At 29.1% G+C, this 51,444-nt stretch carries 39 protein-coding genes and 1 pseudogene; 34 read left to right on the forward strand and 6 right to left on the reverse strand.

The window, feature by feature from the left end:
* Positions 1 to 314: 314 nt before the first annotated feature.
* From G534_RS07900 to G534_RS0104535, 9 genes are all read left to right on the forward strand, one after another.
* On the forward strand, positions 315 to 3,938 hold the full coding sequence (locus tag G534_RS07900) for a glycoside hydrolase family 2 TIM barrel-domain containing protein (protein WP_027348070.1): 3,624 nt from the start codon (positions 315 to 317) through the stop codon (positions 3,936 to 3,938).
* Positions 3,928 to 8,715, forward strand: a complete 4,788-nt coding sequence (locus G534_RS08430; RefSeq protein ID WP_027348071.1) for a beta-N-acetylglucosaminidase domain-containing protein — start codon at positions 3,928 to 3,930, stop codon at positions 8,713 to 8,715. Before G534_RS07900 ends, G534_RS08430 begins: the two co-directional genes overlap by 11 nt.
* 321 nt (positions 8,716 to 9,036) lie before the next feature.
* Positions 9,037 to 10,137 carry an ABC transporter ATP-binding protein gene (locus tag G534_RS0104505; RefSeq protein WP_027348072.1) on the forward strand — a complete coding sequence of 367 codons (1,101 nt, stop codon included), beginning with the start codon at positions 9,037 to 9,039 and terminating at the stop codon, positions 10,135 to 10,137.
* The gene (locus G534_RS0104510; RefSeq protein WP_027348073.1) at positions 10,137 to 10,829 is read left to right on the forward strand and encodes a hypothetical protein; all 693 of its coding nucleotides are present in this window, start codon (positions 10,137 to 10,139) and stop codon (positions 10,827 to 10,829) included. The genes G534_RS0104505 and G534_RS0104510 overlap by 1 nt, the downstream gene beginning before the upstream one ends.
* Complete coding sequence (locus tag G534_RS0104515; protein WP_027348074.1) at positions 10,807 to 11,751, forward strand: ABC transporter permease; 945 nt, start codon at positions 10,807 to 10,809, stop codon at positions 11,749 to 11,751. The genes G534_RS0104510 and G534_RS0104515 overlap by 23 nt, the downstream gene beginning before the upstream one ends.
* 12 nt (positions 11,752 to 11,763) lie before the next feature.
* Complete coding sequence (locus G534_RS0104520) at positions 11,764 to 12,681, forward strand: carbohydrate ABC transporter permease (protein ID WP_027348075.1); 918 nt, start codon at positions 11,764 to 11,766, stop codon at positions 12,679 to 12,681.
* 276 nt (positions 12,682 to 12,957) lie between these two features.
* Entirely contained in the window at positions 12,958 to 14,442 is a 1,485-nt protein-coding gene (locus tag G534_RS0104525; protein ID WP_027348076.1) for a type 2 periplasmic-binding domain-containing protein, read from the forward strand.
* 107 nt (positions 14,443 to 14,549) lie between these two features.
* Positions 14,550 to 17,183 (forward strand): alpha-mannosidase, encoded by a 2,634-nt coding sequence (locus G534_RS07910; protein ID WP_034595988.1) that lies wholly within the window; start codon positions 14,550 to 14,552, stop codon positions 17,181 to 17,183.
* Positions 17,183 to 18,463, forward strand: coding sequence for a glycoside hydrolase family 125 protein (locus G534_RS0104535; RefSeq protein ID WP_027348077.1), 1,281 nt, complete (start codon positions 17,183 to 17,185; stop codon positions 18,461 to 18,463). The genes G534_RS07910 and G534_RS0104535 overlap by 1 nt, the downstream gene beginning before the upstream one ends.
* Before the next feature lie 4 nt (positions 18,464 to 18,467).
* Here the strand turns inward: G534_RS0104535 and G534_RS0104540 are convergent, their stop codons facing one another.
* On the reverse strand, positions 18,468 to 19,211 hold the full coding sequence (locus G534_RS0104540) for a MurR/RpiR family transcriptional regulator (RefSeq protein WP_027348078.1): 744 nt from the start codon (positions 19,209 to 19,211) through the stop codon (positions 18,468 to 18,470).
* A 48-nt stretch (positions 19,212 to 19,259) separates the two neighbouring features.
* Here G534_RS0104540 and G534_RS0104545 point away from each other — a divergent pair, with 48 nt between their 5' ends.
* Genes G534_RS0104545 through G534_RS0104555 form a run of 3 tightly spaced genes read left to right on the forward strand, consistent with a single transcriptional unit; the run spans position 19,260 to position 22,404 of the window.
* Positions 19,260 to 20,147 (forward strand): ROK family protein, encoded by an 888-nt coding sequence (locus G534_RS0104545; protein ID WP_027348079.1) that lies wholly within the window; start codon positions 19,260 to 19,262, stop codon positions 20,145 to 20,147.
* Positions 20,135 to 21,031 carry an ROK family protein gene (locus G534_RS0104550; RefSeq protein ID WP_027348080.1) on the forward strand — a complete coding sequence of 299 codons (897 nt, stop codon included), beginning with the start codon at positions 20,135 to 20,137 and terminating at the stop codon, positions 21,029 to 21,031. Before G534_RS0104545 ends, G534_RS0104550 begins: the two co-directional genes overlap by 13 nt.
* Complete coding sequence (locus tag G534_RS0104555; protein ID WP_027348081.1) at positions 21,028 to 22,404, forward strand: glycoside hydrolase family 1 protein; 1,377 nt, start codon at positions 21,028 to 21,030, stop codon at positions 22,402 to 22,404. The genes G534_RS0104550 and G534_RS0104555 overlap by 4 nt, the downstream gene beginning before the upstream one ends.
* Positions 22,405 to 23,203: 799 nt before the next feature.
* Here the strand turns inward: G534_RS0104555 and G534_RS0104560 are convergent.
* Positions 23,204 to 23,488 (reverse strand): hypothetical protein, encoded by a 285-nt coding sequence (locus tag G534_RS0104560; RefSeq protein ID WP_027348082.1) that lies wholly within the window; start codon positions 23,486 to 23,488, stop codon positions 23,204 to 23,206.
* Between the two features lie 102 nt (positions 23,489 to 23,590).
* Positions 23,591 to 25,195 carry a Na/Pi cotransporter family protein gene (locus G534_RS0104565; RefSeq protein ID WP_034595990.1) on the reverse strand — a complete coding sequence of 535 codons (1,605 nt, stop codon included), beginning with the start codon at positions 25,193 to 25,195 and terminating at the stop codon, positions 23,591 to 23,593.
* Between the two features lie 136 nt (positions 25,196 to 25,331).
* Here G534_RS0104565 and G534_RS07915 point away from each other — a divergent pair, with 136 nt between their 5' ends.
* The 20 genes and pseudogenes from G534_RS07915 to G534_RS0104670 all read left to right on the forward strand — a co-directional run bounded on the left by G534_RS07915 (position 25,332) and on the right by G534_RS0104670 (position 48,663).
* Positions 25,332 to 25,943: an HD domain-containing protein gene (locus tag G534_RS07915; protein ID WP_051177427.1), complete on the forward strand. Its 612-nt coding sequence runs from the start codon at positions 25,332 to 25,334 to the stop codon at positions 25,941 to 25,943.
* Positions 25,930 to 27,102 (forward strand): AI-2E family transporter, encoded by a 1,173-nt coding sequence (locus G534_RS0104575; protein ID WP_027348084.1) that lies wholly within the window; start codon positions 25,930 to 25,932, stop codon positions 27,100 to 27,102. Before G534_RS07915 ends, G534_RS0104575 begins: the two co-directional genes overlap by 14 nt.
* A 35-nt stretch (positions 27,103 to 27,137) precedes the next feature.
* The gene (locus G534_RS0104580; protein ID WP_027348085.1) at positions 27,138 to 27,980 is read left to right on the forward strand and encodes a tRNA 2-thiocytidine biosynthesis TtcA family protein; all 843 of its coding nucleotides are present in this window, start codon (positions 27,138 to 27,140) and stop codon (positions 27,978 to 27,980) included.
* Complete coding sequence (locus G534_RS0104585) at positions 27,981 to 29,033, forward strand: hypothetical protein (protein ID WP_027348086.1); 1,053 nt, start codon at positions 27,981 to 27,983, stop codon at positions 29,031 to 29,033.
* Positions 29,034 to 29,061: 28 nt separating this feature from the next.
* Complete coding sequence (locus tag G534_RS0104590) at positions 29,062 to 29,505, forward strand: hypothetical protein (RefSeq protein WP_027348087.1); 444 nt, start codon at positions 29,062 to 29,064, stop codon at positions 29,503 to 29,505.
* 100 nt (positions 29,506 to 29,605) lie between these two features.
* Positions 29,606 to 29,902, forward strand: coding sequence for a hypothetical protein (locus G534_RS07920; protein WP_034595992.1), 297 nt, complete (start codon positions 29,606 to 29,608; stop codon positions 29,900 to 29,902).
* 193 nt (positions 29,903 to 30,095) lie between these two features.
* Complete coding sequence (locus G534_RS0104600; RefSeq protein WP_027348088.1) at positions 30,096 to 30,917, forward strand: Cof-type HAD-IIB family hydrolase; 822 nt, start codon at positions 30,096 to 30,098, stop codon at positions 30,915 to 30,917.
* Positions 30,918 to 31,178: 261 nt separating this feature from the next.
* On the forward strand, positions 31,179 to 32,690 hold the full coding sequence (locus G534_RS0104605) for a DUF1538 domain-containing protein (protein ID WP_027348089.1): 1,512 nt from the start codon (positions 31,179 to 31,181) through the stop codon (positions 32,688 to 32,690).
* Positions 32,680 to 33,336 (forward strand): P-II family nitrogen regulator, encoded by a 657-nt coding sequence (locus G534_RS0104610; RefSeq protein ID WP_027348090.1) that lies wholly within the window; start codon positions 32,680 to 32,682, stop codon positions 33,334 to 33,336. The genes G534_RS0104605 and G534_RS0104610 overlap by 11 nt, the downstream gene beginning before the upstream one ends.
* Before the next feature lie 86 nt (positions 33,337 to 33,422).
* Positions 33,423 to 34,403 carry a thiamine pyrophosphate-dependent dehydrogenase E1 component subunit alpha gene (locus G534_RS0104615; protein WP_034595993.1) on the forward strand — a complete coding sequence of 327 codons (981 nt, stop codon included), beginning with the start codon at positions 33,423 to 33,425 and terminating at the stop codon, positions 34,401 to 34,403.
* Positions 34,393 to 35,439: an alpha-ketoacid dehydrogenase subunit beta gene (locus G534_RS0104620; RefSeq protein ID WP_240470417.1), complete on the forward strand. Its 1,047-nt coding sequence runs from the start codon at positions 34,393 to 34,395 to the stop codon at positions 35,437 to 35,439. Before G534_RS0104615 ends, G534_RS0104620 begins: the two co-directional genes overlap by 11 nt.
* A 13-nt stretch (positions 35,440 to 35,452) precedes the next feature.
* The gene (locus tag G534_RS0104625; RefSeq protein ID WP_027348093.1) at positions 35,453 to 36,490 is read left to right on the forward strand and encodes a dihydrolipoamide acetyltransferase; all 1,038 of its coding nucleotides are present in this window, start codon (positions 35,453 to 35,455) and stop codon (positions 36,488 to 36,490) included.
* Between the two features lie 16 nt (positions 36,491 to 36,506).
* Complete coding sequence (gene lpdA / locus G534_RS0104630; RefSeq protein ID WP_027348094.1) at positions 36,507 to 38,267, forward strand: dihydrolipoyl dehydrogenase; 1,761 nt, start codon at positions 36,507 to 36,509, stop codon at positions 38,265 to 38,267.
* A 3-nt stretch (positions 38,268 to 38,270) separates the two neighbouring features.
* Entirely contained in the window at positions 38,271 to 39,260 is a 990-nt protein-coding gene (locus G534_RS0104635; protein ID WP_027348095.1) for a lipoate--protein ligase, read from the forward strand.
* A 186-nt stretch (positions 39,261 to 39,446) separates the two neighbouring features.
* On the forward strand, positions 39,447 to 40,184 hold the full coding sequence (locus tag G534_RS0104640; protein ID WP_027348096.1) for a rhodanese-like domain-containing protein: 738 nt from the start codon (positions 39,447 to 39,449) through the stop codon (positions 40,182 to 40,184).
* Positions 40,185 to 40,477: 293 nt separating this feature from the next.
* On the forward strand, positions 40,478 to 41,575 hold the full coding sequence (locus tag G534_RS08435) for an SH3 domain-containing protein (RefSeq protein WP_027348097.1): 1,098 nt from the start codon (positions 40,478 to 40,480) through the stop codon (positions 41,573 to 41,575).
* Between the two features lie 203 nt (positions 41,576 to 41,778).
* Positions 41,779 to 43,140, forward strand: a complete 1,362-nt coding sequence (locus G534_RS07930; protein ID WP_034595994.1) for a M23 family metallopeptidase — start codon at positions 41,779 to 41,781, stop codon at positions 43,138 to 43,140.
* A 126-nt stretch (positions 43,141 to 43,266) separates the two neighbouring features.
* Positions 43,267 to 44,680, forward strand: a pseudogene (locus G534_RS08540) (IS3 family transposase).
* Positions 44,681 to 44,981: 301 nt separating this feature from the next.
* Positions 44,982 to 47,063 carry an elongation factor G gene (gene fusA / locus G534_RS0104665; RefSeq protein ID WP_027348100.1) on the forward strand — a complete coding sequence of 694 codons (2,082 nt, stop codon included), beginning with the start codon at positions 44,982 to 44,984 and terminating at the stop codon, positions 47,061 to 47,063.
* Positions 47,053 to 48,663 carry a glycoside hydrolase family 13 protein gene (locus G534_RS0104670; protein WP_027348101.1) on the forward strand — a complete coding sequence of 537 codons (1,611 nt, stop codon included), beginning with the start codon at positions 47,053 to 47,055 and terminating at the stop codon, positions 48,661 to 48,663. The genes fusA and G534_RS0104670 overlap by 11 nt, the downstream gene beginning before the upstream one ends.
* 84 nt (positions 48,664 to 48,747) lie before the next feature.
* Here the strand turns inward: G534_RS0104670 and G534_RS0104675 are convergent, their stop codons facing one another.
* Positions 48,748 to 49,452, reverse strand: coding sequence for a Crp/Fnr family transcriptional regulator (locus G534_RS0104675; protein WP_034595996.1), 705 nt, complete (start codon positions 49,450 to 49,452; stop codon positions 48,748 to 48,750).
* A 103-nt stretch (positions 49,453 to 49,555) separates the two neighbouring features.
* Complete coding sequence (locus G534_RS08675) at positions 49,556 to 49,732, reverse strand: hypothetical protein (RefSeq protein WP_156896575.1); 177 nt, start codon at positions 49,730 to 49,732, stop codon at positions 49,556 to 49,558.
* Positions 49,733 to 50,164: 432 nt separating this feature from the next.
* Here G534_RS08675 and G534_RS07935 point away from each other — a divergent pair, with 432 nt between their 5' ends.
* Positions 50,165 to 50,593, forward strand: a complete 429-nt coding sequence (locus G534_RS07935; RefSeq protein ID WP_034595998.1) for a DUF2599 domain-containing protein — start codon at positions 50,165 to 50,167, stop codon at positions 50,591 to 50,593.
* Positions 50,594 to 50,602: 9 nt separating this feature from the next.
* On the forward strand, positions 50,603 to 51,079 hold the full coding sequence (locus G534_RS0104690) for a hypothetical protein (RefSeq protein ID WP_027348103.1): 477 nt from the start codon (positions 50,603 to 50,605) through the stop codon (positions 51,077 to 51,079).
* Between the two features lie 126 nt (positions 51,080 to 51,205).
* Here the strand turns inward: G534_RS0104690 and G534_RS0104695 are convergent.
* The coding region (locus G534_RS0104695; protein WP_027348104.1) for an IS3 family transposase at positions 51,206 to 51,444 on the reverse strand (239 nt) is incomplete at its 5' end.

Genomic DNA, 51,444 nt, shown 5'->3' on the forward strand with positions numbered 1-51,444 from the left:
CCCTCAGAATCACAAATAAAACAATCATGCTTATCTTTAGCAACATCGATACCAACAAGAAACATAAAAACCATCCTTTCAAATAAATTGGCTGTGGTTATCCACAAAAATCTATGTATCGTAACCTTGCTCGAGATAAAACGTCATAGCGTTATCTAACTCATAAACAAATAAACATAGAATTGTGGTTGGAGCCTTTAAAAAATAGTCAAAGCTATAGGAGTGATAACCAATCCACAAGCCTATACTTATCATATAGTAAAAAGAAAAAAAGAACACTAATTACTATGTGTTCATTATACAAGGAGTGTATTATGGCTAAAAAATACTTGGATTTTAATAAAGATTGGAAGTTTTTTAGAGGAGAAGATATGTCTTTTAAAGAATTTTCAAAATGGATTGACTCAACAAATAAATGGCAAAGTGTAAATTTACCTCATGATTGGAGCATATATTTAGATTTCAATATGAAATCATTAGCAAGAAATGAAGGTGGATTAATTGATGGTGGATTTGGATATTACAAAAAGAGTTTTGATTTAGATAGAGATACGATTGGAAATAATATTACAATTCACTTCGGTGCAATCTATATGGATTCTAGCGTATGGATAAATGGGCATTTTTTAGGAAATTATCCATTTGGATATTTGGATCAATATTATGATATTTCCGATTTCGTACATGAAGGTAAAAATGAATTATTTGTAAAAGTTGAACATAGACAGCCTTCATCAAGATGGTATTCAGGATCTGGAATTTATAGAAATGTTGAATTAATTGTAAGAAATAAATTATTTATAGAAGATGATGAAACTAAAATTACTGATGATTTTATTGATGATAATTATGCAAAGAAAAATGTATCATTTTTAATAAATAATAAATATTCTACTGATAAAAGTTTCAGTATTAAATATTCAGTCATTAATAAAGATAATGAAGAGCTACTATTAGAAAAAACAGAAGAAATAAATATTGAAAAACACTCCAAAAAAATAGTTGAAAGCAAGTTTGAAATTGATGATTGTAATCTTTGGAGTATTGAAAATCCATATCTATATTATTTAAAGGCAGAATTAATATCTGAAGGAAAAATAATAGACAGTCAGATTACAAGATTTGGATTTAGATATATAGATTGGGATAGCGAAGAAGGCTTTTTCTTAAATGGTAAATATATTAAATTTAAAGGGGTATGTTTGCATCATGATAATGGAGCTTTAGGTGCTATTCAAGATACTCCATCTGAAATAAGAAAACTTAAAAAACTAAAAGATATGGGTGTAAATGCTATTAGAACATCGCATAATCCACAATCAAAAGAATTTATTAGATTGTGCGATGAAATGGGATTTTTAGTTATAGAAGAAGCATTCGACACATGGAGTGGAAATAGAAAAAAAGAATTTGATTATAACAGATTTTTCCACAAACAAGTTACAAAAGATGAATTTGAAAATGAAATTACATGGGCCAAATATGATATTCAAAAAATGGTTAAACGTGATATTAACTCTCCATCAATAATTATGTGGTCAACTGGAAATGAAATATGGGAGACTAAGGTTGATTACGGAATAGAACTAACAAAATTCTTAGTTGATGCTATAAAAGAGATTGATGATTCCAGATACACTACAATTGGAGAAAATGGATTCGTTGGTAAATTTGGTGATTTCATTCATGTTAAAACTTCAGATTTACATGATGCAGTAGGATTAAATTATGCTGAACATAACTTTGATGAGATAAGAAAAAATAGACCTAATTGGTTGCTATATGGTGCTGAAACTTCTTCAGCAGTTAAAAGTAGAGGAGTATTTTATAATCCTGCAAAAAAAGATAATATTGCAACAGGAAGTCCTGACAAACCAAATAGAAAATATCAAATGTCCGATTATGGAAATGATAGAGTGGGATGGGGTAGAACTGCGATTCAATCATGGATACATGATAGGGATAATAAGGCGTATGCTGGACAGTTTATTTGGACTGGATTTGATTATATTGGAGAACCAACACCTTGGCATAATGAAGAAAATCTAGGAGCTCCATCTAAATCATCATATTTTGGGATATTTGATACATGTGGATTACCAAAGATGGATTACTATTTCTATAAATCTCAATGGGTAGATAAAAAAGAAGATCCATTTATAAAAATCCTTCCACATTGGAATTTTGAAGATAGAGATAAATTAAAAGAACAAGGTACAGATATCAAAAGAGATGATAATAAAATTCCAGTAAGAGTTTATTCGAATTTAAAAAATGCAGAACTATTTTTAAATGGAAAATCTCAAGGAGTAAAATCTTTTAATGAAAAAACAACTTCATATGGATTTAAATATTATGAGGGTGAAAAAGAAGATGAACTTTATCTAGAATGGCTAGTTCCATATGAAGCTGGAGTTTTAGAAGCAAAAGCATTTGAAGATAGTGATGATTTAAAAACAAATCAAAAATTAATCGCTTCAGATAAAGTGGTAACATCTGGAGACGCTTATAAGATTAATCTATTGAAAGATAGCGAAATATTAAAAGGAAATTCTTCATTTATAATATTTGAAATACTTGATGAAGATGGAAATCTTGTACCAACAGCTGAGAATTTAGTTGAGTTTGAAGCATATGGCTGTGAAATATTAGGTGTAGATAACGGAAATGCTGCATCACAAGAAAGATATAAAGCTGATAAAGACGGAAAATTTAGAAGAAAAGCATTTAGTGGTAAAGGACTAATAATTGTAAAACCATTTGAAGACGAGTTTAGCGTGATAGCAAAATCAGAAGGTTTAGAAAAAGCTATAATTGAACTTCAAGCAGTAGAATTAAAGAAAAATTTTGAAGAAAAACTTATCGATGAAATTAATATAGATTTATCTGATAAGGAAATTTCAATAGCTGGAGTAACAAAGGATAAATTTGTACAAGCTAAAAACTTTTCAATGGCAATAAAAGAAGGATCAGAACCTTTACTTCCTCTTTCAACTGAGATTTATAATCTAAATGGAGAGAAGATAGAAAAGAAAATAAAAAAATGGGATAAAATTTCTGATTTAGAATATGAAGCAAAAGTTGACGGTTTTGTATCAAAACTTTATTTAAGAGAGAGTACGGATGTAATAAGAAGTTATAATTATGCCGAAGCATGGAATGGATCAGAAATTCCAGCTGGATTTGCATCATATACTAATGAAGATGGAGAAGATTCAATTCTTGCAATAAATAATGGAGTTACTTCATATGATAAAAATTATATAGATAGATGGAGTAATATTTCTAAAGAAAAAAGGGCAGACGATTATGTTGGAATAATATTTGGAAGAGCTGGGAAACTTGAAAAACATAGTATTTCCAATATAAGAATTGCATTTTTTGAAGATGGAGAAACATCTAAGCCAGAAAAATTTACGATTAGATATTTTACAAAAAATGAAATAACAATTCCAAATAATTACGCAAATATTCCTAATAATCATGAATTAAATGATTTAAAAAATTTTGAAGAAGTAAAAATACTTGAACAATTTGAAGATGATAGATTTATAAATATAAAAATCGAGGATGTCTCAACTTTTTCGATAAGAATTGATATGGAAGCTAGTGAAGATAGAGCCATTGGGATAAGTGAACTTGAAGCATATGGAGATATTGCAAAATCTAAATATGATTTTGATTTAGAAATTTTCGTAGATGGAAAAGAATTAGAAGGGTTTAATAAAGAGAAAAGAGTCTATCATATAAATACTAATCATATACCTATAAATACTAATCATATACCAGAGATAGAGGTAAAAGTTACCAATAATGCATCTTATACAATTATAAAACCAGAAGAAATAGATGGAGAATTTAGAATAATTGTAATAGATGAAGCAAATCTAACAGAAAGGATTTACTATATTAAACTAGGAGAAGCAAATGAAAAATAGGATTTACCCAACGCCAAAAAAAATAGTATATCATGATGAATTTATAGATTTTGACAATATTAAGTTTAATATAAATGATATTGACGATAAAGCTATAATTGAAAAAATTGATGAAATAAATTCTAGATATAATGGACAAAAAGAATTAATAGTAAATATTGAAATTGATAGAGATTTAGATAATATATATAAAATGGAAATCTCTAATGAAGTAAATATAGAAGCTTCAGACGAAGATATGGCGTTTTATGCTATTGTTACTATTGAAAGATTGCTTGAGCTTGATAGTAATAAGATTGAAAAATTAAGCATAGAAGACTATCCATCACTTAAAATGAGAGGAATGATTGAAGGTTATTATGGAATTCCATATAGTTTTCAAGCAAGAATGGACATCATTGAATTTGGTGGTAGATATAAAAATAATGCTTTTATTTATGCTCCAAAGGATGATCCATATCATAGAGAAAAGTGGTTTGAACTATATGATGCAGAAAAATTAGAAGAAATAGGTAAACTTGCAAATCAAGGTAATAAATATAAAAACTATTTTGTATGGACAATTGCACCATTTTATCAAAAGACTATAAATTTAGATAATTTTGATGAATCTATAGAAAAAATAATTGCTAAATTTGAGCAACTTTATAATGTAGGGGTTAGACAGTTTGGTGTTCTTGGTGATGATGTCGGAGGACTTGATCCAAAAATTCCAGTGATGATGATGAATGAGCTTTCAAAATGGAAAAATACAAAAGATGATGTCAGAGATTTCGTGTATTGCCCTGGAGCATATAATTTAAGCAAAGAATTTTGGGATGCAAATGAAATCAATGCATATGAAAGAGAATTCCCAGACGATGTACATCTATTCCATACAGGTCAAAAAGTTTGTGCACCTATTAATAAAAAAGATTTAGAGCAGTATAAGACAAAAGATAGTGATGATTTAGTGAGAAAAGATCCACTTTTCTGGCTAAATTTCCCCGTTAATGATATAGATCCTGATTATAGAAAGCTTCATCTTGGCAAGATGTCGATGCTAGATAATATGGTAGATAACTTATATGGGGCGCTTACTAATCCAATGCAAGAAGCGTATGCTTCACTCATTGCATTATTTGGCATTTCTGACTATGGCTGGAATATCGAAGCATTTGATAGTGTATCAAATCATAAAGAGGCATTGAAGATTCTTGAAGCTGATATGAATTATGAATTAGGAGTAATTTCAAGACATATGTCAAATCAAGATGATAAAGGGATTTATGGTCTTGAGGAATCTGAAGATATTAAAGAATTATTATCTAAAGATATTGATGATGCAAATTTAGAAAAAATAAAAGAAGAATTTGAATATATTATAAGTTCATGTTCAAGATATTTAGATTTTGCAGAAAATGAAAAACTTAAAAAAGATTTAGAACCTTTTGTACTAAATTTAAAAGAGAAGTTAGAAGCAGCAAATTATCTAATAGATGCTGTTGATTCTTATAATGACAACGAGAAATTATCGAAATATTTATACAATAAAGGAATGGAAAAGTTAAATGAAGCTAATAAGCATTATATATATGTAAATCCTGATAAATCTAAGATTCTTAAGACAGAAAGTGGAACATTATATATTAATCCATTCTTCGAAAAACTTGTAAAGAAGATAAAAAAAACATTTCCTAACACTGATATAACTGAGCCAGAAGTTTTATACTATCCAGGAATGGATGATTCAAAATTTTACAGAATTCCATTGTTGTATAAAACAATTGATGATACTTTGCTTTTAGTTTCGGATAGAAGAAACAATGTTATTATGGATTGGGGAGATATAGATACTGTAATAAGAAGAAAAGAAAAAGGAAAAGATTTTGATAAGCAAGTAAGAGTTATCGATTTGCCAGATATTAAAGATAATGAAATTTCTGGATTTACTATAGATTCTTCCATATTGCAGAGCAAGACTACAGGTAGAATATTTTTATTTGTAACCGCATTTCCAAATTCCAATGGATACTTTGATAAAAGTGGTGAACATGGAAGTGGGTATGAAGAAATAAATGGAAAAAAATATTTAGAGCTTTTAGATAAAAATGGGGAAGTGCTATATCTTGATGGTAATAAAGTTAAAACTATGGACGGAGAAGATACTTCATTTACTATTTTTACTGATGAAAACCAACCATTTAAGAGAATGGGAGATATTTTCCACGGAGATATGATGCTTGGAAATATATTTGTGGGAAATGGTCCATTGGAGCTTAGAAAAGTAAGTCATATACTTGTTACACATTCAGATGATGATGGTAAGACTTGGAAAAATCTTAGAATGTTAAATAAATATATTAAAGAAGACTATATGAGATTTATGGGTGTGTCACCATCAAGAGGATATGAGCTTAGCGATGGAAGATTGGTATTTCCAGCGTATTTTACAGATAAAAATAATAGACAATCTTCATGTTTAATTGTTTCTGATGATCAAGGTAAAACTTGGGAAAGGAAAGCTTCTGTAAATGATGAAAGAATGATTAATGAAAAAGTTATAAATATTAATGAGTCTTATGATGAAACATATCAAACTGGCGAATCATCACTTGTAAAACACGCAAATGGAGATTTAAGACTTATAATTAGAAACTATAAAACAGGACTTCCAAGAACTTTTGAAGAAATAGTTTCAAAAGATAATGGAGAATCTTTTAGAAATTATACTAAAGATGTAGATTTTAAATCACAATCTTGGTGTCAAATGGGGACTTTACTTTTTGAAAAAGAAGGAAAAGAATATTTACTAGTTTCGTCACCATCTACAAATGGTAATTTCTTAAGATTGAATGGAAAGATAAATTTACTAGAATTTGATGGGGAAGAATTTAAATTCGTAAACAGCTATTTACTAGAACAAGGATTCTTTGGATATTCAAGTATTGAGCAAATATCTGAAGATAGATTTGCGATAGCTTATGAAAGAGCAACTGATTTAAATGGAGATAGGATAGAGATTGTGTATAGAGAATTTAATTTAGATGTATTCAATAAAGATAACGAAAATTTCGAATATAATATAGTTCCAAAAGTTCAACATATAAATTATTTAAATAAACTTATTGAATTTAATGGTTTATCTATTGGAAACATTTGTACTGATAAATATGTTGAGGCTAAACTTAATTCATTAATAGATAAATATGGCGAAGGTGAATTAAAGGTAAATATCAAAATTGATGAAGAGTTTTCAAATGAATTTGATGCGTATGAATTAAAGATTGATAAAGAAATCAATATAGTAGCTATAAATAATGATGCAGCATATTACGCACTACTTACACTTGATCAAATATTATCTCAAATTGGGAGTGATAAATTACTTAGAAAAGTAGAAATACAAGATTTTGCGAATCAAAAAATCAGAGGTGTAATTGAAGGATATTATGGAATTCCTTGGGGAAATAAAAAACGTGCAGATATAATGAAATTCACATCAGAGTTTAAAGGAAATGTATTTATATTTGCGCCAAAAGACGATCCTTATCATAGAGATAAATGGTATGAATTGTATCCACAGGAAGAACTTGAAGAAATTTCAAAACTTGCAAGACTTGGAGAATCAATAAAGACAAGATATGTATGGACGATTTCCCCTTTTAAGAAAGATTCAAGTCCTATAGATGAAGATAATTTTGAAGAAAGTGTAGTTAAGCTTTTAGATAAATTTAATCAACTTTATGATTGTGGAGTAAGACAATTTGGAGTTCTTGGAGATGATGTAGGAAAACTTCCTAAAGAAACGGTAGTAAAAGTGATGAAGGAAGTTTCAAAATGGGGTAGAGAAAAGGGAGATGTCTATGATTTTGTATTTGTACCAGCTAGCTATGTATTAGTTGATTGGGGATTTGATGCGGATGAACTTGATATTTATTCAAAAGAATTTCCAAATGATGTACAAGTAATGTTTACAGGAGATATCACCTGTGCGCCTATTACTCAATCTGCAATTAATGGATTCAAAACTAAAGAAACAAATATTGGATTTAGAAGAGATCCTCTATTTTGGATGAATTGGCCAGTAAATGATATAGATAGAAAAGAGACTATTCGTGTATTTATGGGGAAAGCAGAGATGTATCACAAAGGTGTTACAAATATTGTAGGTACGGTTACAAATCCAATGCAAGAGGCTTATGCTTCGTTTCCTGCGATATTCCAAACTTGTGATTATAGTTGGAATACAGAAAGTTTTGATTACGAAAAATCATGGAGGGATTCATTTAAGCATATTGAAAATGAAACTGCAGACTATCTTTTAGAAATAGCAACTCATATGTCAAGTGCTGATAATGGTGGAATTGAAGGATTGGAAGAATCTAAAGAAATACAAAAATTATTTGAAGAACTTCTAATTAGAATAGAAAACAATTCAAACCAATATGAGTATTATCTAAAAGAATTGATTGAAAAATTTGAAAATATAATGAATTCAATCGAAAAATACTTGAAATTTACAAAGTTTGAAGGTTTGAAGGAAGACCTACATCCATATATAAGTTCACTTTATTACAAATCCTTAGCGTCTAAATATTTACTAGAAAGATATTTATATGAAAGAATGGATTATGATAAAGATGTTATTGAAGATTTAACTCAATCTGCAAATGATTCTTTATTAAAATCAAAGAGCTTTATGGTTGAAACAAGAACACAAGAGTTCCCGGCAACACAGCTTATAGCAACGTCAGGAACAAAAGTTATAGACAAAATAATTGAATACTTTGTATAGAATAAATCGGTGTATCAAATTTTCAGATGCACCGATTTTTGAAACTATATTCATACAATATAGTTATTATTTCGATAAACATATATATTATAGATGAGCAATAGTGAGTAAAATTAGAGAGAAACAAAAGTTATTTATTAATTTTTATACTGGTTTTGAAATTAGGTATTATAGAGAAATCTGTGATTTATTGAAAACAATTTCCTAAAATTGTAAAAAAATAGTCAAATTATAAAAAAAAAACCTAAATATAACAGGAATTTGTGAAAACCTTTTTTTAGGTATATAATTGTAATGATATAAAAAAGTAGGAGGAAAACTATGGCAACATTAAAGTTTGATAATATTCAAAAGATATATGACAACGGTTTTCAAGCAGTTTATGATTTTAATTTAGATATTAAAGACAAAGAGTTTATAGTATTTGTAGGTCCTTCAGGATGTGGGAAGACAACAACTTTACGTATGGTTTCTGGTCTTGAAGAAATATCAGGTGGAGAATTATACATCAATGGAAAATTAGTTAACGATGTATCACCTAAGGATAGAGATATAGCTATGGTATTTCAATCATATGCTCTTTATCCACATATGTCAGTTTATGATAATATGGCATTTGGTTTAAAAATTGCCAAATTATCAAAAGAAGAGATAGATGCTAAGGTAAGAAATACTGCTAAAATTCTTGAAATTGAAGAATTGCTAGATAGAAAGCCAAAACAACTTTCAGGTGGACAAAGACAAAGGGTAGCTTTAGGTAGAGCTATTGTAAGAGATGCACAAGTATTCTTAATGGATGAGCCTCTATCCAACTTAGACGCAAAATTAAGAGTTCAGATGAGATCTGAAATTATCGAATTACATAGAAAACTTGGAACAACAACAATTTATGTAACTCACGACCAAACAGAAGCCATGACAATGGCGACAAGATTGGTTGTTATGAATAAAGGGTACATCCAACAAATTGGTACACCTAAAGAGATTTACCAAAAACCAGTAAATAAATTTGTAGCTTCATTTATTGGATCTCCAGCAATGAACTTTATAGATGGTGCGATACAAAATGGTAAATTTGTGAGAGGTAATTTAGAGATTACTTTCCCTAAAGATAAACAAGAAATTATTGATGGATATGAAGGTAAAGAAGTAACTTTAGGAATGAGACCAGAAGAACTTATTGCTGAAGAATTCGTTACAGAAAATCTAGAACTTTCTAACACATTAAAAATGGATGTAAGTGTTGTAGAACTTTTAGGACATGAATTTATTGTTCATGGAGATATTGAAGGAACAAGAGTTTTATCAAAATTAAATGTTGATGTAAATAAATTTGATACAGACGTTAAAGAACTTAATCTAGTAATTGATGCTAATAAGCTTCATCTATTTGATAAAGAAACAGAGTTAAGTTTAATTTAATGAACGGGCAAAAGTTTGTTGAGTGGTTTTTCAGTTTTTCAGAAAAAGTGGTTGCTTATGTAATCAATGTTTTCTTTGTAATATTATTTGCACTACCATTATTGTTAGTGGATTTAACATTCAAAGAAGACATGATTAAAACTCCGCTAATCTTTATACCACTCGTTACATTATATTTAGTAGCTTTGAAATGCACAATATACGCTGGATATTCAGTGTTTATTAAAGATGGATATTATTACAAACCTTATTTTCTAAAATCGTTAGTAGATAGATTCTTATTAAATTATTTATTTAATTTGGTTTGTATAAGCTTATTATATGTAGGTTTAAATAGTGTATATATAATGACTCAAGAGATTAGTAAATTATTTTATTTAATATTTTTTATGATAATACTTTTATTAGTTCCATTACTTTTATACACTAATATGCAATTTGCTATTTATGAAAAAACTAGTATAAGGGATATGATAAATAATTCTATACTATTGACATTTATGTATGGGATTATTTCTATAATAATTGCGGTTGCATTTTCATATTTAGTTTATAGATTTCAATTTAATCCATTTTTAGTAGTTGTAGTAGGTATACCTGCTATATCTGCAATATTAGTATACGTGCATACACTTATTGAGAAAAATCAAAAAAATAGAAGGAGTAAGTATGAAAAAGCAAAAAATGTCTAGAGACAGAAGAAAACGTAATAATCAGATTGCTTTATTTACTATACCTGGATTTATTTGGATGATGGTATTTAGTTATCTTCCAATGTTTGGGTTACTTATAGCTTTCAAAGATTTCAAAAACACTACAGGTGACTTTATTTCAAGTTTATTTGCTAGTGAATGGACATTAAAAAATTTCAGAATATTTTTCACTTCAAAAGATGCTGGACTAATTTTAAGAAATACAATTTTTTATAATCTAGTATTTATGATCTTAAATATTGTGGTTCCATTATTGATAGCTATTATGCTACATGAATTATTACAAAAAAGAATGGCTAAAGTTTATCAAACAGCTTCATTCTTACCATATTTCCTATCATGGATAGTTATTTCATATTCAATATATGCATTATTAAGTCCACAAACAGGTTTAGTTAATAAAATAATTGCATTCTTTGGCGGGGAAGGAGTTGACTGGTATAGAACACCAAAATATTGGCCGTTCATATTCACATTCTTAAGTGTGTGGAAGAACTTGGGATATAATACAATTATTTACTTGGCAGCACTTACAGGAATTGATAAATCATTATATGAAGCCGCATCTATAGATGGTGCTTCAAAGATGCAACAAGCAAAATATATTACAGTTCCATTGTTGACACCTGTAATTATAATTATCTTTATCTTAGGTCTTGGTTCAATATTTAGATCAGACTTCGGTTTGTTCTATCACATACCAATAACTGGTGGTGGTACAGCTGCGCTAAGAAATGTTTCAGAAGTTATCGATACATATATTTATAAATTATTGATACAAAGTCAAAATATAAGTCAATCAGCGGCTATTTCATTTGTACAATCAGTAATAGGATTTACTTTAATATTCTTTGCTAATAAGATTGTTAAGAGATATGACCCTGATAGAGCGATTTACTAGAAGGAGGGATATATGGCTAAAAGAAAATATAAAGATAGTACAGCTATATCAAATGGTACAAATGTATTATTTCATATTATATTAATTGCAGTTGCTGTAATGTGCGTATTCCCATTACTTTACGTAGTTTCAATATCCGTATCTACAAAAGAATCTATACAAAGACACGGATATCAATTGATTCCTTCAGAATTTACACTAGCAGCGTACAAAACATTACTTTCAGGTGGGACAAGTATTATAAGAAACTTCTTAAACTCAGTTGCCGTTACAGTTATAGGGACTATATGTGGTTTAGGAGTTATCACGACATATGCGTATGCTATGTCTAGAAATGATTTTGCTTATAGAAAATTCTTCAATACGGTAGCTTTTATACCAATGCTATTTAGTGGTGGTATGGTTGCTAACTATATAGTAATGATAAGATTCTTGGGGTTAAGAGATAATCCTCTTGCTTTACTATTACCGCTCATGTTTAATACGTTTTATTTAGTTGTTATGAGAACTTTCTTCCAAACATCAGTTCCATTCTCACTAATTGAAGCGGCCATGATTGATGGTGCATCAGAGTTTTCTATATTCTTCAAAATTGTTTTACCGATTTCATTGCCAGGTATTGCAACAATAGGACTTTTCCTAACTCTTGCGTACTGGAATGACTGGTTCAATGCTATGATGTATCTTGAAACTAATTCTGAATGGACTACACTTCAATATCTACTAATTCAAGTACAAAAAACTATTGAAAATGTTGTTCTAAAAGGAAGTCAAATGGGTTCTGCAGCAAAAGACGTTATGAAGGATTTACCTTCTGACGGTATAAGAATGGCGATCGTAGTAATTACTACATTACCAATTGCTTTATCATATCCATTCTTCCAAAGATACTTCGTACAAGGTTTAACACTTGGAGCAGTTAAAGAATAATTAGAAATTAAATATAAACAAAAATATCTGTTAGAAATTTTTCTGCAGATATTTTTTTTAGAAGTCAGAAAATATAATGATTAGTGATTAATAAAAATCTTACAAATTATTTACAAAATGAAAATAGTTGCAGAGCGATAAATCAAAGGGTAAAATTTTGAAAACGTATTCTAATGTTATGATATCGTTGCCAAACTTTCAAATTAATAGTAAAATAATCTTGTGAGGATGATAGATGACTATCACAATCAAAAACAAATATATCAGGAGGATGATATGAAGAAATTAGTAGCTTTACTACTAGCGTTAGTATTAGTATTCTCATTTGTTGCATGTTCTCCATCAAAAGATGGTGGTGATACAGGTAAAGAAACGAATACTGAAACATCAAAAGAAGGTGGCGAAACAGCTGATGTACCAGTAATTAAATATATGGTATTAGCTGGAGGAACTGGAAAAGACAAGATTGAAGAAGCATTGAATAAAAGATTAGATGAATTAGATGCTGGATATCATGTAAGTCTTATCGTTTATGGTTGGGACAACTATGCTGAAAAAGTTGGTTTATCAGCAAGAGGAGCTGCAGCTGACGAAGAAATTTTTGACTTAGCAACTACAGCTTCATGGTTAGGACCTTACTTAACATTAGTTAACGAAGAAACATTATTAGACTTAACACCATATCTAGATGCTCAACCAGAATTGAAAGAATCATTATCTGAATCTTCATTAAAAGGTGCTACAGTTAATGGCGGAATATATGGTATTCAAACTATAATTGACGGTACACCAATGGCTAGAGACTACTATGGTTGGAACGTAGCTGAATTAGAAAAAATTGGTAAAACTATTGAAGATGTTAAAGACATCGATACAATTGAAGGTTTAGAACCAATTCTTAAAGCTTACAAAGAAAAATTCCCAGAAAAATATCCATTAAGAGGTGGTGGTGGATTAGCATTCAGAAGAATTAACTTAATCACTACTAAACCAGATGGCTCATATGAAATCAACAATGTATATGAACAAGATTGGTTAAAAGAAAAATTTGAAGTAACAGCTAAATACTTAGAAGCTGGATACTTACATCCTGAAGCAGGATATGAAAAAGCTGAAGAAGCTCAAAAACCTGCAGATCAATGGTTAGTATTTAAGGCTGAAGGTGAACCAGGTGCTGGTTCTACATGGACAGAACAAAATGAAACACCTGTATACATGACACCTGCTGCTGAAGATACAGTAGTTTACTCAAACATAGTTCAAGGTAAATTAACATCTGTTTACAGACATACAAAATATCCAGAACAAGCAGTTGACTTTATAGCTAAAGCTAAATTTGATGAACAAATTCAAAATATATTAGCTTGGGGTATTGAAGGAGAAACATACACAGTAGAAGACGGAAAAGCTACTTGGGTAGAAGGTCAAGAAATTTGGAATCCATGGCAAAATCAATGGTCAAATGACGTAAGAATTCCTTCATCAGAAGGTGAAGCTGTAAATTCACCAGAAATGCAAGCTTTAATCGAACGTCACAACAAACCATTAATACCTGCAGCAGACTTAGGATTCTTACCATCTGCTGAATTACAAGAAAAAATGGATCAAGTTGGAGCAGCTACAAATGATCATATGACAGACGTTCAAAACGGTAGATTCGCTTCTTATGAAGTAATGCTTAAAGAAGCTAAAGATGCTGGTGTTGACGAAGTAGTAGAAAAATTAAAAGAAGAATTTGAAGCTTGGAAAGCTGAACAATAATAAAATTTAGGGCTGGCAACAGCCCTTTTTTTATAAATTATTCTGATATTATAATTTATAAAAATACTAGGATGAATTATAAAAGGATTTTATTTTTTGGAGGAATTATGAAAAAGAAAGTGCACATTGTATCACATTCTCACTGGGATAGAGAATGGTATTTACCATTTGAAAATCATAGAATGAGACTTGTAGATTTAATAGATGGAATTATTGAAGCGTCTAAAGATAATAGATTTATAAATTTCCAATTAGATGGTCAATATTTACCTATAGAGGATTATTTAGAAGTTAAACCTCAAAATAGAGAAATTGTGTATCAATTAGTTCGAGAAGGAAAGATTAAAGTGGGACCTTGGTTTATATTACAAGATTCATTTTTAACATCTGGTGAATCTAATGTAAGAAATCTTGAAATTGGTATGAGAAAAACTGAAGAAATTGGCGTGCCAGCTAAGATAGGTTATTTCCCAGACACATTTGGAAATATAGGTCAAGCTCCTCAAATACTTAAAAAAGCTGGAATTGACAATGCATATTTCGGTAGAGGGGTAAAAGCTACTGGTTTTGCAAATGTGGTATTTGAAGATTATACATCTAAAAATTCTGAACTCTACTGGAAATCTCCTGATGGTTCAAAAGTTTTAGGAATACTTTTTGCAAACTGGTATTGTAATGGTGTAGATATCCCTTATGAAACTGATTTATTAAGAACCTATATGGATAAAAAAATTGAAGATATGGAAAAATATGCTTCAACAAGGCATCTATTGCTTATGAATGGATGTGACCATTCACCAGTTCAAAAAAATATCGGTGAAATTATAGAAAAATTAAACACAATGTATGATGATTATGAATTTGTACATTCAGATCTAGAAACATATGCTAAAGAAGTTGGAGAAGAAGTTGATTCTGATGAATTAGATGTAGTTGAAGGGGAACTTAGAAGCCAAACAACTGATGGATGGGGAACACTTACAAATACATCATCATCAAGATATGATTTGAAATGGATGAATAAAAATATTGAAATGAGACTTGAAGAAGTGGTTCAACCTCTTTATACAATGCTTATGGAAAAAGAAAAGTATCCATATTCCAAAATTGACTATGTTTATAGACATTTAATGAATAATCATCCTCATGATAGTATTTGTGGCTGCTCAATAGACTCTGTTCATGACACAAATGTTAGAAGATTTAAGGATTGTTTAGAAATTTTAGACTATCTTGAAGATGAAGCTAGAATATACTTAAGCGAAAATATAATAAATGAATATGAAGAAGATTATGTATTTACAGTTGTAAACACAACTGCGTATCATCAAAGAAAAATTGCTAGCGTTAAGATAGATTTTGATAAAAGAAGATTTAGAGGATTTGAATACAGAGAAATTATAGATGAGTTAAAAGCATTAAAATTACCTAGATTCCAAGTAGTAGATGATAATGGTAGCTATGATACATTCATTAATGATCTAGGCGTAAACTTTGGATTTGACTTACCAGAAAATATGTTTAGAATTGGTTATTATTCAAGACAAATAGAAGTTAAATTTATGCTAGAACTAGATCCTTTTGAAAGAAGAGAATTTAGACTTAAAGAATTAGAAGGATATTATAGCGAACCAGAAGAATTGAATACAAGGGATATTGAAACTAATTATTATAAAGTACACATAAATGATAATGCTACACTTGATATTCAAGATAAAAGAACAAACAAACTTTATAAAAATGTATTGATGCTAGAAGATAGCGGAGATATCGGTAATGAATATATTTACAAACAATCATATGATGAAAAAATAGTAAAAAGTAGTGAAATGCTTTCATATAGCGTAGAAAAACTCACTACAAAAGGCTATGTAATAAGAATACATGAAAAACTTACAATTCCAAAATCTGCAGAAGATTTATTAGCAGAAGAGCAAAGATATTTGGTTGATATAAAAGAAAGAAAATCTGGAAGATCAGAAGAAACTGTTGATTTGATAGTGTACAAAAAAATCACAATAGATGAACTTTCTCCAACTATTTATACGAGAATTAAACTAAAGAACAATGCAAAAGATCATAGATTGAGAATATTGTTTGGACACGATATTGAAACAGAAAATGTATATGCTGAAAGTATATTTGAAGTTGCAAAAAGAGAAGCATATCCACCTAAAACATGGGAAAATCCAGACTATTCACAAAACTTAAATAGATTTGTAATGGTTAAAGATGAAAATGGTGGATTTACAGTATCTACTATTGGTGTGCAGGAATATGAACAAAAAGATGAAGGTTTATATCTAACATTATATAGATCAACAGGAGAAATGGGAGATTGGGGACATTTCCCTACTATAGATTCTCAATTAATGGATAAAGAGATGGTATTTAAGTTTAATTTAGATTTCTTCGCAAAAGATTATTATTCATCATGGCAAAGAGTAATAGGAAATAGAGTCCCATATTTTACAGCACAAATAGGTAAAACTGGAACAAAAATAGGGAAGGATAAAAAGGTAGATATAGATATAAAATCAAACACTTTTTCAACGCTTTATAGAAACTTTGATGGAGAAGCGATACTTCGTATTTATAATCCAGATAATATTACCCATAGAATTGGAAATGTAAATGGAGAATTTTACAATATCTTGGGAACAAAAGCTGTTGATCAAGGCGAATATGATAAATCTTATTTAAACCCGTTTGAAATTAGAACATTAAAAATGGAGGAATAGTGAAAGAATTAGTTCAAGGATTAATTGATAAAGTAAATAATTCAGATATGGTTTCGGACAAAATAAAAAAGATGTTTGAAACAGCAATAAATAACACATTTACTACAACGATAAAAATAACAGATAGAGATGATGCCTTTGTAATTACAGGGGATATAGACGCTATGTGGCTAAGAGATTCAGCAGGGCAAATCAGACCTCTCTTTTATATTGATAATGATGGAGCAAATGATTTAATTAAAAAAGTATTAAAAAGACAATGGTTTAGTATTGAAAAAGATACTTATGCTAATGCTTTTAATGAGACAGCAAGTGGTAAAGAGTGGAATAAGTACGATATTACAGAACACAATCCATGGGTATGGGAAAGAAAATATGAGCTTGATTCATTAGCATATATTATGCAGATTGCACACTTGTACTATGAAAAAACAAAAGATGAATCATTTTTTGATGAAGATTTTTTAAGAGTGTTAAGAATTTTAGTTGATCAAATAGAGCTTGAACAAGATCATTCAAAATCTCCATACTATTTTGAAAGACCTGAAGCATGGGCTCCTACTGACACACTAAGAGGTGGAAAAAATGGAACTCCTGTAGGATATACAGGTATGAGCTGGACAGGATTTAGACCAAGCGATGATAGCTGTGTTTATCAATACTTAGTACCAGCAAATGCTTTTACTGTAGTTTCACTTAGACGACTTTCAAAAGTTTTATCAGAAATAAAATCAATAAATGATGATGAATTAATAGCAAAAATGGAAAGACTTGCGAATGAAATTGACAAAGGGATTAAAGACTTTGCATTAATGGAATCTAAAGAACATGGTGAAATTTTAGCATACGAAGTAGACGGACTTGGAAATCAACTATTTATGGATGATGCAAATGTGCCAAGTTTACTTTCTCTATCATATTTAGAATATTTTGATAATGATGATAAATTATATCAATCTACTAGAAATGCTGTTTTATCTAAAGAAAATCCTTTATATTTCGAAGGAAAATTTGCTAAAGGTGTAGGATCAAATCATACTCCTGACAACTATATTTGGCATATTGCTTTATCAATACAAGCAATGACAACAGATGATAGAAAAGAAATAGAACGAATTTTAGAATATTTTGAAAAAACTGATGCAGGAACTAATTTATTGCATGAAGGATTCCATAAGGATAATCCAGAAGAGTATACTAGAGATTGGTTCTCATGGTCAAATTCACTATTTTGTGAAGCTGTACTTAGATATATAGGAGTAAAGATGATAAAAGCCTAGCAGGCTAGGCTTTATCTCTTTGTGAATAGATTTCACAAATTATATCTATGTAAATTAATAATGGTGCCATTTTAGAAATTGAATATTGATGGGTTGAATAATTAGGAACCTTTATATAATAATCAGATAATTCTTCAAGTCGGGTATTATTTTCACCGGAAATTGAAAGAATTTTAGCATTGTGATCTCGGGCTGCTTTAGCTCCTTTAACGATATTATCATTTTCACCTGATAGGGATAGACAAATCATTAAAGAGTTTTCTTTTAAGTTAGCAGTGAGCATATCTATTCTATATGGTTCTTTAGCGTAGTCTGTATTATATAATCCTAATTCACCTAGTTTATATATAAATTCGTTGGCTAACAATCCACTAGATCCAATACCAACGACAATTATTTTATTGAATTTATCTAAATTTTGAATAATTTCTACAATGTCATCATCTAATTCATCTATATAGTTAATAATAGAAGAGTATCTATCTTGAGTGATGTAATTGAATGAAGTATCATCATTACTTAGAGCGTATTTTAATTCAGTAAAACCATTAAATCCAAGTTTTTGGGAAAATCTAGTTATTGAAGAATTTGAAATAAAAAACTCATGCGCAAAAGTATTGATATCTGATTCAGCTATATTAAAGTCACTTTTTTTGAGTTTTTCTAAAATTGATTTCTCAAGATTTGACAATGAAACATTGTTTCTAGAAACAATATTCATAATATAATTATATGATTTATTTGCCATATTTTCTCCTTATGTAATATTATAGCAAATAATTCGGTAGGAGGTAAAATGTATTTACTTTTTGATATTGGTGGTAGTGCCACAAAGGTTGCAATTATCAATGAAGACGAAAAAATAATAAAAAAAACTAGCATTAAATCTAAATCAAATTTAAAAGATTTTTTAATATCTTTAGAAAAAACTACTCAAAAAGCTATCGAAAAATTTGATATAAAAGGAATTGGTATATCATCTCCTGGAACTGTGGATGAAAATACGGGGAATGTTGGTGGAATATCAGCATTAGAATACATTCATAAATATAATTTTGCATATCATTTACAGGAAAAGTTTAATTTACCAGTTGCTATTGAAAATGACGCAAATTGTTCTGCTTTATGTGAAATGCATTTTTCAAATCTAAAAGATAAAAATGTAGCATTTGTAGTTATTGGTTCAGGAATAGGTGGAGCCATAATTAATAATGGGGTTTTACAAAAAGGAAGAAAGCTAGAATCTGGAGAGTTTGGTTATATGCTTTTAAAAAATAATAAAGGAGAATATACCAATCTTTCAAAACTTGCGACATTACCAAATGTAAGAAATAGGCTTATAGAAGAATATGGAATTGAAAAAACTACTTATGAAATACTAGATTTATATTTTGAAAATGAAAGTCCATATTATGACTTAGTAAATGAAATGTTCCAATATCTTTGTATGGGAATCTACAATATTTCATATGTTATTGATCCAGACGAAATTTACATTGGTGGGGGAATAAGTCAATCAGAAAAATTCATTAATGAATTAGTAATGAAAATGAATGAAGGGATATTCAAAGAATCTAAAGCGATTATAAAACCTGTAACTTACTATAATGACAACAATTTATTAGGTGCATATGTAAATTTAATAATTAAATTAAAAGAGGGGAAAAAATTATGTATACAATAGGAGTAGATGTAGGAGGAACATCAGCAAGAGTAGCATTATTAGATGAAAATTTTAATATAGTAAAGAAAGAAACTATTTCAACAGGAAAAAGAGATTTTGAAATAGTTATTAAAGAGATAGCGGATTTGATAAATAATATAGATCCAGATAGAAAAGCTCTTCTTGTAGGATTCGATACTCCAGGACCTTTAGATTTAGAAAAAGGTATGATATTGGATGCCCCTAATTTACCTACTTGGAGTAATAAACCATTTGTAAATAAAATAGAAGAACTAACAGGTAGGAAAACTTATCTTACAAATGATGCAAATGCTGCGGCTTTAGCTCAGGCTATTGAAGATAAAAGTGAAACACTCGTATTTATAACCGTAAGTACAGGTGTAGGTGGCGGTATAGTGTATCAAGGAAAACTTATGGAAGGTAAAAAAGCATATGCTGGAGAATTTGGACTTATGATAATATCTGATGATGACAGACATCATGAGCAATTATACAAAGGAACACTTGAAAGTCTTTGTTCTGGAACAGCATTATCACTTGAAGCTTCAAAAAGGTATAACAGAGAAGTTAGCACTAAAGAATTATTTGACTTGTATGAAGATAAAGATTCTATCGCCATAGAAATAATAGATTTATGGGTAGAGCATTTTTCAAGAGCTATAGCAAATCTTCTTCAAATAATTGAACCAGAGGTGTTTTATATAGGTGGATCAGTAGTGTTGTTTAATCCTTGGTTATTAGATATGGTTAAAGAAAAAACAAAAAATAAATTATATGAAGGATTAAAAGATAGAGTTAACTTAAAAATTGCAAGATATGGAGAAGATGCAGGTATTGTAGGTGCTGCATATAATGCATTTGTAAATAGTAAGGAGATAGTATGATACAATTTCCAAAGAATTTCTATTGGGGATCTGCTACATCAGCAACCCAATCAGAAGGAGCTGCTCATAAAGATGGTAAGGGTGAAAGTATTTGGGATTTATGGTATAGAAAAGAACCATATAAATTTTATAATAAAATAGGTCCTGAAGATACAACTAAAATATATGAAAACTATAAAGAAGATGTTAAATTATTAAAACAAACAGGACATAATTCTTTTAGAACTTCAATTAGTTGGGCAAGACTTATTCCTGAAGGTAATGGAGAAATAAATCAAAAAGCTGTAGATTTTTATAGAAATTATTTTTCTAGCATAAAAAAAGAAGGGATTACACTCTTTGTAAATCTATTTCATTTTGACATGCCTTCATCTTTACAAGAAATTGGAGGATGGACAAATAAAGATGTAGTCGAATATTATGCTAATTATGCAGATAAAGCTTTTGAATTATTTGGTGATATTGTAGATAGATGGTTTACTTTCAATGAACCAATTGTTCATGTGGAAGAGCAGTATTTAAATCAAAATCATTATCCAATGGAAGTTGATCCAAAGAAAGCGGTTCAGTCTGCCTTTAACTCTCAACTTGCATCAGCTAAAGCGATTGAAAAATTTAGAAAGCATAATCTTGATTCAAAGATAGGTATAGTATTAAATCTAACACCTGCTTATCCAAGGTCACAAAATCCAAGCGACCTAAAAGCAGCTAGGATTGCAGATTTATTCCAATGTAAATCATTTCTAGATCCTTCAATACATGGGGGTTATCCAAAAGAACTTGTAGAAATAATTTCAAAATATAACTTGATGCCTGAATATAATGATGAGGAACTCGATATTATCAAGAATAATAGGATTGATTTTTTAGGTGTTAATTATTATCAACCTTTGAGGGTTAAGGAAAATCCTTATGAAATGAAAAGTGATGCTATAGTAATGCCCGAATATTTCTTCACTCCATATATTATGCCTGGAAGAAGGATTAATAAATATAGAGGATGGGAAATATATCCTGATGCAGTATATGATATAGCTATAAATATTAGAGATAATTACAATAATATTGAATGGTTAATGACTGAAAATGGAATGGGAGTTGAAGATGAGCTTAGATTCAAAGAAAATGGTCAAATTCAAGATGATTATAGAATTGAATTTATTAAAGAACATTTAGAATTCTTGCACAAGGGTATTGAAGCAGGTTCAAATTGTGTAGGATATCATCTATGGACATTTATAGATTGTTGGTCATGGTTGAACGCTTATAAAAATAGATATGGTTTAGTTGAATTAGATCTTGAAACTCAAGAAAGAACGATTAAAAAATCCGGAAATTGGTTTAAAGAGCTTTCTAAAAACAATGGATTTTAAAACAAAAAAATGCATTCGATTGAATGCGTTTTTTTTATATTACAGATTTGGGTCATATCCGTCAAATATATTTTTATCTTGTTGTAATGCGGCACCCACACTATCTGTTGGAGGGAGGATATCCTTTCAGAAGATTTTTTAAGCTTTAGAAAGTCAAGAACAAGCCCTTGAGGAAAGCTCTATTATTGAGTTTTACAATCTTATGCCTCAGACTCCAAATATTGGTTGGGTTAACAGTAAAACAGATACCACTTAGAGACCATTTCTGAGAAATTAAAAATAAATCTCCAAAAACCGAAGAAAAATGGCTGATTTTCAGGTTTTTGAAAGAAAATTTGTGATAATCAGAAAAAATCATCGAAATTATTAAGTAAATGTAGCAAATACATGTTTTTAAAGCAAATATCAGACTAAACAAAGGAATTTTTCTGAGAAATTAAAAATAAATCTCCAAAAATCGAAAAATGCCCAAAATCATTCTGAGAAATTAAAAATATTTTTGAAAAAACCGAAATTGTATTTAATTAGGGTACCATTTATGCTGAAAGTCAAGAAAAATGATAAAAAGGGATTAAAGCCATTACAATTTTGATTGATCAGAACAAGCGATTAATAAAAAATATATTTGGCAATAGTTACTCCTACCCCAACAGAAATTGTGAAAATAAAAAATATATTTGTCAGTAGTTACTCCTACCCCAACAGAAATTGTGAAAATAAAAAAGCTGTCAGGATTTACCCCAACAGCGTTTCTTCAACTTAATAATTTAATTATAATCTTAATTTATACTATCCTATCCTATAGATTTGGGTCATATCCGTCAAATATATTTTTACCTTGTTGTAATGCGGCACCCACACTATCTGTTGGATTATCAGGATTTGAAAGATTTAATTTATCTGCTATTCCTGATAGATACTCATCTAATTTTTCTTTTTTTATACCGAATTTATCTTCTACGATTTCATATAGTTTTTTTGGGTTTTCTTGTATTTGAGAAACTTCATCTTTTGTTAATTCGCCATATTTTTCTTGTATTAAAGTAATAACTCTACCTAAATTTTCTTTTAAAATGTCTATCATATAAACCTCCTATGTTTTATATTTAAATACCCGAATATTTAATTTTTATAACACAATAAAAAAATCTGATGTTTTAGTACATCAGATTTTAAATAAATAATTTTATTGATATATTGTTGAATATTGATTTTGTATATTTTGTAGATGGTCACGAAGTCTCATTAAATAAGTGTATAGTTTATCATAAGCAAGTTCTTCTTCAGCTATTGATTTACCTGATTTAAGTCTTTCCAATGATTCTTCTCTATTTTTATCTGCGATATCAGAAATTTTAATAGCGAGAGTTCTAAGTTTCTTCATATCAAACTCGTTATCCATTAAACTCTTTTCGATATCATCAAAATATATTTCTAGATTATCAACCATCAGCTGTATTTCTTCTTTAGCTTCTTTAGAGAAGTTTAGTTCATTATCAGCCATATTTACAGATAATTTATATATGTTATACGAATAGTCTCCAAGTCTTTCAATATTTGATATTATTTTCAAATAATAAGATAATTGTTTGTATTGTTCCCTGCTCAAGTTGTTAGACATAGCTTTTACATTGACTTTAGCAATTTCTGTATTTAAGAAGTCGATAACTTCTTCATTAAATTCTATTTCTGCTGATCTATTATCTTCGTGATTAATTAAGTTTGATGTTGATAATAATAGATTTTTCTTAGCATATCTAAACATTCTTATAGTTTCTTGTCTAATACCAGCAATTGTAGATATAGTATCATTATATGCTTGTGCATTTAAATACATTAGACTAAATCCTACATCTCGAGGATCTTTACCACGAATTAAATTATTTGCAATTTTTTCTAAAAGATCCGTAAATGGAAGAAGAATTATTGTAGTTACAATATTAAATACAGTATGTAGAAATGCAATTTGTTGAGCAACTACTGGAGTCCAAGACTCAATAAAACTAATTACTGGGAATATTATTGCAAATATACTAAAAATTATTGTACCCATTATGTTAAAGGTTATATGAGATACGGCAACTTTTTTAGCGTTTTTGCTTGCACCTAAACTTGCAAGTATAGATGTAAAGCAAGTACCTATATTACTACCTAGAACTATAAAGAATGCAGAAGAGAATGGAAGTATCCCATTATTTGCGAATGTAATAAGTACACCAGTTGTAGCGGAAGAAGATTGTATAATTGCTGTGAAGATTGCCCCGATAATTATACCTAATAAAGGATGGCCCGCTTTTTCAAGTAGACCTTTTAAAAAAGGATTGTTTGCAAGTGGCAATACAGCTTCACCCATCATATTCATTCCCATAAACAAAACACCAAATCCAAATAAAATTGTTCCTGAATATTTGTATTTACGTCTTGTCATGAATAGCATCATCACCATTCCGATGAAAGCTATTATAGGAGCTATTGCTTCAACGTTTAAAGTTAATATTAAACCGGTTACGGTTGTACCGATATTTGCTCCCATGATGATATAAATCGCTTGTTTAAGTGTAAGGATTTTAGAGTTAACAAAACCAACGGTCATAACTGTGGTTGCTGAAGATGATTGAGTGATAGCAGTAACAATTGTACCAATCAAAACTCCGAGAAACTTATTGCTGGTTAGTTTTTCAAGAATGTTTTGAAGTTTATTACCCGCAAGAAGTTCAAGTCCTTTACCCATTTGATTCATTCCAAATAAGAATAAAGCGAATCCACCAAAGAGCGTAGTTATTTCTAACATGTGCGCCTCCGAATTAATTATCTTTTACATTATATCACAGGACTTTAAATGTTAAAACCATGTAAAATAGTTTTACAACTTTTATCTATAAATTATGATAAAATAAATATAAAATATAAATGGAAAGTGTATAAGAATGAGAGAATTAGAATTTGTAGTACTATTAGAAGAAATGAAAAAAATATTTCGTCAAACTAAAATAATAGGCGAAGATAGAAGAGAAAATGATGCAGAACATACATTTCATATTGCAACAATGAGTATGTTTTTGCAAGAAATATCAGAAATAGAAGTAGACATAAATAAAGTTATTAAAATGCTCTTAGTCCATGATTTAGTAGAAATTTTTGCTGGCGATACATTTGCATATGATGAAAAGTCGAAGATAGGAAAATTTGATAGAGAAAAAAAATCTATGGATAAATTAAAGAGTTATCTATCTGAAAATAATCAAAAAATGTTAGAAAATCTTTGGTTAGAATTTGAATCCAATTTAACAAATGAAGCAAAATATGCTAATGCTATGGATAGATTACAACCAATACTTAGCAATATACACTCTAATAATGGTGGAACGTGGAAGATTAATAATGTTAAATTATCTCAAGTATTAAAAAGAGTAGAGCCTATTAAAGCTTTTAACACAAATATATATGATTATGTATATGATGAAGTTTTGAAAGGGGTAGATAGAGAATATTTAATAGATGATTTAAAAGTTGAAGGAGGTATTGATGGAAAAGATTAATACTGATAAGTTTTTAAAAAAGATTATAATTATATCAATTGCAGTATTGATAGTTGCTTATATAGGAACTGTACTTAATTTTGTTAGAAATATATGGGATGTTATATTTCCATTTGTTTTAGGTATGGCAATAGCATATATATTAAATCTTGTTATGCGATTTGTAGAAGAAAAGATTCTTGGTAGAATTAAAACAAAATGGATGGATAAAATAAAACGACCTATAAGCATTTTAATATCACTAGTATTTGTAATAACCATAATTGCTTTGATTTTATATCTTGTAATACCTCAAATGGTTAATTCCATCAAAATAATTGTGGAAAGTTTCCCAAAATTAGTTGAAGATGCATATGATTGGTTACAAAAACATCCAAAAAATGAAGTGATTAATAATTTTATAGCTGAAAGATTAAGTGAAATACAGAAAAACTGGCAAAGTCATGCAAATAATGTTTGGGGATTTGTAAAAAACAATATTGGTGGAGTGCTAGGATCAACTTTTGATTTCATAAATGGAGTATTCGGAACTTTTTATACAATATTTGTAACTCTAATATTTGCGATATATATTTTGTCTGGTAAAGAAAGATTAGGAAAAGAATTTAATTCCGTTATTGATACATATTTACCCGAAAAGCATACCAAAAGAATTAAATATTTTATTAGTGTAATGGATGAAAAATTTGAAGCTTTTATAAAAGGACAAGTTGCAGATGCTATTATTATAGGGACTTTAGTATATCTTACCGTGCTAATTGCAGGTATGCCATATGCAGTAACTATAGGTATAGTAGTTATGGTTACAGCTTTTATACCTATGCTGGGGGCTTATATTGGTGGAGCAATAGGATTTATAATGATTGCTGCACAAAATATTCAACAAGGTTTACTTTTTATATTGCTACTAGTCATAGTACAACAATTAGAAGGAGATTTAATCTATCCACGATTAATAGGTAATAGTATAGGACTACCTGGAATATGGACATTTTTAGCGGTAATAGTGGGTGGAGCAATTGCGGGGCCTGTAGGAATGTTATTATTTGTTCCATTATCTGCTGGAATTTATAAAATAATTGAAGATGATATAGAAAGAAGAAAAGAAAAAAAGAAAGGAAATAAATTTGAAATAGAGGAAGGAAAGTTAACTCTATAAATTTATTTTTTATTTCAAATATGAATAGGGGTAGTATGGAAGAGTATCTAAAGAGAGCAATTCCTTTGGAAGAGATTGAAAGATCAATACAAAAGAAATACAAAGTAGAGACATTTTCAAAATTTTTAAAGGCGTTAGAAAAATACAATTTAATTCAAGATGGAGATAGAATAGCTGTTGGCATAAGTGGTGGAAAAGATAGTTTACTACTTGCCAAAATGTTACAACAATTACAAAGATTTTCAAAAGTGAAATATGAAGTTGAATATATTGCTATGGATCCAGGTTTTAGTAAAGAAAATAGGAGAAAACTAGAAGATATATGTGATTATATGGATATTCCAGTAAAAATATTTGAAACAAACATTTTTGAAGTAGTTCATGAAATCTCTAAGGATAGTCCTTGTTATCTTTGTGCAAGGATGAGAAGAGGGAACTTGTATGCTAAAGCAAAAGAATTAAATTGCAATAAACTAGCTTTAGGACATCATTTTAATGATGTCATTGAAACTATAATGCTAAATGTTATGTGGGCAGGAGCGTATAAAACTATGATGCCAAAGATTAAAAGTCAAAATTTTGAAGGACTTGAATTAATAAGACCACTATATCTTATTGAAGAAAGAGATATAATAAGATGGATGGACAATACTGGAATAATTCCAATGGATGAAGCTTGCCCTATTATGGAGAAAAAGAATGATAGTCAAAGACAAAATATAAAAATGATTATTGAAAATTTACGAAAAGATAATCCAAATATAGAAAAAAGTATATTTAAATCATCTGAAAATGTATTTGCAGGGGCAGTTCTTGAATACGATGTAAATGGAGAAAGACATTCATTTTTAGATGAGTATGAGAAGTATGGAGGATAGATGAATAAGTTGAAGAAGATTAATAAGATTTATTTCTTGGTGGCAATAATTCTGGTGATTTCATTATTGGCATTTGCTTTATCAGGAATAAATAAAAAAGAGTTAAATTTAAAAATTAATGATGAAAAAGTTGGTGAAGAAGAGTACTTCAGAGCTATGAGTTTAAAACTTAATGAAGTAAAAAATGAATATACTCAAAGAACAGGAGAAAAACTACCTAACGATTTCTGGTTCGAGAGTAAAGATGGTGAAAATCCAATAAAAACTTTATATGAAAGATCTGTAGAAGAGATAAAAGAATTTAGAACAATATATACTCTTGCGAAAGAAAATGGAAATGTTGAGTCTACAAGTTTTGATGATATCGACAAAAGAAGAGAAATTGAAAATAAAAGGTTAAAAGACGAAAAAGGTAGAACTATTTTTGGCTCTGAAAAATATAATAAAGATGAATTTGAGTTTTATGAAGTTACCAATCTTAGACGTGCATATATAGAATCTTCGAACAATGAAGCTTTGAATGTAACTGATGATGAAATTAAAGATTATTTTAATTCAAATATAGAATCTTTTAAAAAGACCAAAGAAGATTATACGATTAATTTTGTAAAAATTGAAAGCCCTACTGAAAATCAAAAAAATGAATATGAAAAATTAATTAATAGAATTTCAGATAATGAAAAACTAGAAGATATAATTAATGATTATCCTTTGTTAAAAACTTCTTATCAAAAAGCTGATGTTGGAGAAAAATCAATTAAATTATTTGAAGAAAGACATCCAAAAGTGTATAAATTAAGTGAATCATTAAATTATGATAAATCATTTGCGACAGAAGAGTCAGATAAGGAATTAATTGTTGTACAAAATACTAAAATATTCATGACTGATGAAGAATTGTTTGAGAAAAAGAAAGATGAAATTAAACTTTCATTACAAACCATTAAATATTCTAGTTTAGTTAAAGAAAGAGCTAAATTATTAACCGTAGAAGACGATGAAAAGAATAATATAGAATTTACAAAACATGTATTAAAAGGAGCTCTAAAATAGATTTCATTATATAAGAACGGAGTTTAATATGATACAAATTATGATTATGATAATTTTTGCATCTATTACAATATATAATTTATCAAAATATTCAGATATATTAATAAGAGCAAAGTTTACTATTGCGGATATAATTTCTTTAATTATAGTTTTAATATTAATATTTGTAGCATTTAAGAGCATTATAGAAAAAAATGCAATTAATTATTCTTTAGCCATAGTTTTCTTTCTTTATACGATTTCGGGAATTATTGTAAGAGGATATAATAAAGGTGGAGTTTACGATTTTGGTAGGCTAACTCACATAGCTAAATTTACAAAATGGAATCAAGTAGATTCAATAAAGTTTGAGTACTTTGCAAAGGATGCAATTGATGTAATATTTGTTACGAAAACTAAAGCTATTCGACATAGATATGATGAAAAATATGAAGATTCTATTGTTAAAATAAAAAAAGAATTAAATATATAATATATTGGGTAAGCATAATAATAGTAAATCTAAATATATTTTATGAAAATATGATATTGAAAATAGATATTATAGAAATACCAATAAAAAGGAGAAAAATATGAAATTTTATGGAAGTATGATTTGCGGTCAAACAGTACATGCAGATAAAGTTCTAAGAAAAAATGGTATTGATATTGAATATATCGATATTACAGCTAATACAACTAATATGAAGGAATTTCTTTCTTTAAGAGATAAAAGAAAAGAATTTGATAATGTGAAGGAACAAGGGAAAATAGGTATTCCTGTATTCTTACTTGATGATGAGTCAATTACATTTGATGTTTATGATTTAGATGGAGTAACTGAACGAGTTGAAGAAGAAACAGAAGCAGGAGTTTGTGAAATTTTCTAATATTACAATTTTGTTATAAACTTGAAACGAATATTATAAGACTATAAAATTAATTTGCAAGTTAAATGATTTTATTAAATTTGCAACCCTTATATTTTATATAAAAAAAAGCACGTGCCGGTGCTTTTTTTATTTTAAATAAATATGTATATAACTTATAATGAAGGTATCAATAAAGACAAAAGGTGTATTTATGAAAAAATTATTAGCTATAGATATGGATGGAACCTTATTGAATTGGAGAAAACAGATTTCAAAAAGGTCGATTAATACTTTATTAAGAGTTCAAGAAGATGGAAATATAGTAGTTTTAGCTAGTGGGAGATCTTATGAAAGATTAATAAAGTATGCAAATAAAATTAAATTAAAAGAATATGGTGGCTATATGGCTACTTTGAATGGGTCTACAATTTTCAATGTAAAAACAGGAGAAATACTAAGAAATAGTGCGTTTGATTATGAAGTATTAAAAGAATTATTTCATTTTTTAGATGAATTAAATGTAGACTATTCAATTTACAAGAAAGACACAATATATGAAGGTGAAAATTCAAAATTTTTATATAGAATATACAGAAAATTGACTAGAAAATCATTAAAGCATGTAAATTATATTTTCACTGAAAATGTCGAAGTAAATAAAGTAATAATAAATGAAAAGAAAAGTAAACTTGAAGAAATTCAAAGAAATATTTTAGCAAAATTCAATGACAGAGTTGAAGTAAGTATTACTTCTTTTCTTTCCATAGAAATTACAGCAAAAAATGGATCGAAAGGTTTTGCTATTTTAGACATAGCAGAGAGATTAGGGATAGATAAAGAGAATATATGGTCATTTGGAAATCATGGTAATGATATTTCTATGTTTAAAATAAGTGGTAGATCTATAGCTGTAAAAAATTCCGTAGATAAGTTAAAAGCTTTGGCTACAGATATAACTGATAGCAATAATAATGATGGAGTTGCAAAATATTTAGAAGAAAATTTGCTTCATTTAGATAAAGGTAAACAATAGCTTCAAAATTTATATTCCATAATTGTGTAAAATAAGAAAACAAAGTAAAAATGAGTCTGTGGTCACAGTTATTACACTATTAAAGATGTATAATATTATGCGCAATATTGAAACTAAAGTATAAAGTAATGGCACTATTTAATAAATTTTAAGTTTTATTCATAATTTAATTATTAAATGATTTTTAATTTACTAAATAGGGTATAAACACATATGGTGAATACTTATATTAGTATTAATAAATATACTTAGGAGGTGCTATTGAATTTAATTTATGAAAAACTAAAAGAGATGACCTCTACTGTTTTGCCGATTACGATTATAGTTATGATTATAAATTTCACATTAATTCCACTGGAAACACCAGTAATTATTAGATTTATACTTGCATCTATATTGATAATTATAGGGCTAACCATATTTCTATTAGGAGTAGATATTGGAATTACTCCATTTGGAGAGAAGGTTGGAAATACAGTTGCCAGAGGAAATAATATATTTATAGTAATTTTATCCGGATTAATTCTAGGTTTTTTTATATCAATTGCAGAACCGGGATTGTTAGTTTTAGGAGGTCAAGTTCAAGCAGTAACTTCGGGTGCTATTTCAGCAATCACTTTATTTATAGTGGTTTCAATTGGATTAGCATTTATGATTTCGGTAGGATTTATTAGAATATTTTATAATTTATCACTTAGAAATATTTTAATAGTAGTCTATTCGGTTATATTTGGACTTGCAATATTTAGTTCGGAAGAATTCTTAGGAATAGCTTTTGATGCTTCAGGAGCAACAACAGGGGTTCTCGCTGTACCATTTATACTATCCTTATCAACTGGTGTATCTAAATTGAAAAAAGATAGTATTGCAGGGGAGACGGATTCTTTTGGACTTGTATCATTAGCTTCATCTGGAGCTATTGTGGGAGTTTTGATATTAGATTTATTATCTGGAAGTAATGAGTTTTCAGAGAGTTTATCAAGCTCTATAACCCAGACGAACTCTATATTGAAACCATATATACAAATTTTACCTAGTCAAGCTTTGGAGGCGTTTGTATCTTTATCTCCAATTTTAATTATATATATATTAATGCAAATATTTATTTTTAAATTAGGTAAAAGAGAAAACAGAAAAATAATTACTGGATTTATATTTGCTTTTGTTGGTCTTGTAATATTTTTAACTGCAGTAAATGCAGGTTTTATGGATGTCGGAACTATAATAGGAGAAAAACTTATAGCTATTGATAAGGATTTTTGGTTGATAATAATATCTTTTGCTATAGGAGTTGTAACAATATTAGCAGAGCCAGCAGTATATGTACTTACCAGACAAATTGAAGATGTAACCAGTGGATATGTTAAAAAGAGAGCTGTTTCTATCTGTTTGGCATTAGGAGTTGGTATAGCTATCAGCTTGTCTGCATTGAGAATATTAATTCCTAGCTTGAAATTGTGGCATATATTGTTACCGGGTTATATTATAAGTTTTATACTATCATTTATAACTCCTAAGCTATTTGTTGGTATCGCTTTCGATGCTGGTGGTGTAGCTACAGGACCGATGACTGCAACTTTTATACTTGGATATATCCAAGGAGCCGCAAACAGTTCAAATACTGCAAGCTTATTAATAGATGGTTTTGGAATGATAGCCCTTGTTGCTATGATGCCGATTATAACGCTTCAAGCTCTAGGTATAATATTCAAATTAAAATCTAAGAAGAAAAGGAAAAAACAAAGCGTGAAAGGAGGTTCTAATGCAGAATAAATTATATCATCTTGTTCATGTTATTGTTAATAAAGGAAAAGCTTCAAAAGTTTTAAGTCTGTCTAAAAAACATGGAGCAAGATTTGGTACTATTTTTCTTTGTCGTGGAACCGTAGATCATAAAGTTTTAAATTTTCTGTCAATTTTTGATAGAGACAAAGAAATGATTTCTTTACTTGTTGATGATGAAATATTAAATAATTTGATTCCTGTATTAATGGAAAAATTTCATTTTGATAAGCCGAACACAGGAATTATATTTACTACTAAAATAAATCAAATTCACGCGTTTAATATAGAGTATAAAGTTAACGATGAAGGAGTTAAAAGCCCTATGTATAAATTAATTACAACTATAGTTGAAAAAGGTAAAGGTGAAGATGTTGTAGAATCTGCTAACAAATCTGGAGCAAGAGGAGCGACAATAATAAATGCTAGAGGCGCTGATTCTGAAGAAGTATTAAAGTTATTTAATATGGAGATTGAACCAGAAAAAGAAGTAGTTATGATGATTGTAAAAGAAGATAATTATCAGAATATTGTTAATTCTATTAATTCAGATATAGAGATAAATAAAGAGGGTGCAGGTATAATATTTGTACAGGATATTGCACAGGCTTATGGTTTGCACGAAGATGCAAATTAGTTAAAATTTTACTTTTGTGGTAATTTATGATACTTGTTGTATAATTTAAATGAACACGTAAATCAAAATATATGAAAGGGAGTATTATGGGAAAATATTCAGACAAATTAACAAAAGAACAAAAGTTAGATATGTTGAGATTGATGGAAGAAATTAGACATTTTGACCTACAACTATCAAAACTTTTTGCAAGAGGTTTAGTAGCAGGTATGACACACTATTCTGTAGGTGAAGAAGCTGCAAACGTTGGTGGTATATATGCTTTAAGAAAAGAAGACTTAATGTATTCAAACCACAGAGGACACGGACAAACTATCACAAAGGGTATTGACTTAAAATTGATGATGGCAGAAATTTTAGGTAAAGAACCAGGATATTGTAAAGGTCGTGGTGGTTCAATGCACGTGTTTAACCTAGAAGTGAATAATATGGGATGTAATGGTATCGTTGGTGGTGGACATGGTTTATCAACAGGTGCTGCACTTGTTCAAAAAATGAAAAAGACAGGTAATGTAGTATTAGCAGCAATGGGAGACGGTGCTTCAAATGAAGGTTCATTCCACGAATGTCTAAATATGGCATCCGCTTGGGATTTACCATTAATTTTCTATGTTATTAACAACAAATATGGTATTTCAATGGATATCAATGATGCCATGAATGTTGATTATGTAAGCGATAGAGCGAGTGCTTATGGTATTCCTGGAATTTTAATCAAAGATGGTAATGATGTTTTAGCTGTTTATGATGCAATGATGGAAGCTATTGAACATACAAGATCAGGAAAAGGTCCTGTACTTATTGAATCTTTAACATATAGATGGTTTGGTCACTCAGCTAGTGATGCTGGAGCATATAGATCAAGAGAAGAAATAAATTCATGGAAAGAAAGAGATCCGATTGAAGCTTTCAGAAAAGTTTTATTAGAAGATGGTACAGCAACGGTTGAAGAGTTAGATAAAATAAGAGAAAAAGCTAATGATGATGTTATGGAAGCTGTTGAATTTGCAAAAGAAGCTCCATATCCAGATGAATCAGTAGCATTCGAAGATAATTTTGCAGACTAATAAAAGACCAGTAAATACGAAAGTTAAGAAAGGATTTAATATGGGAGAAAAAAAAGTAATGCAATTTCGTGAAGCTATCAAACAAGCTATGGTAGACGAAATGCGTCAAGATGAAAATGTGTTTTTAATTGGAGAAGATGTTGGTATATTTGGTGGTGACTTTGGTACTACTGTAGGGATGATTGAAGAGTTTGGTCCTGAAAGAGTTATCGATGCACCTATTTCAGAAGCAGCTATAAATGGTGCGGCTGCAGGTGCAGCTTCATTAGGTATGAGACCAATAGTTGACGTTACATTTATGGACTTTATAACAATTGCAATGGATGCTATTGTTAATCAAGCTGCTCCAATGAGATATATGTTAGGTGGACAAGTTCAACTTCCTATGGTATTAAGAGCTGCTAATGGTGCAGGTACAGGAGCATCATCACAACATAGTAAAACTTTAGAAGCTTGGTTTACACATATTCCAGGTATTAAAGTTGTTGCACCATCAAACCCAAATGATGCATATGGACTTTTAAGAGCAGCTATAAGAGATAATAACCCTGTTCTTTATTTAGAACCAAAAACTCACTTTGGTATGAAGGGTGAAGTAGATGCTTCCGATGATAATATAGCTACAATTGGTAAAGGTAAAATTGTTAGAGAAGGAAAAGATGTAACAATAGTATCATGGGGTAAAGCATTTACACTAGCTGAAAAAGCAGCAGAAGAGTTATCTAAAGAAGGTGTAGATGTAGAATTAGTAGATATTATGACATTGATACCATTAGATAATGAAATAATTTTCGAGTCAGTAAAGAAAACAGGTAAGTTAGTAGTAGTACATGACTCATTCAAAACAAGTGGTTTTGGTGGAGAAATAGTTGCAAGAGTTGTAGAATCTGAAGCATTTGATTTCTTAGATGCACCAATTAGACGTGTAGCTAGTGCAGATACTCATGTTCCTTCAGCACCAAATCTTGAAAAAGCTGTTCAACCAAGTGTAGAACAAGTTAAAGAGGCAGTACTAAAAGCAGTTAATAAAAAATAATAAAGGAGAAGCTATGTCAGAAAGAAAATTTAGAGCTACTCCAGCCGCAAGAAAATATGCAAGAGAAAATGGCATTGACTTGTCAGAAATAAAAGGTACTGGAGCAAAAGGACGTGTGCACCTTGATGATGCTACAGAATATAAAGTAAGTGGTAGAATTAAAATTTCACCACTTGCTCAAAGAATTGCCGATATAGAAGGATTAAACATCGAAGTTATTGAAGGTAGTGGTCCAAGAGGCAAGATTATGAAAGAAGATGTTTTAAGACTTCTACATGGTGAAGAAAAACAAGCTGAAGTTAAACAAGAAGCTCCTAAAGTTGAAGCTAAAGCTTCTGGAGCTGAAGAAAATGAAAAAGAAACTAGAATACCAATGCCTGGTATTAAGAAGGTTGTTGGTAAGAGAATGAAAGAGTCACTTCAAACATCACCTACTTATTCAGTAGTAGTTGAAGTTGATATGACTAATTTACTTGCATTTAGAAAACAAACAGTAGATTTAATAGTTGAAAAATATGGTGAAAAACCATCAGTAACAGATTACATTTCACTTGCAACAGTTAAATCATTACAACAACACCCATATGTAAATGCGTCAGTTAGTGAAGACGAATCAGAAATAATCTTACACAATTATGTAAATCTATCACTTGCTGTAGGTACTGATGAAGGACTTTATGTTCCAGTAGTAAAAGGCGCTGAAGATATGAGCTTTGGAGAATTGGTTGTAGAATCTAAGAGAGTAATTAAAGCAACATTAGATAAGAAGCTAAAAGCTTCAGAAATGTCTGGTTCAACATTTACAATTTCTAACTTAGGTATGTATGGTGTTGAAAGCTTTACATCAATTATTAATCAACCGAATACAGCTATTTTATCAGTAGCAGCTACAATTCAAAAACCTGTAGTAATCGATGGGGAAATTGTAATTAGACCGATAATGAAGATTGCATTAAATGCTGACCATAGAATTATTGATGGTTTAGAAGGTGCAAAATTCATGAATACATTGAAGAAAAACTTAGAAAATCCAGTAGGATTATTATTATAGTTGAGGAGGAATATTTATGGCATATGAAGTAATCATGCCCAAAGCTGGTTCAGAAATGGAAGAGGGCGAAATTGTACAATGGTATAAAAATGAAGGTGACGAAGTAAAAGTTGGAGAACCTCTTTTAGAAATAGTAACAGATAAAGTTAATATGGATGTTGAAGCTGAAGATTCAGGTACATTATTAAAGATTTTACACAAAGCTGGTGAAGTAGTTCCAGTAGTTACAACAATTGGATGGCTTGGTGAACCAGGTGAAGCTATTCCGGAAACTGAAGATTCAAGTGCTGCTGAAGAAAAAGAAGTAGAAGCTGAAGCTGCTTCTCAAGAAAAAGATGTATTACCACAATCAGTTGCAAATGCAACAACAGAAGCTCCAAAAAGAGAAAGAAAAGGAGAATATGACGTAGTAGTAATTGGTGGTGGTCCTGCTGGTTATGTAGCAGCTATTAAAGCGGCTCAATTAGGCGGAAAAGTTGCAGTTGTTGAATATTCAGTAGTTGGTGGTACTTGCTTAAATAGAGGATGTATTCCAACAAAGACATACTTACACAATGCAGAAATAATCTATACAATTAAAGAAGCTGAAGAAAGAGGAGTTAAGCTTGTAAATGACGCTTATTCAATGGATTTATCTAAATTAGTAGATATTAAAGATGGCGTAGTTAAGAAGCTTACTGGTGGTATTGCAGGATTATTCAAATCTTATGGAATTAAACTATTTAATGGTATAGGTACAATAACATCTGATAAGAAAGTATCTGTAAATGATGGCGAACACATTATTGATGCAGATAAGATCATATTTGCAGGTGGATCAGAAGCTAGAATGTTAAATTTACCTGGATTAGATTCAAAAAGAGTATTAACATCAGATACAATTTTAGAATTAAGAGAAATACCTAAGAGATTAGTAATAGTTGGTGGTGGTGTAATTGGTGCAGAATTTGGACAAGCATTCTCAGCATTTGGTTCAAAAGTTACTATTATACAAAGTCCAGATAGAATCTTAAATGTATTGGATAAAGAACTTTCAGATGTAGTTACAAAGAGGTTCCAAAAAGAAGGAATTGATATTTTTACAAATTCTAGATTTGAAGGTGTTGAAGAAAAAGGCGATGAATTAATCGTTAAAGTTAAAGATCAAAAAGATATAGTAGCAGACTATGTATTACTATCAATTGGTAGGGTTCCTAATACTAAAGGTCTTGGTGAAGCAAAATTAGATATGACAGATAGAGGTATGATTAAGGTTAATGAACATATGCAAACATCTGATCCAGATATCTATGCACCAGGAGATATAAATGGTCAATTAATGTTAGCTCATGCTGCATTTAAGATGGGTGAAAGAGCTGCGGAACATGCAATGGGACATTCAAAGAAAGTTTCATTAAAATCAATTCCATCAGCAGTATATACATTCCCAGAAGTTGCTACAGTTGGTTTAACTGAAGAAGAAGCTAAGAAGAAATATGATATTAAAGTTGGTAGATTTGCATTTGCAAACAATGGTAGAGCTTTAGGTGCAAATCAAACTGAAGGATTTGTAAAAGTTATAATGGATACTAAATACCATGAAATCCTTGGTGTTCATATTGTTGGTCCATCAGCTGCAGAAATTATAAACGAAGCTGTAACAATAATTGAAACAGAGATGACTGTAGATGATGTTTTAGAAGCAATGCATGGTCACCCAACATATTCTGAAGCTTTATATGAAGCTATTGCTGATTGTCTAGATATGAGTATACATCTACCAAAGAAAAGAAAATAATATATGATATATTTAGAGTCAAAATCAAATGATCCTGTATATAATACAGCTTTAGAACTATTTGCTTTTAATGAATTAGCTGAAAATGATGATGTATTTTATTTATGGATAAATAAACCTACAATTGTAGTTGGTAAAAATCAAAATACTAGACAGGAAATCGATCAAGAATATGTAGATAAAAACGATATAACAGTTGTACGTCGTATAAGTGGTGGTGGTGCAGTTTATCATGATTATAATAATCTAAACTATACCATTATATCTAGCGAAGATACAGCGGGAACTTTTGATTTCAAATCTATGAGTCAGCCAGTAATAGATGCGCTCGCAGAAATGGGAGTTGAAGCTCATTTTACAGGAAGAAATGATTTACAAATAGGAGACCAAAAGTTTTGTGGTAATGCTCAATATATTAAAGGTAATAGAGTTATGCATCATGGTTGTATGATGTTTGACGTTGATTTATCAGTATTAGAAAAAGCATTAAGAGTTTCAAAAGATAAAATTGAATCAAAAGGTAAAAAATCTGTTAGATCAAGGGTTACTAATATTAAGCCTTATCTAGAAGATCAATCTTTAACTGTATATGATTTCTTAAATAATCTTAGAACCTTTATGGATAAAAAGTATGATATGGAAGAATATCATTTAACAGAAGAAGATGAAGCTAAGATACAAAAAATTATGGATGAAAAAAATCGTTCATGGGATTGGGTATACGGAAGTAATCCAGATTTTGAAATTCAAAGAAATAGAAGATTACCATCTGGTAAAGTTGAAGCAAATATCAACGTAGTTAAAGGAATCATCAATGATATAAAGTTTTTCGGAGATTTTTTCGGTGTACGTGATGTTGCTGAATTAGCAAATTTATTAAAAGGTGCTAAATACGATAAACAAACTATCTCAGATATCATAGCTAAAGTTGATATTAATGACTACTTCTTAGGGGTAACTAATGAAGAAGCTATAGATATATTAGTGGATTAAATTGTTTAATATCTTATTGGAGATTTTCTATATATTATTAACAATAAAATAATAAAAAAGTGTGTTGTAAATATTAATTTATGACACACTTTCCTTTTGAAAAAATAACTTTTATAAATACATAAATTAGTTGACATATAAAAATTGTTGGAGTATATTTTTCTTTAGGATTAAATAGGAGGAATTATGAAAAAATTAATATCATTATTAATGGCTTTAGTATTAGTATTTTCATTAGTTGCTTGTTCAACAAATAATACTGAAACTAAAGTAGAAACAGAGGAAGAAACAAATATTGAATCAGATAGTGAAACAAATATTGAATCAGATAGTGAAACAAATAGTGAATCTGAAGCAGAAACAGAAGCGGAAACAAAGGAAGAAAATAAAGAGGTTGAAGTTACAGCACTTGTACTAAAAGATAATACAGTTTTAGTAAGTGGTGAAGGCTTAGAACAACAAATAGTAAAATTAGAAGCTGGAAATCAAGAAACTTTAGTTCAAGGTCATAAATATTCTTATTCACAAGAAAACCCAGAGATTAAAGATCCTTTAGTTGTAGAAAAGATAGAAATGGCAGAAAAGCTTGTTGGTACTCAAATTGAAACAAAATTAATAAATGAACTTCTTGAAAAAGTAGAAGGTGTTAAAATTGTTGATACTAGACCAGAAGCAGATTTTGCTCAAGATAATATAGAAGGTTCTATAAATTTACCTGCTGATAATCTAAAAGAGTTAATTGAAAAATCTCGTTCAGAAGAAGGACTTGAAGCTTTAAAAGGAATAAATAAAGAAGATGTAGTACTTGTATTAGGAGCTGATGCAGATTCAAATAACTTAGTAGCAAGTGAATTATTATATAAAGTTGGTCGTGTAAATGTAACATTAAATGGTGGTGCTTACGCAGACTATAAAGCTCAATAATATAATTGAAGATTAATAAAATCTGTTAGGGATAATACTCTGACAGATTTTTTTATTGATTAAAAATTCTGTTTTAAAAGAAATTGTCCCAACAGCAATTGTGAGATAGATAAATTAACCATTATAAAAACACCAAAAAACGAAATTGTTATTATTTTGTAACAATTACAAATGAAAACCTTTGCTTATTGTAATATATTTGTAATTATTTTGTAATGAGCATATAATAAATTTCGATATAGTTATTAATAAATTCAATTTATTAAATATAGAATTAAGGGGATTTTATTAGAATGAAACATAAAATAGCAATATTATCAATCTTATCTATGCTATTTATTTTTATAGGCTTTAATAATGTTGAAGCTGCTGGATATGAAGATAATTATGCAACAACTAGTGTCAATATTAGAGATTCAAAAACTAACGAAATACTGGGAGTATTAAGAAAAGGTGATTACATATATGGATATACCGAAGGAAACTGGGTTTATTTCAATTATAATGGTAATTCAGCAAAAGTTTATAGAGAATACATAATGCAAGATAGCCCAGAAACATTGTATATAAAATATCCAGTAAATGTTAGAGATAGAAACAATAATATTATAGGAATAAAAAACACAGGAAGCTCAGTTCTTGGTGTAAGAATGGGTAACTACTACAGGTTTTATGATGATGGTGTTAAATTCATATGGTATTCACTTGCAACACCTAATTATGTTACATATTCAGACGGTGTAGCAACATCACATGTAAATATTAGAAATGCTGCTACAGGAAATATCGTTTCTGTATTAAAGATAGGTGAATATGTAAAAGGATATTCTTACAATAATTATATTCATTTCATGAGAAATGGAGAAGAAGTAAAAGTATATGAACCATTAATAAAAGAAATAAATAATAAAAAATTATATATAACTACTAATGGTACAAATGTTAGAAATAGTAATCTAAATGTTGTTGATCAATTAAATAAAGGTGATGTAATATACGCTGTAAATTTAGGCGAATATTATAGATATTATGAAAATGGAGTTAAGTTAGTTCATAGATCACTAGCGACTACAAATTATGTATCACAAACACCTACAGCACCAAAGATATACTCACTTTCAGACTTTATGTGGAGAGGTGTAATTAACTGGAGCGGCTATAAATTCACATACTACTCACAAAGTGTATTACCTGGATATGGTCTAAGTATACCAGGAAGACATGTAAATAGTGGTGGATATGTTGCGGATAAAGATGGATATATAGTACTTGCATCAAATAGTAGAATTCCAAGAGGGACTATAATAAATACACCTTTTGGATACCAAGGTAAAGTGTATGATAGATGTGAATCATGTTCATTGAATTGGCATGATGTATATACAAAATAGAAAATTTATTAATAATGTTATAAGGCTTTAATTAGCTTTATAGCATTATTTTTTATTTAAACACATAAATATTAAGATATATTAACAAAGCTACTTAAAAAATGTAATATATTTGAAATCATTTTGTAACCAATGTATAATAGTTTCGTTATGTATATTTAATTTTAATATATTAAAAAAATAATTTAAAATATGGGGTTTATATGAATAGTAGGAAGTATTTTATATTAACATTTTTACTAGCTATAGTATTTTTGTTTAACGTTGAAAATGTAGAAGCTAATGATTATAGAGATGTTTATATTACTGATAGCGTAAATATTAGAGATGAAAATAACAATATATTAGGAACTCTAAATAGAGGAAATTACATATATGGAAGTCAAATAGGAAACTGGACATATTTTACATATAATGGACAAGAGGCAAAAGTATACTCACAATATACTACAATTAATGAAGTATATTATAAAGAAGGTATTGCTACGGGAACTACAAATATTAGGGATATGAACAATGCAATTGTTGGAACGCTTGTAAAAGGTGAGTATGTAAATGGATATGTTATAAATGGTTATATTTATTTTAATTATAATGGAAAATCAGTTAAAGTTTATGAACCATTGACTATAGATTATGTACCAGAAACATTTTATGTAAAATTTGCATCTAATATTAGAAATAATAATAATGAAATAGTAGATGTAAAAACTACTGGAAATACAATTTATGGAATTAAAATGGGAGATAAATACAGATTCTATGAAAATGGAATTAAATATATACACGAAAGTTTAGTAACTCCAGAACAAATATATTCAGATAGTGGTGTAGCAAATGGAAATGTAAATATTAGAAATGCTAGAACCAATAATATAGTAAGCGTTTTACATTTAGGAGAATATGTAAAGGGTTATTATCTAAATGGATATATTCATTTTATGTATAATGGCCAAGAAGTTAAAGTATACGAACCTTTAATAGAAGATTTTAATCCATCAACTGTATATATTACTAATAAAGCAAATGTACGTAATTCCAGATTACATATTGTTGGAACAATTGATAGAGGGAAAGAAATAGAAGCAGTATCAGTTGGAAATTATGTTAGATATTATGATAATGGTACAAAATTAGTGCATGGATCTTTAGTAAGTGATGAACCAGTTTATAAGACAATACTTGAATGGCCTGCAGATACGAATCAAATTACTGAATATTATAGAACTGCATCTTATAGAGCGAGATATGGTCAAGAACACTGGGGTATTGATATAGCAGGACCAAGAGGAACTAAAGTATATGCAGCAGAATCAGGAACTGTAATAGAATCTGGTTGGCATTTAGGTGGATTTGGATATACAGTAGTAATAGACCATGGAAATGGACTTAGAACTCGTTATGCACATTTGGCAAGTTATCCACCTGTAAGAAGAGGACAAAAAGTTTCTAGAGGACAATATATCGGTCCTATGGGTAGTACAGGATATTCATTTGCAAATCATTTACATTTTGAAGTAATAGTAAATGGTTATAGAGTAAATCCTTTACCATATATAAAATAATAAAATAAAAAAAGAACGCATTTATATGAACTGACCCCAAAAAGTTGGACCTAAAAACCAACTTGAAGTGAACTGACCCCAAAAAGTTGGACCTAAAAACCAACTTGAAGGAGGTCAGTTTTTTTCATGACAAAATATAGTACAGAATTTAAAATAAAGGTAGTGAAAGCATACCAAAATAATGAAGGTGGATACGAATTTTTAGCTAAAAAATATGGAATTAGTAATGAATCAATTGTAAGAAGATGGATTAATGCCTTTAATTCTCAAGGATACGATGGCTTAAAAGTTTCAAGAAAAAATAATAATTACTCTTTCGAATTTAAGCAAAATATAGTAAAGTTGTACTTAACAGGAGAAATGTCATATCAATCACTTGCTAATCAATTTAATATTAATAATCCATCTATGATTACTAGATGGGTAATTGATTTTAGAAATCAAGGTCTTGATGGACTTAAGCCAAAGAGGAGAGGAAGACCTTCAAGTATGACTAAAGACAATAAAACACCAAAAAAACAAATAAAAAAACAATATTCTGAAGAAGAGATAGATGAAATTAAAAAGCTTAAAGAAGAGCTTTACTGGGCACAAATGGAGATAGATTTCTTAAAAAAAAGATGGAATTAGAGGACGAGGAAGATCGGAAAATGAGAGAATGGCTAGAGTAATTCACTCATTAAGAAGGAAATATTCATTAAAAGATTTACTTAAATACTTAAATTTTCCAAAATCAACATACATGTATTGGCAAAAAAGATTCGATAGAAAAGATAAAGATTTGGACTTTGAAAATAAAATCAAGGAAATAAGAAAAGATAATCCAAACTATGGATACAGAAGGATACATGCCATGCTTAGAAGACTTGGAGTTTTAATAAACAAAAAAAAAGTACAAAGACTAATCCAAAAGCTAAAACTTCAAGTTACAAACTTTGCACGCAAATCAAGAAAATATTATTCATACAAAGGAACAGTGGGTAAAGTAGCACCAAATAGGATAAAAAGAAGATTTAACACTTCTGTAGCACATCAGAAAATCACTACAGATACAAGTGAATTCAAATACTATGAAGTCGATAAATCTGGAAATATGCAAGTTAAAAAGCTTTACCTAAATCCGTTCTTAGATATGTTTAATGGAGAAATAATTAGTTATTCAATAACAATTTCACCAACATTAGACGCGATAATAACTCCCCTTGAAGAAGCGATAAAAAAGACTTCTGATTGCAGGTTCAAGAGAATATTCCATTCAGATCAAGGCTTTGCATATCAATTAAAACAATATACTAACAAGTTAGAAAATAACGGAATATTACAGAGTATGTCAAGAAAAGGAAATTGTTTAGATAACTCTCCTATGGAAAATTTCTTTGGAATATTAAAACAAGAAATTTACTACGGTAATACATTTAAGTCTTTTAACGAGCTTAAAAATACAATTGAAAAATATATAAAATATTACAACGAAGATAGAATAAAAGAAAAACTTGGATATTTAAGTCCGGTTGAGTATAGAAAATTACATGCAGCTTAGATGCGATTTCCCCTAGGGGAAATATTAGGACTACAAAAAACCAGAGACAAATATTTCTAAATGTCTCTGGTATAAAGTCCAACTTTTTGGGGTCACCTTATATATGAATGCGTTTTTCTATTTTAAAAATCATATTAATCATAATAAAAATGATATTTAATAAATATGTATATAATCACAAATTTAGAGATTATATGTATGTGGAAATATATACTTTTAAAATATAAAATAAGAAAAATATTGATATACGTTTTCCTTTATAATATAATTATCTTATGAAGTAAATAACGGAGGAAGCTTTATGAAAAACTATAATGCAAAAAGAATTAGAAATCTTGCTTTAGTAGGACATAGTAGTAGCGGAAAGACCTCTTTATTGGAGGCTATGTTATACAAGGCAGGGGAGATAAAAAAACTTGGTAATGTTGAATCTGGTAACACAGTATCTGATTTTGATCCTGAAGAAATTGAAAGACAAGCATCTACAAGCTTATCAGTAGCTAGTTTAGAATGGAAAGATACTAAAATTAATATACTAGATACACCAGGTTATTTTGACTTTGAAGGTCAAGTAAGAACTGCGTTAAAGACTAGTGAAGCTGCTTTATTTGTTATTGATGCCCAAGCTGGTATAGAAGTAGGGACAGAAAAATATTGGAAATACTGTGAAAAAATCGGACTTCCAAGAATTATATTTGTAAACAGCATCGATAAGGAAGATATTAATTTTAATGAAGTAGTAGCTAATCTACACGTACAGTTTGGTAAAAAGGTTACACCATTAGTATTGACTTTAGGAGACGGAGCAAATCCAGGCCATGGTAAAGAGTTTAAAGGTCTAATTGACGTAATGACAAAAGAAGCATATGTATATAATGGATTTGGTAGAGACAGTAAGCCGATACCTGATATTCGTATGCTAGAAGTTGAAGAAGTATTCAATCAACTTGCGGAAACTGTAGCTCTTTCAGATGATTCATTGATGGAAAAGTTCTTTGAAGGAATTAATTTCACAACTGAAGAATTTTCTAAAGGTATTACTAATGCTATGCTTGCAGGTAATGTAGTTCCACTATTAGTTGGTTCTGCAAAAGAAGGATATGGTATTGACGAATTATTAGATATAATTTCTTATTATATGCCTTCACCAGCAAATCCAGAAGCTCATGCAGGTATTAGAGTTAAAGAAGGAGAAAACCTTCCTGTAGACGAAAATGGTCCATTTTCAGCATATGTATTTAAGACTTATATGGATCCATTTATTGGTAAGATATCATTAATCAAAGTAATGTCAGGAAAATTAAATAAAAATGATACAATATACAATCTATCAAGAGATGTAGAAGATAAATTTGCAGGATTATTTAGATTAAATGGTAAGAAACAAATTGAAATAGAAGAAGTAGTTGCAGGGGATATTGCAGCGATAACAAAACTTGATGAAACAGAAACAGGAGATACACTAGGTGTAAAAGGTTCCAAAGTAATATATAAAGTTTTAAGTCAACCACAAGCATCTCTGAAATATGCAATTGTACCAAAATCTAAAAAAGATGAAGATAAGATTGGTCAAGCTTTAGTAAAGATAAGGGAAGAAGATCCTTCATTTGAATTTGAAAGAAATTCTGAAACAAAACAATTAACTATTTCTGGTGTAGGAAATGTTCAATTGCAAGTAGTTATAAATAAATTAAAAAACAAATATGGTGTAGATATTGATATAATTCCATTACGTATACCTTATAGAGAAACAATAACTACTAAAGCTGAAGTTCAAGGTAAACATAAGAAACAATCCGGTGGTGCAGGTCAATATGGTGATGTATTCATAAGATTTGAACCTATCGAAGAAGGATTTGAATTTGCTGAAGAAGTATTTGGTGGAGCGGTTCCAAAGAATTATTTCCCAGCAGTAGAAAAAGGTCTAGAAGAAGCTTTAGAAAAAGGTGTGTTAGCGGGATATCCAGTAGTAGGTTTAAAAGCTACTCTTTATGATGGATCATATCATCCAGTAGATTCAAATGAAATGGCATTTAAATTAGCTGCACAATTAGCGTTTAGAGAAGGAACTAAAAAAGCAAATCCAGTATTACTTGAACCAATAATGAAACTCGAAACAACTATTCCTGAAGAATATTTAGGGGATGTAATGGGGGACATTAACAAGAAACGTGGTAGAATTTTAGGTATGGATCCACAAGAAGATGGAACGCAAGTTATAATGGCTGAAGCTCCATATGCAGAGTTGTTTGAATATGCTATAGATTTACGTTCAATGACACAAGGAAGAGGATCATTTGAAATGGAATTTGTAAGATATGAAAGAGTTCCTCATGATCAAGCAGAAAAAATAATTGAGAAAGCTAAGGAAGATGAAGAATAATTGGTGGATTAGAGAAACTATTTATCAAATTTATCCCAAATCTTTTATGGATTCCAATAATGATGGAATCGGAGATATACAAGGTATAATTAACAGATTAGATTATCTTGAAAATCTTGGAATAGGTGGCATATGGATGTCACCTATTTTTAAGTCTCCACAAGCGGATAATGGATATGATATTTCTGATTATGAAGGAATAGATCCTTTATTTGGAAATATGGATGATTTTGATGAATTGATTTCTAAGGGAAAAGAAAAAAATATTAAAATAATTTTAGATTTAGTATTATCGCATACTTCAGATGAGCATCCATGGTTTATTGAAGCTTTAAAAGGGGAAAACAATAAATATCATGATTATTATATTTGGAGAAATGGAGAAAAGGGAAAATTACCAAATGATAAAGTATCAAGTTTTGGAGGTTCTGCGTGGGAATATGTAGAACATCTTAATAAATATTATTTCCATGAATTTCATACAAAGCAGCCATCTCTAAATTGGGAAAATCCTAATATGAGAAAAGACCTGTATGAAATGATTAATCGATGGATAGAAAAAGGTGTCGAAGGCTTTAGACTTGATGTTATTGATACTTTGGCTAAAAATGTGGATAAAGGGAATATGGTAGTTTATCCTGATATCTATAAATATATTGATGAACTTTCAAAGGAAACTTTTCAAAAATATAATGCTATGTCTGTGGGAGAGGTGTGGAGTGCAAACTATGATAATGCTGCAATTTGGGCTAATACAGATAGTTCAAAACTTTCAATGATATTTACTCTTCAGCATATGACACTTGATCAAGGTGTAGATAAATTTGATTTAAAAGATTTTGATATTCTTAAATTTAAGGAAATATTTTCTAAATGGCAAACTAATCTGTATGATAAAGCTTATCAAGCTAATGTTTTAGAAAATCATGATGTACCAAGGATAGTATCAAGATGGGGAAATGACAAACAATATCATCGTGAATCTGCTACTATGTTTGCTAATATTCAATTATCACTTATGGGAACTCCCTTTATATATCAAGGTCAAGAAATTGGTATGACAAATCTATATTGGGATGATATCAGTAAATATGATGATATTGAGACTATAAATTATTATAACGAAGAAATATCAAAAGGCTTAGATAAAGATGAAATTATGCAAAAAATAATGACTAAATCACGTGATAATGCAAGAACTCCTATGCAATGGGATGAAAGTAAATATGCTGGTTTTAGTAATATTAAGCCTTGGATTGATGTAAATGATAATTATTTAAGTATAAATGTTTTATATCAATTAAATGATAAGGATTCAATTCTGAATTATTATAAAAACATGATTAAATTAAGAAAGAAATATGAAGTTTTTATAAATGGAAAATTTGAACCGATATTAGATGAATATGAAGAAATATTTGCTTTCAAAAGAAAAAATGATAATGAAGAGATAATTATTATTAATAATTTTAGTGAAGAAAATATTGAAATTAAAGAAATATATGATTTTGAAAAATATGAAATTATTTCTCATAATTATAATAATTTAGAAGATTATCTGAGACCTTATGAAGCTATAATATTTTATAGAAATTTATAGAATAGAAAATAGGGAGAAAAAAATGAGCTGAACTATCAATTCGGTTTCCGAATTTTGTCGTTCAGCTCAAAACAATCTCTATTTTTATATTAATATATTATCTAATTGTGCTTCATCTAATATAAGTAATTTACCTCTTGAAACTATTTTCAATATACCTTCTTCTTCAAATTGATTTAACTTTCGGCTCATTGTTTCACGTGAAATTCCGGCTAAAGATCCTAATTCTTCTTGTGTAATTTTATAACTAATCAGTATTCCATCACCAGTTTCTTTACCATATAAACCAATCAAAGTTTTTAATAATTTTGCTACTTTTTCATCAGTGTTAATAACTGAAAGACGGTCAATTAATTCTTCAGCTTTTCTTATTCTTTCAAAAGATTGTTCTATAACAGCGAGTAAAAAGCCTACATTGTATTTTAATACTTTTAAGACATCATGTGAAGAAATAGTAATAACTTTCACCTTTGAAAGTGCAGAAGCATTATATTCATATTTATCTCCTGATAAGATATTGTGTCCACCGATAAAATCTGAAGGTCCATAGATATAAAGTATTTGTTCTTTTCCATCAGACATTATTTTTGTAACTTTTATTTCACCTGAAAGAATTATGAACATTTTATCTGCGGGATCATGAGATCTGAATATGATTTCTCCCTTTGTAAATTCACGAGAAATCATATTTTTCTTTATTTTATCGAATTCTTCAATAGATAAATTATTTAATAGCGGAAATTGCTTAAGATTATTCAAATTTTGATTATTTAAATTCGTTTCTTTCATAGTTACCTTTTCTTATTGCACACGATTTATATTTTAATCGATCATTAAATTTAAAGAGAATATATTTTTGAAAAACATTTTTTAGAATTATATTTTTCTAAAATTATCGTTTGTCTGTTAGCTTTTTAATTACAAATAATATTAAAAGTACTAAAAAAGCAATCCAAAGTATTTTAATTGCTAATCCTGTTATAATCTTCATTGCTGAAAATACTACATATAAAATAGCAAGCACTAATATAACTGCTATTAGTATCCCTAATTTATTTTTATCATTCATAATTTACTCCTCATTTTTTGTATATATTTATTATACCATATTCTTAAATATGTGGAATTTAATAATATAATATCGATTTCTATATTTAATATAAATTTTTAATATTCATTTAAATGAATGTTTAAAAGAGGGAAAAATAAACTTGTTATTTGAAAAAGTTTTCAGAATGTAGTACAATAATGGTAATATAGTAAATATTTAAATAAAATAATATATATGTAATGCAAGTTAGTGTAAATCGAATTCAAGGGGGGATATGAAAATTGATGAATCAGACAAAAGGTTATTAATTCTTAAATTGTAGGACGTGACGAATTCTTATAAAATATTATATTTTATGAATAAATAATGTATAGCATACTAATTCATAACATCAGTTTTGTAAAGAAATTTTTAGAACCAAAATATATTACGAAAAAAAGGAGAATTTAAATGAGAAAAAAAATAGCTTTTATATTATTGTTGATAATGATTTTCCCAACCTTATCAAATACAGTTAATGCGAATAATGGCGAAACTGAATTAGCTGATGTAAGAAATGAAGTAGTTCTTAGAGTCGATCCTAACTTACAGCGTTTTAGAGAAATGTTCCATGATTACTTTTATAGTGGTTATTTTGAAACAAAAAATGGAAAAATAACTTTGACATTACATCCAAAATTATGGGCATGGTCAAGTTCGGACAAAAGTAATGCGTGGATGTCTGTATATGCCACATTTTATCGGTCTCATCATTGGGCTAATACATCAGTTATGCATGATCAGTTTTATTGTCATGCTAGATTAGCTTATCAACTTATAGAAAGAGAATGGAATTTAGAACCTTGGAGAACTTCAATGAATCCAATAACATGTAATTAGCGAGGTATTATGTCTATAATACATTTAATTTTTATAATATTATTTGGATTGGGATCTATAATTATCCCAATATATACTTTAGTAAAAAAAGATAATAAAATAACGAAAAATACTATTTTAATGACATATACATTTTTAGCTTTAACTTTTATAGTATGTTTGTTAGTATATCTCACATTTCATGATAGCAGTGCTTTACTTGATGTTGGTGGGGCATTAGCTAGATGTTCCATTATTTTATGGATTGTAGTTTTAGCACTATTACTAATAAATACAAATATTCTAAAAACTCAAATAAATGAAATAAAATATCTAAGCATGATGACTTTTAATTTGGTATTAGCTCAATATGCGATAAGTTATTATATGCTGGTGAATACAAATGACAATGCTGCAAGTCTAAAAAATCCTATAAATTTAGTATTCGTATTTGCAGTTGCGGGATTGAGTTTAATCGCACATCAATGGATAAAGAAGAATAAATAGAAATACAAAAAGAGGAGGTACGTAAGTAAGGTGACCCCAAAAAGTTGGACTCTATACCAGAGACATTTAGAAATATTTGTCTCTGGTTTTTTGTAGTCCTAATATTTCCCCTAGGGGAAATCGCAGCTAAGCTGCATTTAATTTTCTGTATTCAACTGGACTTAAATATCCAAGTTTTTCCTTTATTCTATCTTCATTGTAATATTTTATATATTCTTCAATCGTTTTTTTTAGCTCGCTAAATGATTTAAATGTTCTTCCATAGTAAATTTCTTGTTTTAATATTCCGAAAAAATTCTCCATAGGAGAATTATCTAAGCAATTTCCTTTTCTTGACATACTCTGTAAAATTCCGTTATTTTCTA

This window comes from Helcococcus sueciensis DSM 17243, from assembly GCF_000423145.1.
Lineage (GTDB): Bacteria > Bacillota > Clostridia > Tissierellales > Peptoniphilaceae > Helcococcus > Helcococcus sueciensis.

What these genes read in the sequence shown, in the direction of transcription:
- G534_RS0104545 (WP_027348079.1), top strand. Translation starts at nt 19,260, where the DNA reads ATGTATTTACTTTTTGATATTGGTGGTAGTGCCACAAAGGTTGCAATT.
- G534_RS0104585 (WP_027348086.1), top strand. Translation starts at nt 27,981, where the DNA reads ATGAATAAGTTGAAGAAGATTAATAAGATTTATTTCTTGGTGGCAATA.
- G534_RS0104525 (WP_027348076.1), top strand. Translation starts at nt 12,958, where the DNA reads ATGAAGAAATTAGTAGCTTTACTACTAGCGTTAGTATTAGTATTCTCA.
- G534_RS0104590 (WP_027348087.1), top strand. Translation starts at nt 29,062, where the DNA reads ATGATACAAATTATGATTATGATAATTTTTGCATCTATTACAATATAT.
- G534_RS0104510 (WP_027348073.1), top strand. Translation starts at nt 10,137, where the DNA reads ATGAACGGGCAAAAGTTTGTTGAGTGGTTTTTCAGTTTTTCAGAAAAA.
- G534_RS0104565 (WP_034595990.1), bottom strand. Translation starts at nt 25,195, where the DNA reads ATGTTAGAAATAACTACGCTCTTTGGTGGATTCGCTTTATTCTTATTT.
- G534_RS0104670 (WP_027348101.1), top strand. Translation starts at nt 47,053, where the DNA reads ATGAAGAATAATTGGTGGATTAGAGAAACTATTTATCAAATTTATCCC.
- G534_RS0104635 (WP_027348095.1), top strand. Translation starts at nt 38,271, where the DNA reads ATGATATATTTAGAGTCAAAATCAAATGATCCTGTATATAATACAGCT.
- G534_RS0104560 (WP_027348082.1), bottom strand. Translation starts at nt 23,488, where the DNA reads ATGATAGACATTTTAAAAGAAAATTTAGGTAGAGTTATTACTTTAATA.
- G534_RS0104515 (WP_027348074.1), top strand. Translation starts at nt 10,807, where the DNA reads ATGAAAAAGCAAAAAATGTCTAGAGACAGAAGAAAACGTAATAATCAG.
- G534_RS0104580 (WP_027348085.1), top strand. Translation starts at nt 27,138, where the DNA reads ATGGAAGAGTATCTAAAGAGAGCAATTCCTTTGGAAGAGATTGAAAGA.
- G534_RS0104540 (WP_027348078.1), bottom strand. Translation starts at nt 19,211, where the DNA reads ATGGCAAATAAATCATATAATTATATTATGAATATTGTTTCTAGAAAC.
- G534_RS07900 (WP_027348070.1), top strand. Translation starts at nt 315, where the DNA reads ATGGCTAAAAAATACTTGGATTTTAATAAAGATTGGAAGTTTTTTAGA.
- G534_RS0104640 (WP_027348096.1), top strand. Translation starts at nt 39,447, where the DNA reads ATGAAAAAATTAATATCATTATTAATGGCTTTAGTATTAGTATTTTCA.
- G534_RS0104675 (WP_034595996.1), bottom strand. Translation starts at nt 49,452, where the DNA reads ATGAAAGAAACGAATTTAAATAATCAAAATTTGAATAATCTTAAGCAA.
- G534_RS07930 (WP_034595994.1), top strand. Translation starts at nt 41,779, where the DNA reads ATGAATAGTAGGAAGTATTTTATATTAACATTTTTACTAGCTATAGTA.
- G534_RS0104555 (WP_027348081.1), top strand. Translation starts at nt 21,028, where the DNA reads ATGATACAATTTCCAAAGAATTTCTATTGGGGATCTGCTACATCAGCA.
- lpdA (WP_027348094.1), top strand. Translation starts at nt 36,507, where the DNA reads ATGGCATATGAAGTAATCATGCCCAAAGCTGGTTCAGAAATGGAAGAG.
- G534_RS08675 (WP_156896575.1), bottom strand. Translation starts at nt 49,732, where the DNA reads ATGAATGATAAAAATAAATTAGGGATACTAATAGCAGTTATATTAGTG.
- G534_RS0104520 (WP_027348075.1), top strand. Translation starts at nt 11,764, where the DNA reads ATGGCTAAAAGAAAATATAAAGATAGTACAGCTATATCAAATGGTACA.
- G534_RS0104550 (WP_027348080.1), top strand. Translation starts at nt 20,135, where the DNA reads ATGTATACAATAGGAGTAGATGTAGGAGGAACATCAGCAAGAGTAGCA.
- G534_RS0104600 (WP_027348088.1), top strand. Translation starts at nt 30,096, where the DNA reads ATGAAAAAATTATTAGCTATAGATATGGATGGAACCTTATTGAATTGG.
- G534_RS08430 (WP_027348071.1), top strand. Translation starts at nt 3,928, where the DNA reads ATGAAAAATAGGATTTACCCAACGCCAAAAAAAATAGTATATCATGAT.
- G534_RS0104615 (WP_034595993.1), top strand. Translation starts at nt 33,423, where the DNA reads ATGGGAAAATATTCAGACAAATTAACAAAAGAACAAAAGTTAGATATG.
- G534_RS0104625 (WP_027348093.1), top strand. Translation starts at nt 35,453, where the DNA reads ATGTCAGAAAGAAAATTTAGAGCTACTCCAGCCGCAAGAAAATATGCA.
- G534_RS07915 (WP_051177427.1), top strand. Translation starts at nt 25,332, where the DNA reads ATGAGAGAATTAGAATTTGTAGTACTATTAGAAGAAATGAAAAAAATA.
- G534_RS0104610 (WP_027348090.1), top strand. Translation starts at nt 32,680, where the DNA reads ATGCAGAATAAATTATATCATCTTGTTCATGTTATTGTTAATAAAGGA.
- G534_RS0104505 (WP_027348072.1), top strand. Translation starts at nt 9,037, where the DNA reads ATGGCAACATTAAAGTTTGATAATATTCAAAAGATATATGACAACGGT.
- G534_RS07920 (WP_034595992.1), top strand. Translation starts at nt 29,606, where the DNA reads ATGAAATTTTATGGAAGTATGATTTGCGGTCAAACAGTACATGCAGAT.
- G534_RS07935 (WP_034595998.1), top strand. Translation starts at nt 50,165, where the DNA reads ATGAGAAAAAAAATAGCTTTTATATTATTGTTGATAATGATTTTCCCA.
- G534_RS0104690 (WP_027348103.1), top strand. Translation starts at nt 50,603, where the DNA reads ATGTCTATAATACATTTAATTTTTATAATATTATTTGGATTGGGATCT.
- fusA (WP_027348100.1), top strand. Translation starts at nt 44,982, where the DNA reads ATGAAAAACTATAATGCAAAAAGAATTAGAAATCTTGCTTTAGTAGGA.
- G534_RS07910 (WP_034595988.1), top strand. Translation starts at nt 14,550, where the DNA reads ATGAAAAAGAAAGTGCACATTGTATCACATTCTCACTGGGATAGAGAA.
- G534_RS0104575 (WP_027348084.1), top strand. Translation starts at nt 25,930, where the DNA reads ATGGAAAAGATTAATACTGATAAGTTTTTAAAAAAGATTATAATTATA.
- G534_RS08435 (WP_027348097.1), top strand. Translation starts at nt 40,478, where the DNA reads ATGAAACATAAAATAGCAATATTATCAATCTTATCTATGCTATTTATT.